49 protein-coding genes and 2 pseudogenes (1 of these 51 only partly in view) are annotated in these 56217 nt (G+C 74.3%); 36 read left to right on the top strand and 15 right to left on the bottom strand.

Annotated features, from left to right (window positions below):
- A protein-coding gene (locus ACFY15_RS28430; RefSeq protein WP_390689696.1) for a MurT ligase domain-containing protein crosses the window boundary here: on the bottom strand, positions 1-1099 show its 5' portion. It extends 140 nt beyond the left edge of the window; only the first 1099 of its 1239 coding nucleotides appear in the window; it begins with the start codon at positions 1097-1099; its stop codon lies off the left edge, out of view.
- 122 nt (positions 1100-1221) lie between these two features.
- On the opposite strand from ACFY15_RS28430, the gene def reads away from it, so the two are divergent.
- Complete coding sequence (gene def / locus ACFY15_RS28425; protein ID WP_390689697.1) at positions 1222-1776, top strand: peptide deformylase; 555 nt, start codon at positions 1222-1224, stop codon at positions 1774-1776.
- 35 nt (positions 1777-1811) lie between these two features.
- Here the strand turns inward: def and ACFY15_RS28420 are convergent, their stop codons facing one another.
- The gene (locus tag ACFY15_RS28420; protein WP_366454253.1) at positions 1812-2462 is read right to left on the bottom strand and encodes a TetR family transcriptional regulator; all 651 of its coding nucleotides are present in this window, start codon (positions 2460-2462) and stop codon (positions 1812-1814) included.
- A gap of 205 nt (positions 2463-2667) precedes the next feature.
- On the opposite strand from ACFY15_RS28420, the gene ACFY15_RS28415 reads away from it, so the two are divergent.
- Positions 2668-3894 (top strand): acyl-CoA dehydrogenase family protein, encoded by a 1227-nt coding sequence (locus tag ACFY15_RS28415; RefSeq protein ID WP_390826311.1) that lies wholly within the window; start codon positions 2668-2670, stop codon positions 3892-3894.
- Between the two features lie 369 nt (positions 3895-4263).
- Positions 4264-4449, top strand: coding sequence for a DUF5999 family protein (locus ACFY15_RS28410; RefSeq protein ID WP_042809879.1), 186 nt, complete (start codon positions 4264-4266; stop codon positions 4447-4449).
- A 143-nt stretch (positions 4450-4592) separates the two neighbouring features.
- On the opposite strand, the gene ACFY15_RS28405 is transcribed toward ACFY15_RS28410, so the two are convergent.
- The 3 genes from ACFY15_RS28405 to ACFY15_RS28395 all read right to left on the bottom strand — a co-directional run bounded on the left by ACFY15_RS28405 (position 4593) and on the right by ACFY15_RS28395 (position 8072).
- On the bottom strand, positions 4593-6629 hold the full coding sequence (locus ACFY15_RS28405; RefSeq protein ID WP_390689699.1) for an ATP-binding protein: 2037 nt from the start codon (positions 6627-6629) through the stop codon (positions 4593-4595).
- Positions 6630-6781: 152 nt separating this feature from the next.
- The gene (locus ACFY15_RS28400; RefSeq protein ID WP_390826310.1) at positions 6782-7756 is read right to left on the bottom strand and encodes a fibronectin type III domain-containing protein; all 975 of its coding nucleotides are present in this window, start codon (positions 7754-7756) and stop codon (positions 6782-6784) included.
- A 112-nt stretch (positions 7757-7868) separates the two neighbouring features.
- Entirely contained in the window at positions 7869-8072 is a 204-nt protein-coding gene (locus tag ACFY15_RS28395; protein WP_390826339.1) for a hypothetical protein, read from the bottom strand.
- Between ACFY15_RS28395 and ACFY15_RS28390 the strand changes: the two are divergent.
- The 5 genes and pseudogenes from ACFY15_RS28390 to ACFY15_RS28370 all read left to right on the top strand — a co-directional run bounded on the left by ACFY15_RS28390 (position 8008) and on the right by ACFY15_RS28370 (position 13033).
- Positions 8008-9532: pseudogene (locus ACFY15_RS28390) on the top strand (ABC transporter substrate-binding protein). The gene ACFY15_RS28395 and the pseudogene ACFY15_RS28390 sit on opposite strands and share 65 nt — an antisense overlap.
- Before the next feature lie 32 nt (positions 9533-9564).
- Positions 9565-10530, top strand: a complete 966-nt coding sequence (locus ACFY15_RS28385) for an ABC transporter permease (protein ID WP_390826336.1) — start codon at positions 9565-9567, stop codon at positions 10528-10530.
- Entirely contained in the window at positions 10523-11401 is an 879-nt protein-coding gene (locus ACFY15_RS28380) for an ABC transporter permease (protein ID WP_390689702.1), read from the top strand. Before ACFY15_RS28385 ends, ACFY15_RS28380 begins: the two co-directional genes overlap by 8 nt.
- Positions 11398-12381, top strand: a complete 984-nt coding sequence (locus tag ACFY15_RS28375) for an ABC transporter ATP-binding protein (RefSeq protein WP_390826309.1) — start codon at positions 11398-11400, stop codon at positions 12379-12381. The genes ACFY15_RS28380 and ACFY15_RS28375 overlap by 4 nt, the downstream gene beginning before the upstream one ends.
- Complete coding sequence (locus ACFY15_RS28370) at positions 12374-13033, top strand: ABC transporter ATP-binding protein (RefSeq protein WP_390826308.1); 660 nt, start codon at positions 12374-12376, stop codon at positions 13031-13033. The genes ACFY15_RS28375 and ACFY15_RS28370 overlap by 8 nt, the downstream gene beginning before the upstream one ends.
- 169 nt (positions 13034-13202) lie before the next feature.
- On the opposite strand, the gene ACFY15_RS28365 is transcribed toward ACFY15_RS28370, so the two are convergent.
- On the bottom strand, positions 13203-14138 hold the full coding sequence (locus ACFY15_RS28365; protein ID WP_390689704.1) for an ion transporter: 936 nt from the start codon (positions 14136-14138) through the stop codon (positions 13203-13205).
- Between the two features lie 204 nt (positions 14139-14342).
- Between ACFY15_RS28365 and ACFY15_RS28360 the strand changes: the two genes are divergently transcribed.
- Positions 14343-15539: a sensor histidine kinase gene (locus ACFY15_RS28360; protein ID WP_390689705.1), complete on the top strand. Its 1197-nt coding sequence runs from the start codon at positions 14343-14345 to the stop codon at positions 15537-15539.
- Positions 15536-16219: a response regulator gene (locus ACFY15_RS28355; protein WP_390689706.1), complete on the top strand. Its 684-nt coding sequence runs from the start codon at positions 15536-15538 to the stop codon at positions 16217-16219. The genes ACFY15_RS28360 and ACFY15_RS28355 overlap by 4 nt, the downstream gene beginning before the upstream one ends.
- Positions 16220-16264: 45 nt before the next feature.
- Here the strand turns inward: ACFY15_RS28355 and ACFY15_RS28350 are convergent.
- Both ACFY15_RS28350 and ACFY15_RS28345 read right to left on the bottom strand, forming a co-directional pair.
- A pseudogene (locus ACFY15_RS28350) lies at positions 16265-16865 on the bottom strand (DinB family protein).
- Between the two features lie 153 nt (positions 16866-17018).
- Positions 17019-17423, bottom strand: coding sequence for a DUF5997 family protein (locus ACFY15_RS28345; RefSeq protein ID WP_390689707.1), 405 nt, complete (start codon positions 17421-17423; stop codon positions 17019-17021).
- 57 nt (positions 17424-17480) lie between these two features.
- Between ACFY15_RS28345 and ACFY15_RS28340 the strand changes: the two genes are divergently transcribed.
- Complete coding sequence (locus tag ACFY15_RS28340) at positions 17481-18254, top strand: LysR substrate-binding domain-containing protein (protein ID WP_390689708.1); 774 nt, start codon at positions 17481-17483, stop codon at positions 18252-18254.
- Between the two features lies 1 nt (position 18255).
- Here the strand turns inward: ACFY15_RS28340 and ACFY15_RS28335 are convergent, their stop codons facing one another.
- Positions 18256-18879 carry a hypothetical protein gene (locus ACFY15_RS28335; RefSeq protein ID WP_390689709.1) on the bottom strand — a complete coding sequence of 208 codons (624 nt, stop codon included), beginning with the start codon at positions 18877-18879 and terminating at the stop codon, positions 18256-18258.
- A gap of 165 nt (positions 18880-19044) precedes the next feature.
- Between ACFY15_RS28335 and ACFY15_RS28330 the strand changes: the two genes are divergently transcribed.
- Positions 19045-20445: an NADP-dependent succinic semialdehyde dehydrogenase gene (locus ACFY15_RS28330; protein ID WP_390689710.1), complete on the top strand. Its 1401-nt coding sequence runs from the start codon at positions 19045-19047 to the stop codon at positions 20443-20445.
- A 3-nt stretch (positions 20446-20448) separates the two neighbouring features.
- Here the strand turns inward: ACFY15_RS28330 and ACFY15_RS28325 are convergent, their stop codons facing one another.
- Together ACFY15_RS28325 and ACFY15_RS28320 are read right to left on the bottom strand one after the other, a co-directional pair.
- Complete coding sequence (locus ACFY15_RS28325) at positions 20449-21042, bottom strand: TetR/AcrR family transcriptional regulator (RefSeq protein ID WP_390689711.1); 594 nt, start codon at positions 21040-21042, stop codon at positions 20449-20451.
- A gap of 68 nt (positions 21043-21110) precedes the next feature.
- Complete coding sequence (locus ACFY15_RS28320) at positions 21111-23114, bottom strand: discoidin domain-containing protein (protein ID WP_390689742.1); 2004 nt, start codon at positions 23112-23114, stop codon at positions 21111-21113.
- Between the two features lie 398 nt (positions 23115-23512).
- Here ACFY15_RS28320 and ACFY15_RS28315 point away from each other — a divergent pair, with 398 nt between their 5' ends.
- Positions 23513-24499 carry an alpha/beta fold hydrolase gene (locus ACFY15_RS28315; protein WP_390689712.1) on the top strand — a complete coding sequence of 329 codons (987 nt, stop codon included), beginning with the start codon at positions 23513-23515 and terminating at the stop codon, positions 24497-24499.
- Positions 24500-24552: 53 nt separating this feature from the next.
- Positions 24553-24798, top strand: a complete 246-nt coding sequence (locus ACFY15_RS28310; RefSeq protein WP_390689713.1) for a hypothetical protein — start codon at positions 24553-24555, stop codon at positions 24796-24798.
- A gap of 16 nt (positions 24799-24814) precedes the next feature.
- Here ACFY15_RS28310 and ACFY15_RS28305 read toward each other — a convergent pair whose 3' ends face one another.
- Together ACFY15_RS28305 and ACFY15_RS28300 are read right to left on the bottom strand one after the other, a co-directional pair.
- The gene (locus ACFY15_RS28305) at positions 24815-25270 is read right to left on the bottom strand and encodes a GNAT family N-acetyltransferase (protein WP_390689714.1); all 456 of its coding nucleotides are present in this window, start codon (positions 25268-25270) and stop codon (positions 24815-24817) included.
- Positions 25271-25450: 180 nt separating this feature from the next.
- Complete coding sequence (locus tag ACFY15_RS28300) at positions 25451-28933, bottom strand: M28 family peptidase (RefSeq protein WP_390826335.1); 3483 nt, start codon at positions 28931-28933, stop codon at positions 25451-25453.
- Positions 28934-29102: 169 nt separating this feature from the next.
- On the opposite strand from ACFY15_RS28300, the gene ACFY15_RS28295 reads away from it, so the two are divergent.
- The 11 genes from ACFY15_RS28295 to ACFY15_RS28245 all read left to right on the top strand — a co-directional run bounded on the left by ACFY15_RS28295 (position 29103) and on the right by ACFY15_RS28245 (position 44725).
- Positions 29103-30062, top strand: a complete 960-nt coding sequence (locus ACFY15_RS28295) for a LysR family transcriptional regulator (protein WP_390689715.1) — start codon at positions 29103-29105, stop codon at positions 30060-30062.
- Between the two features lie 155 nt (positions 30063-30217).
- On the top strand, positions 30218-31663 hold the full coding sequence (locus ACFY15_RS28290) for a glyceraldehyde-3-phosphate dehydrogenase (RefSeq protein WP_042817582.1): 1446 nt from the start codon (positions 30218-30220) through the stop codon (positions 31661-31663).
- 100 nt (positions 31664-31763) lie between these two features.
- The gene (locus ACFY15_RS28285) at positions 31764-32117 is read left to right on the top strand and encodes a zinc ribbon domain-containing protein YjdM (RefSeq protein WP_390689716.1); all 354 of its coding nucleotides are present in this window, start codon (positions 31764-31766) and stop codon (positions 32115-32117) included.
- A gap of 395 nt (positions 32118-32512) precedes the next feature.
- Positions 32513-32704, top strand: coding sequence for a thiazolylpeptide-type bacteriocin (locus tag ACFY15_RS28280; protein WP_390689717.1), 192 nt, complete (start codon positions 32513-32515; stop codon positions 32702-32704).
- Positions 32705-32757: 53 nt separating this feature from the next.
- A complete protein-coding gene (locus tag ACFY15_RS28275) occupies positions 32758-32940 on the top strand; it encodes a thiazolylpeptide-type bacteriocin (RefSeq protein WP_390689718.1) in 183 nt (60 codons plus the stop codon).
- Positions 32941-33032: 92 nt separating this feature from the next.
- Positions 33033-35714 (top strand): lantibiotic dehydratase, encoded by a 2682-nt coding sequence (locus ACFY15_RS28270; RefSeq protein WP_390826307.1) that lies wholly within the window; start codon positions 33033-33035, stop codon positions 35712-35714.
- A gap of 46 nt (positions 35715-35760) precedes the next feature.
- Positions 35761-36897, top strand: a complete 1137-nt coding sequence (locus ACFY15_RS28265; protein ID WP_390689720.1) for a lantibiotic dehydratase C-terminal domain-containing protein — start codon at positions 35761-35763, stop codon at positions 36895-36897.
- Positions 36894-38615 (top strand): hypothetical protein, encoded by a 1722-nt coding sequence (locus ACFY15_RS28260; protein ID WP_390689721.1) that lies wholly within the window; start codon positions 36894-36896, stop codon positions 38613-38615. Before ACFY15_RS28265 ends, ACFY15_RS28260 begins: the two co-directional genes overlap by 4 nt.
- Positions 38612-40522: a TOMM precursor leader peptide-binding protein gene (locus ACFY15_RS28255; RefSeq protein WP_390826306.1), complete on the top strand. Its 1911-nt coding sequence runs from the start codon at positions 38612-38614 to the stop codon at positions 40520-40522. Before ACFY15_RS28260 ends, ACFY15_RS28255 begins: the two co-directional genes overlap by 4 nt.
- Before the next feature lie 33 nt (positions 40523-40555).
- Positions 40556-42247: a thiopeptide-type bacteriocin biosynthesis protein gene (locus ACFY15_RS28250; RefSeq protein ID WP_390826305.1), complete on the top strand. Its 1692-nt coding sequence runs from the start codon at positions 40556-40558 to the stop codon at positions 42245-42247.
- Between the two features lie 171 nt (positions 42248-42418).
- Complete coding sequence (locus tag ACFY15_RS28245; protein ID WP_390826304.1) at positions 42419-44725, top strand: FUSC family protein; 2307 nt, start codon at positions 42419-42421, stop codon at positions 44723-44725.
- Here ACFY15_RS28245 and ACFY15_RS28240 read toward each other — a convergent pair.
- Entirely contained in the window at positions 44697-45005 is a 309-nt protein-coding gene (locus tag ACFY15_RS28240) for a 2Fe-2S iron-sulfur cluster-binding protein (RefSeq protein ID WP_390826303.1), read from the bottom strand. The two genes, ACFY15_RS28245 and ACFY15_RS28240, sit on opposite strands and share 29 nt — an antisense overlap.
- 29 nt (positions 45006-45034) lie before the next feature.
- Positions 45035-45208: a hypothetical protein gene (locus ACFY15_RS28235; protein ID WP_390826302.1), complete on the bottom strand. Its 174-nt coding sequence runs from the start codon at positions 45206-45208 to the stop codon at positions 45035-45037.
- A gap of 253 nt (positions 45209-45461) precedes the next feature.
- Here ACFY15_RS28235 and ACFY15_RS28230 point away from each other — a divergent pair, with 253 nt between their 5' ends.
- From ACFY15_RS28230 to ACFY15_RS28180, 11 genes are all read left to right on the top strand, one after another.
- Positions 45462-46901 (top strand): MFS transporter, encoded by a 1440-nt coding sequence (locus tag ACFY15_RS28230; protein WP_390826301.1) that lies wholly within the window; start codon positions 45462-45464, stop codon positions 46899-46901.
- 99 nt (positions 46902-47000) lie between these two features.
- Complete coding sequence (locus ACFY15_RS28225) at positions 47001-48191, top strand: trans-sulfuration enzyme family protein (protein WP_390689727.1); 1191 nt, start codon at positions 47001-47003, stop codon at positions 48189-48191.
- Positions 48192-48256: 65 nt separating this feature from the next.
- Positions 48257-48763, top strand: a complete 507-nt coding sequence (locus ACFY15_RS28220; RefSeq protein ID WP_390689744.1) for a MaoC family dehydratase — start codon at positions 48257-48259, stop codon at positions 48761-48763.
- Between the two features lie 71 nt (positions 48764-48834).
- A complete protein-coding gene (locus tag ACFY15_RS28215; protein WP_390689728.1) occupies positions 48835-49674 on the top strand; it encodes a class I SAM-dependent methyltransferase in 840 nt (279 codons plus the stop codon).
- The gene (locus ACFY15_RS28210; protein WP_390689729.1) at positions 49671-50717 is read left to right on the top strand and encodes a class I SAM-dependent methyltransferase; all 1047 of its coding nucleotides are present in this window, start codon (positions 49671-49673) and stop codon (positions 50715-50717) included. Before ACFY15_RS28215 ends, ACFY15_RS28210 begins: the two co-directional genes overlap by 4 nt.
- Before the next feature lie 65 nt (positions 50718-50782).
- Positions 50783-51676 carry a diiron oxygenase gene (locus ACFY15_RS28205; RefSeq protein ID WP_042816542.1) on the top strand — a complete coding sequence of 298 codons (894 nt, stop codon included), beginning with the start codon at positions 50783-50785 and terminating at the stop codon, positions 51674-51676.
- A gap of 34 nt (positions 51677-51710) precedes the next feature.
- On the top strand, positions 51711-52577 hold the full coding sequence (locus tag ACFY15_RS28200) for a hypothetical protein (RefSeq protein WP_390689730.1): 867 nt from the start codon (positions 51711-51713) through the stop codon (positions 52575-52577).
- Position 52578: 1 nt separating this feature from the next.
- Positions 52579-53343 (top strand): holo-ACP synthase, encoded by a 765-nt coding sequence (gene acpS / locus ACFY15_RS28195; RefSeq protein ID WP_390689731.1) that lies wholly within the window; start codon positions 52579-52581, stop codon positions 53341-53343.
- The gene (metK, locus tag ACFY15_RS28190) at positions 53340-54548 is read left to right on the top strand and encodes a methionine adenosyltransferase (protein ID WP_390826300.1); all 1209 of its coding nucleotides are present in this window, start codon (positions 53340-53342) and stop codon (positions 54546-54548) included. The genes acpS and metK overlap by 4 nt, the downstream gene beginning before the upstream one ends.
- A 1-nt stretch (position 54549) precedes the next feature.
- Positions 54550-55533 carry a carbohydrate kinase family protein gene (locus tag ACFY15_RS28185; protein WP_390826299.1) on the top strand — a complete coding sequence of 328 codons (984 nt, stop codon included), beginning with the start codon at positions 54550-54552 and terminating at the stop codon, positions 55531-55533.
- A gap of 1 nt (position 55534) precedes the next feature.
- Positions 55535-56217 (top strand): homocysteine S-methyltransferase family protein (locus ACFY15_RS28180; RefSeq protein ID WP_390826298.1); only part of this gene is annotated, 683 nt, incomplete at its 3' end.

The raw sequence follows: 56217 nt of genomic DNA, 5'->3' as shown, positions 1-56217 counted from the left end.
CGGCCAGGTCCAGCTTGCGGTCGCCGATCACGAAGATCGGGTGGCCGGCGAGCCGCGGGTAGTCCACGTCCCACAGCCACGAGGTGTCGGTGCCGTCCGCGCCGCGGGCGTTCACGGACAGGATCACCGGCGCCGGCGGGCCGTCGATCAGCGAAAACGTTTCGAGCCAGCCGGCCGGGTTCTTCGCGAGCAGCAGACGCAGCTCGCGGCCCTGGAAGCCGACCACGTCGTAGCGGCCGGCGACGGCCTGGACCTGGTACATGCGCTCCAGCGCGACCTGCGGCGGCACACCGAACACGGCGGCCACGGCGGCCGAGGTGGCGGCGTTCGCCTTGTTCGCGCGGCCCGGCAGCTGGAGGTGGATCGGCCAGGCGCTGCCGTGCGGGTCCAGCACGTGGTCGCCGGAGAGCACCCAGGTCGGGGTCGGGCGGCGGAAGCCGCACTCGCCGCAGAACCAGTCGTCGCCCGGGCGCTGCATGACGCCGCCGCAGGAGGGGCACGACCAGGCGTCGTCCTTCCACTCCTGGCCGGCCGCGACCCACACGACGGTCTGCGACGAGGACGCCGACCAGACGATCAGGGGGTCGTCGCAGTTCGCGACGATGACCGCCTTGGAGCCCTGGAGCCCCTCGCGCCACTTCTCGGCGAGCATGCGGGTCTCCGCCGCGCGGTCCAGCTGGTCGCGGGAGAGGTTCAGCAGGGCGATCACCTTCGGGGTGACGTCCCGGGCCACCCCGGCCAGGTACTTCTCGTCCACCTCGATGACGCCGTACTTGGCGTCCGAACCGCCGGCCAGGGCGGAGGTGATGCCCGCAGGCATGTTCGCGCCCAGCGCGTTCGAGACGACCGGACCGCTGGCCCGCAGGGCCTCCGCGATCAGACGGGTCGTCGTGGTCTTGCCGTTCGTCGCGGAGACGAGGACGACATCGAGATGCTGCGCCAGCGCGCCGAGGAGATCGGGGTCCAGCCTGAGCGCGACCTTGCCACCGATCACCGATCCGCTTCCGCGTCCCGCGGCCCGCGACACCGCCGCCGCGGCCTTGCCCGCCGTCACGGCCAGCTTGGCCCGCGGCGAAAGCGGCTCCGTGTTGCCTGCCATCGTCCTTTGTCCTCCTAGCGTCGGTCGCCCCAGCCTATCCAGTACAGGCCGGAGCCTTGACCGCGGCGCCCCCGGTCAGCCGCGGATCTCCTCATATATTCGTCCGTCGTACCCTTACGGCCATGCGACAGCGCCCCATCCCCGGTACCACCGGACTCGTCCGCACCATGAGCCTGCTGGGTGATCCGGTGCTCCACTCCGCCTGCGCCGAGGTCACCGACTTCGGCCCCGAACTCGACCGCCTCATCGAGGACATGTTCGCCACGATGTACGCCGCCCAGGGCGTCGGACTCGCCGCGAACCAGATCGGCACCGGGCAGCGCGTCTTCGTCTACGACTGCCCCGACGACGACGACGTCCGCCATGTGGGACACGTCGTCAACCCCCGCCTGGTCGAGGCGGACGGGGACGAGTTCGTCGGCCCCGAGGGCTGCCTGTCGCTGCCCGGCCTGGAGGCGGGCACCGCCCGCTTCGACCGCGCGGTCGTCGAGGGGGTGGCCTCCGACGGGACGCCGGTGCGGATCGAGGGCACCGGGTTCTTCGCCCGCTGCCTCCAGCACGAGTGCGACCACCTCGACGGCACCGTCTACGCGGACCGGGTGACCGGTCTGCGCGCCCGCCTGCTGCGCCGGGCCATCCGCAAGACGGCCTGGGGCCGGGCGGCCGGACAGAAGTAGCCCGGCCGGGCCGGCCGCCGGCGGGGCCGGCCCGGTCAGAAGCCCGGGCCGTCCTCGCGGTTGCCGGCGGTGGCCAGGCGGCCCCAGAGCAGGTCGGTGAGCCCCGCCACCAGATCGGCCCGGGTGCACGGGCGTTCGCCGAGCCACCAGTCGCCGGCGGCGTGCATCATGCCGACGATGCCGTGCCCCCAGATCCGCGCGAGCTGTTCGCCGCCCGGGCCGAGGTCGACGCGCTCGCCCACCACCTTCGCCAGCTCCTCGCCGAGCCGGCGCAGCAGCGGGGCGGAGTGCAGGCCGACGTCGAAGCCGCGCTCGGAGCTCTGCGAGTCCTCGGCGGGATGCATCAGGAACCGGTACACCTGGGGGCGGGCCTCGATGGCGGCGAGGTAGGTGTCGAGGGTGGCCTCCACCCGGCTGCGCCGCTCGGCCGGGGCGTCGAGCGCGGCCCGCAGCGAGTCGAGCAGCGCGTCGGTGTGCCGGACGGCCAGGGCCTGGTAGAGCCCCGCCTTGTCGCCGAAGTGACGGTAGAGGATGGGCTTGGTGATGCCCGCCTCCGCCGCGATGGCGTTCATGGAGGCCTTGGGGCCGTCCCTGAGGACGACGCGGTCCGCCGCCTCGAGCAGTTCGCGCCGGCGGCGCTCGCCGGCTCCCGGCTCCCCGGCTCCGGCCTCCTGGGTGGTCTGCATGACGTGTTTCTCTCCCCGCCCTTGCGATGTGCGTGACGCCCACGCAACGTAACACCCCGCACACCCTGGCGATCGAACCGGCGGCGCTTGACAGTGCTTACCGGCCGGTAACAGACTGTGGCCATCGTTCAGGTTACCGGCAGTAACTCGCGGGGCGGGGCTACCGGGCGGGGCCGTGAGGCCGTGTGCATCAGCTGGAGGGGACATGGCGGAGTTCACCATGGAGCTCAGCGACGACCAGAAGCAGGTCCGCGACTGGATCCACGGCTTCGCCGCCGACGTGATCCGCCCCGCGGCGGCGGAGTGGGACGAGCGCGAGGAGACCCCCTGGCCCGTCATCCAGGAGGCCGCCAAGGTCGGCATCTACTCGCTGGACTTCTACGCCCAGCAGTTCTTCGACCCGACCGGCCTGGGCGTCCCGATGGCCATGGAGGAGCTCTTCTGGGGCGACGCCGGCATCGCCCTGTCGATCGTGGGCACCGGACTCGCGGCCATCGGCGTCCTCGCGAACGGCACCGAGGAGCAGATCGGCACCTGGATCCCGCAGATGTACGGAACTCCCGACGACGTGAAGGTTGCCGCTTTCTGCTCCTCGGAGCCGGACGCCGGCTCCGACGTCGGCGCGATGCGCACCCGGGCCGTCTACGACCAGGCCAAGGACGAGTGGGTGCTCAACGGCACCAAGACCTGGGCCACCAACGGCGGCATCGCCAACGTCCACATCGTCGTCGCCGTGGTCGACCCCGGGCTCGGCACCAAGGGCCACGCCTCCTTCATCGTCCCGCCGGGCACCCCGGGCCTCTCGCAGGGCCAGAAGTTCAAGAAGCACGGCATCCGCGCCTCCCACACGGCCGAGGTGGTGCTGGAGGACGTGCGCGTCCCCGGCTCCTGCCTGCTCGGCGGCAAGGAGAAGCTCGACGAGCGGCTCGCGCGGGCCCGCGAGAAGGCGAAGGCGGGCGGCGAGCGGGTGAAGAACGCCGCCATGGCCACCTTCGAGGCCTCCCGGCCCGCGGTCGGCGCGATGGCGGTCGGCACGGCCCGCGCCGCGTACGAGGTCGCCCTCGACTACGCGAAGACCCGCACCCAGTTCGGGCGGCCGATCATCGACAACCAGGGCGTGGCCTTCCAGCTCGCGGACATGCGCACGCAGATCGACGCGGCCCGGCTGCTGGTGTGGCGGGCCTCGTGGATGGCGGTCGCGGGGAAGCCCTTCACCGCGGCGGAGGGCTCCATGTCGAAGCTCTACGCGAGCGAGGTGGCCAAGAAGGTCACCGCCCAGGCGGTGCAGATACTCGGCGGCAACGGCTTCACCCGGGAGTACCCGGTGGAGCGGATGCACCGCGACGCGGCCATCTACACGATCTTCGAAGGGACGAGCGAGATCCAGCGCCTGGTGATCGCCCGCACCCTCTCGGGGATGCCGATCCGCTAGCCGCAGGACGTGAGGGGCCCGCTCGCGGGAATCCTCGCCCTGCCCCTCCGGAAGGGCCGGGCGAGGCGGCCGCGGCCCGTGTGATCCTGGCCACTCCCGGGGCTCGGGGGGTGGATGGGTTGCGTTGATCGTCCTGGTTTGCCGGGGGCATGGGCCGCGGGATTGCGGGGCGGTGGGCTCCGCGTGCGCACGAGAAGATCCCGACGGCCGGCATGAGCGCATGGTGAGCGGGCATACACACCTTGAACTCGACCTCGAAAACGGGTTCCGTCCGGCGGTGGCGATCGGTAATACTCGCCGCCACCGTGGATCGCGGAATCGACCGGGTGACCACCGGCCCTCCCGCCCCACACTGCGAGGAGGTGCGCCATGTGCTCCCACCAGCCCCCCTGCCCGCCCGCCGACAGCGCCGACCGTGACGCTGCCCGCACCGTGGCCTTCCATCCCGAACAGGGCTGGAGCCTGCTCTGCAACGGCGTGGTGGTCTTCGACGACACCGGGGAACTGCTCCCCGAAGGCCGGACGGTGGAACCCCGTCGCCCGGCCCTGGTCTGAGCGAGGAGGCAGCATGCGCCAGCAGCTGATCCGCAAGCCCGTCCCCAAGCCCGCCCCCCGAGACCTGGACCTGCGCACACCGTCGGGCAGACCCCTCCCGTACTGACGGGAGCCCTCGCCTTACGGCGTCCACCGGCCGCCTCTCAGCCGGTGGGCGCCCCCGCGCCGCCCCGGAACGCGGTCTCGTACGCCGCGTCGCCGATCGCCGCCCTGGCCTGCCGTTCCCCCTGGTCCCTCAGGGCCGTCAGGGAGGGCGAGCCCATCTGCGGCCGCCCCACCGTCCGCCACCAGGCGTGCCCCGTGCCCAGCAGCCGCGCGGCCAGTTCCCCGTCGCCCAGGGCCGCCACCGCCGCCGCCAGCATGTCCAGCCCGATCGCGATGCCGAAGCGGTCGTTCAGCAGCCGCTTTCCCGAGAGCATCGCCCGTACGTGCCGGGCGGCCTCCCCGTGCTGGCCGAGCCCGAGCGCCGCGAAGGCCAGCACGTAGTCCGCGTACGCCCGCAGCCAGCGCTCGCCCAGCTCCACGCAGGCCTCGCGCAGCCCACGGGCCTCCTCGGCGGCCTCCTCGAAGCGCCCCAGGTCGCACAGGGCGTACGAGCTCACCAGCTGGCACAGCAGCCGCCCCGCGCCGCCTCCGGTCCCGCCGCGGCCCGCCCGCGCCCGGGGTCCCGCCAGCGCGAGCGCCCGCGCCGGGTCGCCCGGCATCAGGAGGGACACCGACCGCAGGTAGGCGGCGCGCTGGCGCCCCTCCGGATCGCCGAGCCCGTCCGCGGCCCGCACGCAGGCGAGGCCCGTCAGCCGGGCCGCCCCCAGGTCGCCCTGGAGCAGCATCGTCAGCCCGAGCGCCCACAGCGCCTGGGCGTGCGCGGCCCCCGTCGGCGGGACCTGGGCCAGGGCCCGCTCCAGGAAGCCCCGGCCCTCCTGGAGGTGGCCGCAGGAGAACCAGAAGAACCACAGGGCCCCGGCCATCTCCAGGGCCGCGTCGGGGTCGGTCCCCAGGAGGTGTTCCAGCGCGGTGCGCAGTTGTGCGTGCTCGGAGCTCATCCTGCGGTACCAGTCCACCTGCCCCGGCCCCATCCACCCCTGTTCGGCGGCCCGGGCGAGGGCGGCGTACCAGTGGGCGTGACGGTCGGCGACGGCCCCCACCTCGTCCAGCTCCTCCAGCCAGTCGTGGCCGAACTCGCGGATGGTGTCCAGCATCCGGTAGCGGGCCCCCGCCCCCCGCTCCCGGGACCGGCGCACGACGGACTTCGCGACCAGCCCCTCCAGCAGCCGTTCCACCCGCGCCGCGGGCAGCGGTCCGCCGGCGCACACCGTCCGGGCGGCGGCCGCGTCGAAGTCCCCGGCGAACACCGACAGCCGGGCCCACAGCAGCCGTTCCAGCGGCTCGCACAGCTCGTGGCTCCAGCCGATCGCGGTCCGCAGGGTCCGGTGCCGGGCCGGCAGGGCGGCGCCGGTGGTGTCCGAGAGCACCTCGAAGCGTGCGCCCAGCAGCTGGGCCATCCGCTCCAGCGTCCACAGCCGCAGCCGGGCCCCGGCCAGCTCCAGCGCGAGCGGGATGCCGTCGAGGCGGCGGCAGACCTCGGCCGCGAGGGCCGCACGGACGGGGTCGGCGAGGGCGGCGGCGGCCTGCGGGGCGGCGGCCAGGGCGCGGGCCCGGAAGAGGGCGAGGGCGTCGCTGTCGGGGCCCTCGCAGGGCAGCGGGCGGACCTCCAGGACGGTCTCGCCGGGGGAGCCCAGCCGCTCGCGGGAGGTGACCAGCACCGTCAGTCCGGGTGCGGACTGCAGGAGTTCACCCACCAGGTGCCGGACGGGGGTGACCAGGTGCTCGCAGGTGTCGAGGACGATGAGCAGCGTCTTGTCGGCCATCCACGCGCACAGCTCCTCGTCGAGGGACTGCGCGGCGTGGGGAGCGGCGCCGATGGCCAGGCCGAGGGCGTGGGCGAGGGTGGTGGTCAGGAGTCCGGGGTCGCGCAGCGGGGAGAGCTCCACCCACCAGACCCCGTCGGGCCGGAACCGGCCGGGGCGGGCGGCGGCCCGCAGGGCGAGCCGGGACTTGCCGACTCCGCCGACCCCGGTCAGGGTGACCAGTCTTCGCTGGTCCAGCAGGCCGTCGAGGCGGTCGAGTTCGGCCTCGCGGCCGAAGAAGCTCGCCGTTTCCGGCGGTAGGTTTCCCGGCACGGCGCCAGATTCTGACGTATCGCCGCCGTCGGCGGCACCTGCCTGACCGTGGTTGACCGAGTACTCACCGAACACGGATGTATTGTGCGCGATCTTCTTTGCGGGGCGTGCCGTTCGGCCCGGATCGGTGCCGGCGGGCCGGCCGGCGGCCGTCAGCCGGGGAGGGTGATCCGGCGTTCCTCGGAGAAGGCCCCCCAGGTGCCGTCGGGCAGGCGGGCGCGGAGTTTCAGGGTCCAGGCGGTCCCGGCCGGCTCGGTGGTGGTGAGCCGGTAGGAGGCCCGTCCCCGCGGTACGGCTCCGGCGCCGAACTGGATGACCGTGACGGGCCGGTCGTTGACGTAGAGCTGGTACTCGGCCGTCTCACGGCCCGTGTCCGGGGCGCTCCAGCCCAGGTCGACGGTGCCGGGGGAGGCGGTGGCCGTGAAGCCGCCGGGCGCGGTTCCGGGGCCCCGGGCGGGATCACCGGGGGTGGTCACGGCCACCGCCGGCCCGTCGGGGGAGCTGTTGTCGGAGCCGTCGCGGGCCCGGACGGTGAAGGAGTAGGCGGTGCCCGGCTGGAGCCCGGTGAGGGTGGTGGAGCCCTCGGAGCCGCCGGTCGTGTGGATCCGGACCCCGCCCTGGTAGACGTCGTACGCCGTCACGCCCGTGTCGTCCGTCGCGGGGGTCCACTCCAGGCGGACCGCCCGGGGGCCCTCGGGGCGGGCGGCGGTGGTGGGCGGCGCGGTGGGCGGCAGGTGGTCCTCGGCCCGGGCGGCGGGGGTGGTGACCCGCGCGGCGGCGCTCGGGGCGGAGCGGTTCCCGGCGGCGTCCCTGGCCCGGACCGTGAACGCGTAGGCGGTCTGCGGGGCGAGGCCGGTGACGTCCACCATGGTCTTCTCGGCGGGGAGTTCCCGGACGAGCCGGCCGCTCTGGAAGACCTGGTAGCCGGTGACCCCGTCGGCGGGCGGGGCCGTCCCCCACATCACGTGGACCGAAGTGGCGCTGCCCGCCTGGGCGGTGAGCCCGCCGGGGGCGTGCGGAGGACGGGTGTCCCCGTCGGCGCCGCACGCCGTCAGCGCGGCGGCCAGGCAGAGGGCGAGGCCGGCGCGGGCCGTCCCGGCGCGGCGCGGGGCCGTGATGGGTCGCACGGGGTGCCTTCCTCGTACGTGCTCTCGTAAAGGTCCAGACATGTATGGCACGGGTGGGGCGGCCGGACAAGCCCCCGGTGGCCGGGAATCGGCGTCCGTATGGCCGGGTTCGTCACTTTCTGATCTCGTCTGGCATTATTGCGATCAGTTTGCAATAACGGATGATCTTGAACAGGGATGTGCACAGCGTGACGGCCCGGACCGTACGGGGAGCCGCGGGCGCGGCGTTCACCGCCGCACTCATCGCGGGCGTGACGGCCTGCTCGAACCCCTCGGCCCCCGCCCCGGCCGACACCGCCGTCGTCGCCATCGCCACCGAACCGGAGACCCTCAGCCCGCTGCTCGGCTACGGCAAGGACGGCAACTCCAAGGTCTTCGACGGACTCCTCGCCCACGACGCGGACATGAAGCTCAGGCCCGCGCTCGCCGAGGCACTGCCGCAGGTCTCCGCCGACGGCCGCACCTACACCTACAGCCTGCGCCGGGGCGTGAAGTTCAGCGACGGAGAGCCCTTCTCCGCCGAGGACGTCGAGTTCACCTACCGCACCATCCTCGACCCGAAGACCAACAACCCCTCCAGGACCGAGCTGGACGCGATCGAGAGCGTCGCGGCCCAGGGGGCGGACCGGGTGGTCTTCACCCTCAAGTACCCCTACGCCCCCTTCGCCGAGCGGACCGTCCTGCCCATCGCCCCCGAGCACGTCGCGGGCCCGCAGGACGTCAACAGCGGCGAGTTCACCACCAGGCCGGTGGGCACCGGCCCCTACGTCCTCACCGGCTGGTCCCGGGGCGAGAAGCTCAGCTTCAAGGCCAACCCCGGCTACTGGGGCGGCGAGCCCGCCGTGAAGAAGCTCACCATGGCCGTCGTCAAGGACGACGACGTCCGCGCCACCCGGCTGCGCTCCGGCGAGCTCGACGGGGCCGTCCTGCCCCCCCAACCTCGCCCGCGGCTTCGAGAAGGACCGCACCAGGAGGATCCACACGGCCAGGAGCTTCGACTACCGCAACGTCACCCTCCCGACCCACCACCCGGTCACCGGAGACGTGGCGGTCCGCCGGGCGCTCGACCTCGCCGTCGACCGCAGGGCCATGGTCGACACCCTGCTGGACGGCGCCGGCAAGGCCGCCTACGGCCCGGTCCCCACCGACAGCCCCTGGTTCGCCCCCGGCACCGAGCGCCCGTACGACCCCGGCCGCGCCGGGCGGATCCTCGACGAGGCCGGCTGGAAGACCGGCGAGGACGGCATCCGCGCCAAGGACGGGGTCCGCGCCTCCTTCCCGCTCTGGTACACCTCCGGCGACAAGATCCGCCAGCACCACGCGCTCGCCTTCGCCTCCGACGCGAAGAAGGCGGGCATCGAGGTCAGGACCGAGGCCGGGACCTGGGAGGTCATCGAGCCCCGGATGAAGACCGCCGCCGTCCTCGCGGGCGGCGGCTCCCCGGCCGACCCCGACTTCGACCAGTACCAGCTGCTGACCTCCTCCCTCGCCGGCGACGGCTTCAACAACATGGCCCGGTACGACAACCCGGCCGTCGACCGCGCCGTCGCCGACGGCCGCACCGGCGGCGACCCGGCCGCCCGCAAGGCCGCCTACGACACCGTGCAGCGCGAGCTCGCCCGGGACCCCGGCTACGTCTTCCTCACCCACATCGACCACCTCTACGTCCTGGGCGACCGGTGGGAGGGCCCGTCCACCCAGGTCGAGCCGCACGACCACGGCCTCGGCTCCGGCCCGTGGTGGAACGTGGAGACCTGGAAGCCGAAGCAGAAGTGACCCCCCGCCTCCCGAACCTGCCGTGGGGGCCCATGGGGCGCATGGCCGGGCGGCGGCTGCTGGCCGCCGTCCCGGTCCTGCTCGCCGTCACCCTCGGCGTCTTCACCGTCGCCGGACTCTCCCCCTTCGACCCCGTCAAGGCCTACGCCGGCACCGCCGGACTCACCGCCTCCGGGGCCGAACTCGACCGGCTGCGCGCCAACCTGGGCGTCGACCGCCCGCTCCTCGCCCGCTGGTGGGAGTGGCTCACCTCCGCGCTCACCGGCGATCTCGGCGACTCCGCCGCCTTGCGCCGGCCCGTCGCCGACGCCATCGCCGAGCGCCTCGGCTGGTCCGCGCTGCTCGCCGGCTGCGCCTTCGCCGTGGCCGTCCTCGTCGGCACGGGCCTCGGTGTACTCGCCGCCCGCCGCCGGGGCGGACCGCTGGACCGGACCGTGAGCGGCCTCGCGTACACCCTGGAGGCGGCCCCGGCCTACTGGCTCGGGCTCCTGGCCGTCTGGCTGTTCTCCGTACGGCTGGGCGTGCTGCCCTCCGGCGGACTCACCGACGCGGCCGCCGACACGGTCACCCCCGGCCAGGTCGCCTCCCACCTGGTGCTGCCCGCGCTGGTGCTCGGGACCTCCCAGCTGCCCTGGTTCTTCCTCTACGTGCGCCAGGGGGTCGCCGACGCCCTGGACGAGGACCCCGTACGCGGGGCCCGCGCGCGGGGACTGTCACAGCGCCGGGTCCTGCTCGGGCACGCCCTGCGCTCCGGGATGCTCCCGATGCTGACCCTCATCGGCTCCCGGGTGCCCGAGCTGATCACCGGCGCCCTCCTCGTGGAGACCGTCTTCAGCTGGCCCGGCATCGCCGCCGCCACCGTGCAGGCCGCCACCTCGGTGGACTTCCCGCTGCTGGCCGCGCTGACCGTCCTGGCCACGGCCGCGGTCCTGGCCGGCAACCTGCTGTCCGACCTGCTGTACGGGCTCGCGGACCCGAGGGTGGGATTCGATGGCTGACCCCGGAACCCCGGTGGTCTGGCGGACGCACGGTCCCGGCCGCCGCTCCACCCGCGCCCTGCGGGTACGCGCCTCGGCCGCCGTGGCGCTGCCGACGGCCCTGGCCGTGCTGGTGGTGCCCCCGCTGGTCCTGCTCGACCAGCAGGCCGTCGACTTCTCCGCGAAACTGCTGCCGCCCTCCTGGGCACACCCCTTCGGGACCGACGACGTGGGCCGGGACCTGCTGCTGCGCTGCGTCTACGGGCTGCGCGTCTCGCTGCTGGTCGGCCTGGTCGCCGCGCTCACCGCCACCGTGATCGGCACGGCCGTCGGCGCGGCCGCCGGGGCCCTGGGCGGCTGGACCGACCGGCTCCTGATGCGGGCCGTCGACACCCTCTCGTCCGTCCCGCACCTGCTGCTCGGCGTGTTCGTCGTCGCCCTCTTCCGGCCCGGCGTCTGGCCGGTGGTGGCCTCGGTGGCGGTCACCCACTGGCTGTCCACCGCCCGGATCGTGCGCGCCGAGATCCTCTCCCTGCGCGGCCGGCCGTACGTGGACGCGGCCGTCTCCGGCGGGGCCTCGCGGTGGCGGGTCGCCGTCCGGCACCTGCTGCCCGGAGTGCTGCCGCAGGCCGGGCTGGCGGCGGTGCTGATGGTCCCGCACGCCATGTGGCACGAGTCCGCCCTGTCCTTCCTCGGCCTCGGCCTGCCCGCCCACCAGGCCAGCCTCGGCACCCTCGTGCAGGGCGGCCGCGGCTCGCTCCTGGCCGGCGACTGGTGGCCCACGCTCTTCCCGGGCCTGCTGCTGATCCTCCCCACCCTCGCCGTCGCCGGTCTCGCGGGCGCCTGGCGCGACCGCCTCAACCCCCGCCGAAGCACGGAGGCGACCCTGTGACCCGCCGCGACCCCGCACCGCCCCGCGCGCCCGAGGCCGACGAGGCGTGCGTGCTGCGCGTCGACGGGCTCTCCGTGCGGTTCCGCACGGCCGGGGGCCGGTACGTGGAAGCCGTCACCGACGCCGGCTTCCGGCTGGGGGCGGGGGAGTGCCTCGTGCTCGTCGGCGAGAGCGGCTGCGGGAAGTCCGTGCTGGCCTCCGCCCTGCTCGGGCTGCTGCCCGGCAACGCCGAGACCACCGGCTCCGCCTTCCTCGCCGACGGACTCGACCTGCTCGCCGCCGACGAGGACACCCTGGCCCGCACGGTACGGGGCCGGCGCGTGGGCCTGGTCCCGCAGAGCCCCGCCGCGCACCTCACCCCCGTCCGCACCGTCCGCTCCCAGCTGGAGGAGACCGTCCGGGAACTCACCGGCATCCGCTCCCGGCGCGGAGTCGCGGAGGCGGCCGAAGCCGCCGCAGCCCGGACCGCCTTCCCCGCCGACCACCTCGACCGCCACCCCCACCAGCTCTCCGGCGGCCTCGCCCAGCGCGCCGCCACCGCCCTCGCCCTCGTCGGGGACGCCCCCCTGCTGCTCGCCGACGAGCCGACCACCGGCCTCGACCGGGACCTCGTCGAGCGCACCGCCGACCAGCTGCGCGCCCACACCCGGGACGCCGGCCGCGCCCTGCTGATGATCACCCACGACCTGGCCGCCGCCCGGCGCGTCGCGGACACGGTCGCCGTCATGTACGCCGGCCGGATCGTCGAACTCGCCCCCGCCGCAGCCTTCTTCGACGGACCCGGCCCCCGCCACCCCTACTCCCGCGGGCTGCTCGACGCCTTGCCCGAACGCTCCTTCACCCCGATCCCGGGTGCCCCGCCCGAGCTCGGCGACCTGCCGCCCGGCTGCGCCTTCGCCGCCCGCTGCGCCCTCGCCGACGCCACCTGCCGGACCGTCCGGCCGACGCTCACCGAAGGGGCGGCCTGCCACCGTGCTTGAGCTGAGGGGCATCACCACCGGCTACGACCGCCGCGGCCCCGTCGTCCGCGACGCCCACCTCGTCCTGCGCCCCGGCGAGGCCCTCGGCCTGCTCGGGCCCAGCGGCTGCGGCAAGTCCACCCTGGCCCGCGTCGCCGCCCTGCTGCACCGGCCCGACCGCGGGACGGTGGTCCTCGACGGCCGCGCGGTGCCCGGCTTCCGGCACCGGGCCCCGCGCTCGCTGCGCACCGCCGTCGGCGTCGTCTTCCGGCAGCCCCGGCTCTCGGCGGACCCCCGCCTCAGGCTGCGCGACCTCGTCGCGGAACCGCTCCGCGCCACGGGCCGGCGCGCGGAGGCGGCCGCGGCGGTGGACGCCCTGGCCGAACGGGTCGGCCTCGGGGCGGACCTCCTCGGCCGTCACCCCCACGAGGTCAGCGACGGCCAGCTCCAGCGCGCCTGTCTGGCGCGGGCGCTGGTGCTGCGGCCGCGCTGGCTGGTCTGCGACGAGATGACGGCGATGCTCGACGCCTCCACCACGGCCGCGCTGGTCGGCGTGGTCGAGGAGTACCGGAGGGAGAGCGGAGCTGGCCTGCTGGCCGTCGGGCACGATCCGGTGCTGCTCGGCCGCTGGTGCGACCGCACGGTGCACTGGAGCGACATCGCCCGCGGTTGACCGACTGTTGCGCCTTCATGAATCCGACTGGGCGCCGATCACCCTCGGACCCGACGGAACGGCGTACGTCGGCGTGTCCAACGGCATCGTCGCGGTCCGCGGCGGCGGCTGACGCGGACGCCGGCCGGGCCCCCGCCCGAGGAGGGGCGGGGACCCGGGGCGCCGCGCGCTATACGGCGGACTCCAGCCGGCGCCCGGGCTCGCGCTCCTGCGGGTCCCGCGGCCCGGGTGCGGCCGGGGGAGCGGACCGCACGAGGTCGAGGCTGGCCTCCAGGTCGTCCAGGGCCAGGCGGGCCGCGGCGATCCGGTCCCGGACCTCGTCGGCGGCGTCCGTGTCCCGCTGCGCCCGCTCGCGCGCCCTGGCGTCGGCCTCCTCCATCTCCCGGGCCTCGTCGAGGGAGTTGAGGACCACCCCGATCAGTACGTTGACCAGCACGAACGAGGCGAGCAGCGCGTACGAGGCGTAGTAGAGGATGCTGAACCGGGAGATCTCCAGCCCGGCCCGGACGGCGTCCGTCAGCCCGTCCAGGGTGGTCAGCAGGAACAGGGTGAGCGCGGCCCGGCCGATCGAGCCGTAGTGCTGCGGGTCGGAGTGGGCGAAGCAGACCCAGCCGACCATCGCGTACACGTACACCACCAGTGCGCCGACGAACAGGAAGCTCGCCGTGCCCGGCAGGCTGCGCCCCACCGCGAGCAGCAGGATGCGCAGGTGCGGGAGGAAGCGGGCGGTGCGCAGCACGCGGGCCAGGCGCAGCAGCCGCAGCACGGTGGTGTTCGAGCGCAGGAACGGCAGGAAGGCCGAGGCCACGATCAGCAGGTCGAAGATGTTCCAGGGGTCCCGGAAGAATGCTTTCGGCCGGTCGGCGTAGGAGCCCAGGCGCAGCACCATCTCCAGGGTGAACAGGACGAGGCAGCCGTCCTCCGCCAGTTGCAGCAGCCGGCCCTGCGAAGCGGCCAGGCCGCTGTACGTCTCCGCCCCCATCAGTCCCGCGTTGACCAGGATCACGATGAACACGCCCATGCCGAACGAGGGGGCCTCGGTGATCCCCCGGCAGCGGGCTGCAAGTCTCCTGCGGCCGGACCCGGCCTGTGTGGTGTCCGTCATCTCGCTCCTCGTACTCGTGCTCGCGCGTACCGCCCGGACCGGCGTCCGGCGGACCGGCGCGCGGCGCGGGCGCACGAGCCGGTCCGCCCTTCTAACGCCCCGCGGCCGAACGGGTTTCAGCTGCTGCGGCCCGCTGCGGACCCGCCCGGGGGCGTAAGCCCGCGGGCCGATGTCCGTACGGAGCGCGGTCGTTACGGTCAAGGCATGAACACGACAGCGCTGCGAGCGCCACATGGAACGGACACGGGAGGGCGGGCGCGGACCGCCCTCATCGACGGGGGCGGAGCCGTCCTCCACCTCCTCACCGCCGGACTGCTCCTCGGCTCCGGCCCCCAGAACACCGGGCCGGTGGCGGCGGCCGTGCTCCTGCTCGCGCTGAGCCTGCTGGCCGGGCTGCTCCGGCGCCGGACCCTGGCGGCGCTGGCCCTGACCGTCCTCGCCGGCACGCTCGTCGCCTTCGGGTCCGTGGGGCCCCACGGACCGGACCGGCTGCTCGTCTACCTCCCCGTGGACCTCGTCCTCGGCCTCGTCGTGGCCGCGCGCCCCCGACGGCAGGCGATCGCCGCCGGCACCGCCGTCGCGGTGGTGCAGGTCCTGGCCGTCGGACTGCTCGCGCCCGGTTCCACCCTCGTCGGCGCGCTGCTGATCTCGGTCCTGGCCCTCTGCACCTGCTGCATGGCCGGCCTGCTGGTGCGCCAGCGGCGCGTCCACGCCGGGGAACTGCGGGCCAGGGCGGTGACCGAGGCGGTGACCGCCGAACGCCTGCGCATCGCCCGCGAGCTGCACGACATGGTCGCCCACAGCATCGGGGTCATCGCCATCCAGGCGGGGGTGGGCAGCCGGGTCATCGGGACCCGGCCCGAGGAGGCGCGCAGCGCGCTCGGCGCCATCGAGAGCACCAGCCGGGAGACCCTCGCGGGCCTGCGCCGGACCCTGGTCGCCCTGCGCCGGGCCGAGCCCGAGCAGGACGCGGGCCCCGCCCCGACGGGGCCCGCGCCCGGAGTCGCCGACCTCGACGCCCTCGCGGCCTCCCTCACCGGCTCGGGCGTCACCGTGGACGTGTGCCGGACCGGCGAGCCGCGCCGGCTGCCCCCGGACATCGACCTGGCCGTCCACCGCATCGTGCAGGAGGCCCTCACCAACGTCGTCCGGCACGCGGGCGGCCGCGCCCGGGCCCGGGTGACCGTGGACTTCGGGGAGGAGGAGCTGCGTGTGGAGGTCGTCGACGACGGCGGGGGAGCGGCCGTGCGCCCCGGCCGGCCCGGCTTCGGGATCACCGGCATGTACGAGAGGGTCGGCCTGCTCCACGGCCGCTTCAGCGCCGGCCCCCGCCCCGAGGGCGGATTCCGGGTCGCGGCGGAACTCCCGCTGCCCGCCGCCGACCCGCTGGAGGGGCCGTGACGCCGGCGCCGGTCCGCGTCCTGCTCGTCGACGACCAGCCGCTGGTCCGCTCCGGGCTGCGGGTGCTCATCGGCGAGACCGCCGACCTGGAGGTGGTGGCCGAGGCCGGCACGGGCGAGGAGGCCGTCGAACGGGCCGCCGCGCACGGACCCGACGTGGTGGTGATGGACATCCGGATGCCCGGCATGGACGGCATCGAGGCCACCCGCCGGATCACCGGCGGACCGGCCGCGCCCCGGGTGCTGGTGCTGACCACCTTCGACGAGGACGAACACGTCTACGGGGCGCTGCGCGCGGGCGCGAGCGGCTTCGCGGTCAAGGACATGGCTTTGGAGGACATCCTCGCGGCGATCCGCGTGGTCGCCGCCGGGGACGCACTGATCGCCCCGGGCGTCACCCGCCGCCTGATCGCGGACTTCGTCCGCGGCCCCGGCCCCGGTGCGGAGCGCACGCCGGGACGGGCCCCTTGGGCGGGGGCGGGCATCACCGACCGGGAACGCGAGGTCCTCACGCTGGTCGGCAGGGGCCGGTCGAACCAGGAGATCGCCGAGGAGCTGTTCATCTCCGTCGCCACCGCCAAGGCCCATGTGGCACGGCTGTTCGCCAAGCTGGGCGCCCGCGACCGGGTCCAGCTGGTGATCACGGCGTACGAGATGGGGCTGGTCTCCCCGGCAGGCTGAGCGGGCCGAGCGGGCCGAGCGGGCCTGGGCCGGAGGGGCCCGGGCTCAGGGCGCGGAGCCGTCGGCGCGGCCGGCCTCCCGGGCCGCCCACTCCACCCGGTCGCGGTGCTCCCGCCACCAGGCCGTGTCGCCGGGGGGTGTGCACGCGCCGTCGACGCGCAGCCCCGTGGCGGCGTCCACGAGTTCGCGGACGATGTCGGCGTGCCCGGCGTGCCGCCCGGTCTCGGCGATCATGTGCACCAGGCTCCGGTGCAGGGTGGTCTCGTTCCGGGTCCCCCACGCCACCCGGCCGACGGAGCCGAGGTCCAGCGACTCGATCGTCCGGTCGGAGTGGGCCCACACGGTGCGGTAGAGCCCCGTGATCTGCTCGCGTGACTCCTCCGGGGTTGGCCCACAGGTCCGCGTTGGGATCGGCGGCTCCCGTGATCCACAGCCCCGGCGCCTCGAACGGCCTGCCGAAGGTCGCGCCGAAGTAGAGGACCTCGGCACTCGGCAGGTGCTTGACCAGGCCCAGCAGGTTGGTGCCGGTGGGGGTCAGGGGGCGGCGCACGTCGTACTCGCCGAGCCCTTCGAGCTTCCACAGGAGGGCCTCGCGGGCGTCCTGGAGGTACACCCGCAGGTCTTCTTTGGGATCAGGTCCGGTCATGGGGCGAGTCTGCCGGGCGGAGGACCGTCGGCCATCCGGTCTTCGGGCCGCCGCCCCCACGCCCACGCCGGCTGACGGTCCCCGCGGACGCGAAGACGGCCGGGCCGGGTCCCTCGGGGACCCGGCCCGGCCGTCGTACGCGCGGGGAGGAAATCAGGAACGCTTCTGCGCGTCCTTCTCCGCCTTCTCCGCCCGCTTCTCCTTGATGCGCACGGCCTCCTTGCGGACCTCTGCCTGGGTGGCGCGCTCCTTCTGCAGCCACTCCGGGTTGTCCTGCTTCAGGGCCTCGATCTGCTCGGTGGTGAGCGCCTCCGTGATCCCGCCGCGCGCGAGGCCGGCGATGGAGACGCCCAGCTTCGAGGCGACCACCGGGCGCGGGTGCGGTCCGTTGCGCCGCAGCTCCACCAGCCAGGCGGGCGGCTCGGCCTGGAGTGCGTTCAGCTCGGCGCGCGAGACCACGCCCTCCTGGAACTCTGCGGGGGTGGCCTCGAGGTACACACCCAGCTTCTTCGCCGCGGTCGCGGGCTTCATCGTCTGGGTGCTCTGGTGCGACGTCATGCTCCAAGGGTATCGAGCATGTGCGCGGTCTCCGACCACGCCCGGTAACCTTGCGGGGTGACAGGCTCGGATGCATCCCCTTCCTTCCGGCTCGCCTACGTCCCGGGAGTCACACCCACCAAGTGGGTGCGGATCTGGAACGAGCGGCTGCCCGACATCCCGCTGACCCTGGTCGGCGTGACCGCCGGCGAGGCGTTCGCCGCGCTGCGCGGCGGTGACGCCGACGCCGGGTTCGTCCGGCTGCCCGTGGACGGTCCGGACCTCAGCGCGATCCCGCTCTACACCGAGACCACCGTCGTCGTGGTCCCCAAGGACCACGTGGTGGCCGCCGTGGACGAGGTGTCCACCGAGGACCTGGCCGACGAGATCGTGCTGCACCCCCTGGACGACGTCCTGGGCTGGGAGACCCCGCCCGGCAAGCCGGCGTTCGAACGGCCCGCCACCACGGGGGACGCGATCGAACTGGTGGCCGCCGGCATCGGCGTCCTCGTCGTCCCGCAGTCCCTCGCCCGCCTGCACCACCGCAAGGACCTCACCTACCGGACGGTGACGGACGCGCCCGCCTCCCGGGTGGCGCTGTCCTGGCCGGAGGAGAAGACCACCGACATGGTCGAGGACTTCATCGGGATCGTCCGGGGCCGGACGGTGAACAGTTCGCGCGGCCGCCAGGCCACGCCCCCGCAGCCCAGGCAGGAGCGCAAGGCCGCCCCGGCGAAGAAGACGGGCGGCAAGCCCCGGACAGCCGGGAAGCCGGCGGCGAAGTCCGGCGGCAAGCCGACCCGCGGCGGCGCGGCCGCCCCCAAACGCGGCAAACCCCGCCGCCGCCCGTAGCCTACGGCGCCGGCGGCCGGGCCGGGCCTTCCGGCGCCGGACCGCCCGGCTCCCCGAGGGACGCCGGTTCGCGGAGGGTGACCAGCCGGTAGGCGGGAGCGCGCTTCGGCCGGCGCTCGCCGCCGCGCAGCCCCCGCGCCTGCCGGACGGCCGCGTCCACGAGCGCGGCCACCAGCGGGTTCGCCCGGCGCAGCCGCAGCAGCTGGTCGGAGCGCAGGCCGACGATCGCGGCGGCCGCGCCGACGTGCCCGCCCCGGGCCACGGACTGCAGGAACAGCCGCAGGCCCAGCGCGCCGATCCGCCCCCGCGCCGGCCCCCGGTGCGCCGCGGCCAGGGCCGTCGCCGCCGCGAGTGCGGCCTCGAAGGCGGGGTCCTGGCCCCGCCACCCGGCGAGCAGCGCCTCCGGGATCCCGGCTGCCGCGGCGCAGCCCGCCGGGCCCAGCCCCATCGCGGCCGCGTGCACGGCGCGGGCGCGGCGGTCGTCGTTCTCCGCCTGCAGATCGGGGTGCGGGTCGAGCGCGGCGGCCAGGGCCCGGTCGACCTCCTCGGCGGCGGTGAGACCCGCCACCAGGTCCCGGGCCCACTCCCGGCGGCGCTCCGGCTCGTCCTGTGCCCGCTCGTCCACTGTCCGTGCGCCTCCCGCCCGGCTCCTCCGGGTCTCCTGGTCCCATTGTGCGGCCGCGGCGGACCCGCGCGGAAACGTCCCGGCAGGCGGCCGGTCCTCGCGTTGCGCGGCCGGGAGCGGGCGGGCAGGGTCGGTGGGGCGACTCCCCCGCAGGAAGGTCGGACCATGCCCATCGCCACCGTCAACCCCACGACAGGCCAGACCCTGCGCACCTTCGACGCGCTCGACGCCGACGGCATCGAGCGCTGCCTGGACGAGGCCGCGCGCACGGCCGCCTCCTACCGGCGGACCACCTTCGCCGAACGCTCCGCGCTGCTGAACCGCGCGGCCGGCCTCCTGGAGGCCGAGGCCGAGGACGTCGCCCGCACCATGACCATCGAGATGGGCAAGCCGCTGGCCGCCGCCCGCGCCGAGGCGGCCAAGTGCGTCAAGGCGATGCGCTGGTACGCCGCCCACGCCGAAGGCCTCCTCGCCGACGAGCACCCCGCCGACTCCGACGTCCGCGACGCGGGGGCCTCGTCCGTCCGGGTGCGCTACCGGCCCCTCGGGGTGGTGCTCGCCGTCATGCCGTGGAACTTCCCGCTCTGGCAGGTCGTGCGGTTCGCGGCGCCCGCCCTCATGGCCGGGAACGTGGGCCTGCTGAAGCACTCCTCCAACGTCCCCCAGACGGCGCTCTACCTGGGCGGCCTCTTCGAGCGGGCCGGCTTCCCGCGGGGCTGCTTCCAGACCCTGCTGATCGGGTCGGGCCCCGTCGAGGGCATCCTGCGCGACCCCAGGGTGGCCGCGGCCACCCTGACCGGCAGTGAACCGGCCGGGCGGGCGGTGGCCTCGGTCGCCGGGGACGAGGTCAAGAAGACCGTCCTGGAACTCGGCGGCAGCGACCCGTACATCGTGATGCCCTCCGCCGACATCGCCCGCGCCGCGAAGACGGCCGTGACGGCGCGGGTGCAGAACAACGGCCAGTCCTGCATCGCCGCCAAGCGGTTCATCGTGCACACCGACGTCTACGAGGAGTTCGCCCGGCTCTTCACCGAGGGCATGGCGGGACTGACCGTCGGCGACCCGATGCAGGAGTCCACGGACGTGGGCCCGCTGGCCACCGAGGGCGGCCGCGCGGACGTGGAGGAGCTGGTCGACGACGCCGTCCGGCACGGGGCCACGGTCCTGTGCGGGGGCCGGCGCCCGCCCGGGCACCCGGACGGCTGGTTCTACGAGCCCACCGTGCTGGCCGACGTCACCCCGGCGATGCGGATCGACCTGGAGGAGACCTTCGGGCCCGTCGCCACCCTCTACCGGGTGGGCAGCCTCGACGAGGCCGTGGAGCGGGCCAACCACACGCCGTTCGGCCTGAGTTCGAACGTCTGGACCCGGGACGGCGACGACCTGGAGCGGTTCGTCCACGAGCTGGAGGCCGGCGGTATCTTCGTCAACGGCATGACGGCCTCCCACCCCGCCCTGCCCTTCGGCGGCGTCAAGCGGTCCGGTTACGGGCGGGAGCTGTCCGGGCACGGCATCCGGGAGTTCTGCAACATCACCACCGTGTGGCAGGCGGCGGATCCGGCCTGAGCGTCACGCCTCCATGAGGCCCTGGACATGGTCGGTGATCATGTCCAGGAGCCCCGCAGCCGCCTTCTCGTCGCCGAGGACCAGCAGGGCGAGGGTCAGCCCGTCCGTCATCGCGGCCAGGTAGCCGGCCAGCACGCCGACCGGGACCCGGGGCCGCAGGCCGGTGTCGCGGCCCAGCTGCCGGATCAGCTCCTCGTACGTGTCGCGGTACAGGGTGTACTGGCGGCGCGCCAGGTGCTCGAACCCCGGCTGGCGCAGGGCGTACTGGGTGAGCTCGTACGTCAGCATGTGCTCGCCGGGCTGGGCGCACACGTGGTCCCAGTACGCCTGGAAGCCCGCCCGGATCGTCTCGCGCAGGGTGGGCTTCGGGCGGATCGCCTCCCTGACCACCGTGATGTAGTGGGCGGTGATCGTCTCGATGACGGCTTCGAGGAGGGCCTGCTTGGAGTCGAAGCAGTAGTGGAAGACGCTGAGCGACACCCCGGCCTCGGCGGCGATCGACCGGGTCGTGGTGCGGGCGACGCCGTCACGGGTCATGGCGCGGATCGCGGCCTCGGTCAGCTGTGTGCGCCGCTCCGCGGACGGCATCCGGGCCATGGGACCGGGAACCCCTCTCGTTCACGAGGCCGGAGCGGGGGCCGGCCGGTCCGGCCGGCCCCCGCGCCTCAGCTGCTGAAGACGCCGACCTCGTGCAGGGAGTAGCCCCACTGGGTGGCGCGCTGGACCCCCTGGACGCGGAGGTAGCGTGCCGTCACGCCGTCGAACCGGGCCGTGTCCAGGCCACCGTCGCTGTCGGTCGTGGACCAGACGGTCTGCCAGTCCGAGCCGTCGGTGGACGCCTCGATCCGGTACGCCTTCCCGTACGCGCGCTCCCAGTCCAGGGTGACGCGTCCGATGCGGTGCGCGGAGCCGAGGTCGATGCGCAGCCACTGGTTGTCGTTCCACTCGCTGGCCCAGCGGGTGCCGGAGTCGCCGTCCACGGCCCGGGCGGGGGAGTAGTCCACGAAGGGGTTCCACCACTCCGAGGTGGACGCCGAGGCGGACGCGCCGGTGGCGAGGTTGACGCTGCCCTGGTGCTTCTCGGACGCGCCCCAGGTGGTGAGGTAGGACTCGGCGCCCTTGAACAGGTCGTCGACCACGTCCTGGCCGCCGACCAGCCGGATGTCCTCGATCCAGTCGGGGACCAGCCCGTAGTGGGCGGCGCCGTCGGTGTTGAGGTCCCAGGTGCGTTGCCCGGCGGTCTGCCGGTCGATGACCGAGCCGCCGTCGGTGCTGCGGAAGGGGTACTTCACCGGGTTCGGGGTGTTCGCGCCCCGGGGGCCGGGCCAGCCGCCGACGCCGTTCATGTCGGTGCCGTAGCCGTAGCCGACGTGGTACTTCTCGCGGAGCGCGTCCGTGCGCTTGGCCTCCGCGCTGAACGCCTCGGAGCCGCTCATGTACTGGGCGGCGAAACCGCCGAGCTTGTAGAGGCGCTCGGTCCAGCCGAGGTCCATCCAGCTGTGCGAGGAGATCACGCCCGGGTACGACTCCGACTCCAGGATGTCGAAGGCCCGGCCCGCGGCCTTGACGCTCATGTGGTCGACCTCGAGCATCATCTTGCGCTTCATCATGCCGCGCACGGCGTACTCGCCGAGTTCGGTGAGCCCACGGGTGTTGCACCGGGCGCCGGCGGCGTACGTGGGCACCGCCACGCCCGCCGGGAGCTCCTTCTGCGCCGCGGGAGCGGGGGCCAGGCCGATCGGGTTGTCCTTCTGCGGGCCGGTGCACTCCTCGGTCTTCCAGAAGGTCCCGGTCGACAGGAACTGGCCGACGTTGATCGCGGTGCCCAGGGCGCCCTCGTCGAACCGCACGCCGCACAGGGCGTTGTCGAACTTGTGGCACAGGAACATGCTGCGCACGCCCAGCTTGTACAGCTCGTCCAGGCCCCGGTCGATGTCCTCCTTGGAGCACTGCGCGACGTCGAGGATCTGCTTGCAGCCAAAGGGCTCGGAGGTCTCCACGCCCATGACGACGGCCAGCTTGCCCTGCTTGATCACCTCGCGGGCCTGGTCGGAGCCGGTGACGATCCGGAACCAGCCCTTTCCGGGGCCGCCGTACATCTTGTCGATGAACGCCTGCATGTCGTACGTCTTCTGCGCCTCCAGGCGGATGGCGGTCATCTCGTCGCAGCCGCGGTCCTTGAAGAAGTAGACCGAGCAGATCACCCCGTTGGTGACGAGGTCGTTGACGAGGACCCGCTGGCCGCCGCGCCAGGCCCGTTCGACCCAGGCGTAGTAGTTCTGCTGGTGCGTCAGCGAGTCGTGGGCGGGCCAGTCCTTGAAGGTGGGCCAGCCGTTGGGGTCGTGCTTGCCGTCCCCGCCCTTGGTGATGAAGTCGAAGACGGCGAGGGTGCCGTCGGGGTAGTGCTCGGGGCAGTCCTTGAGGGCGTCGGCGACGCCCATCTCGGAGAAGGGCTTGCCGCAGATCAGCCGGCCGCCGAAGCCCTCGTTGGACATCAGGTGGTCGTGGGCGTCGACGAAGCCGCGGACCTTGCCCTGGGCGTCGGTGCCCTTGAAGGGTTCCCCGGACACGTTGATGTCGGAGTCCGGCTGCGGCCGGGCGGTGGGGTTCCACCAGCCGGGATCGGCCGCGGAGTCGGCGAGGGAGGCGGGCGCGGGCCCGAGCACCATCGCGAACGCGGCGATCAGGAGCGAGAGGAGCGCGAAGGGACGCCGGCGCCGGTGGCGCGGGCGTGGGGGAGGGTGAGGGGTCAAGGTGATCACTCATGCCTTCGGTCGGCGGAGAGCGCGGTCGAATCAAGGCATGATTTGTCATGCCCCGCACAACAGAGGGCATGAGAATCGCTACTGGCGCGTAAGGAGTCAAGAGTCCGGGACGCTTGACCTGATGGGCCGTCGGATCCCGGCGGACGCTCAGGGGTGGAACTCCTGGAGGAGGCCAAGGGGAACCGGCCCGTCGGCGAGAGCCCCCGCACCGACGGTTTCGAGCCAGCCCGATTGACGCGGCGCGGCCGTGGCGTGGCCGGTATACGGCGAGACGGCACGGCCCGGCTCCTAGAGTCGGCCGCATGAGCGAATCGAACGACAGCAGGGGTTTCGGAGCGCACTCCCGGCGCGGGGTGCTGAAGGCGGCCGTCGTGGGGGCGGGGGCGGTGGCCGGTGTCGGGGGCGGCGGGGGCGTCGGGCACGCCGATGAGCGGCGCTGCACGGCGCCCGTGTTCGTCCTCGTGCACGGGGCCGGCAGCAATTCCTACGGCTGGGCCCCCGTCCTCGCCGAGCTGGGGCTGCGGGGGCACAAGGCGGTCGCCGTCGACCTGCCCGGGCACGGGCGCGGGGCGTACTACCCCGCCTCCTACCAGACCCCGCAGAACCTGGAGGCGCTGCGCACCGAGCCCTCGCCCCTCGGGAAGGTGACCCTGGACGACTTCGCCGAGCACGTCGTGGGCGTCGTACGGCGTGCCTCCCGCCTCGGTTCCGTGGTCCTGGTCGGCCAGAGCATGGGCGGGGCGACCCTCAACGCGGTCGCCAACCGGATCCCCGAGCTGATCTCCCACCTGGTGTACGCCTCCGCGTTCTGCGCGACGCGGCACACCTCCGCCACGCACCTGATGTCCACCCCTGAGGCCTCCACCAGCGCCCTGTTCCGGCTGGAGCCCGTCAGGACCCCGCCTGAGCTGGGCGTCAACCGGGTCAACTGGCGTTCCGGCGACCCCGCCTTCTTCGCGGCGGCCAAGGACGCGCTCGCCGCCGACTGGCCCGACGACGCCGTGCGGGCGCTGATCGCCACCCTGGAGCCGGACGAGTCGACGGCGATCGGGAACGCCGACTCCCGGGGGCTCCCGGAGACGTGGGGGCGGGTGAAGCGCACGTTCCTGCGCTTCACCCGGGACCACTCGATCCCGCTCGCGCTCCAGGACCTGATGATCCGTGAGGCGGACGAGACCACCCCGCGCAACCCCTTCCGCGTCCGCTCCCTGGCCGCGCCGCACGCCGGACCGCGGGACGCGGCGGTGTGGGCGGACGAGCTGGAGCTGGCGGCCGGCGCCTGCCGCTGACCCGGCCCCGGCGCGGGCGCGCGGGGGCCGGCCGGTCCGCCTATCGTCGAGGTATGAGCGAGACCGTGGTCGTGTACGAGTACGACCGGCCGGGCGGCGAGGGGTCCGTCCTGCGCGTGCACGCGGCGCCCGCCGCCCCGGGCCGCAGCTCCGTACGCGGCCCCCGGACGCTCTGCGGCAGGGACACCTTCGCCATGGAGACGGCCCCCCGGCAGCCCTCCGGGGAGCCCGGTGCGCCCTGGTACCCGCAGGAGTACGCGGACCGGGTCTGTCCCGCCTGCGCGGACGCCGCAGGGTAGGGCGGGCGCAGGGGGGTCAGCGGCCCGGGGCCATGTCGTACGTGACCCACATGGTGCGGGTGGCCACCTGGTCGTACTTGGACCGGGCCCGGTGGTTGTCGTCGGCGGTGATCCACCGGACGACGCTCCAGCCGCGCTCCGCCGCGCGCTCGCGCAGGGCGCCGAGCAGCAGGTCGGCCGCGCCGCAGCCGCGGTGTCCGGGGGCGACGAACAGGTCGTCCAGGAAGCAGCCGGTCGTCGCGGACAGCGGGCGGGCGAAGGGGCGGTAGTGGGCGAGGCCGACGAGCCGGCCCTCGGCGTCCTCGGCCACCAGGGCGCCGACCTCGTGCGCGGGGTCGTTGATCCAGGCCCAGACGGTCCCCGCGGCCTCCTCGGTCTGCTCCACCCCGTAGAAGTCGGCGTAGCCCCGGTACAGGGCGCGCCACTGGGCGAAGTCCCCGGGCTGGGCGGCACGGACCAAGATGTCGGACATGTCTGGGATCTCCTGGGATCGGGGCTCGGGAACCGATCATGCCGGAGCGCCCGGCGGCCCGTGATGCGCCGCCGTGTCCAAAGCCGGGCCGCCGTCCTGACGCCGTGGACAGGGGCGGACGCGGTGGAGCCCGGTCCGGCGGGTCGCCGGGCCGGGCTCCTGGACGGTGCCGCGGGTCGGTCAGCTCACCCGGAGGGTGACGTCGTCGACCACGAAGGAGGTCTGGAGGGACTGGTCCTCCACCCCCTGGAACCGCAGGGTGACGGTCTGCCCGGCGAACTGGGAGACGTCGTAGCTCCTGAGCACGTAGCCGGGTCCCGCGTCCACGTTGGACAGGGTCTCCAGGGTCTGGCCGCCCACCGATACGGTGAACGTGTCGTAGACGGTGTTCTCGGTCTCGTCGGTGTCGATGTGGAGGGAGAAGGCGAGGCGGGCCGAGGAGCAGCCGGCCGGGAGGGTCAGCGACTGCGAGGCGCTGTCGGTGCGCGGGGAGCCCCAGCCGTTGAGCCACGCCATGAAGGCGCCGCCGTGCGGGGTCTCGCCGGCCTGGTTGGTGATGACGCCGGAGGTGGCGCTCCAGGGGGCGGCGCCGTTCTCGAAGCCGCCGTTGGCCACGACCTGGGCCGGGGTGCAGCTGCCGCCGCCCCCGCCGATGGCCAGCGTGTACGTGGTGCTGTGGGTGGTGGAGCCGGTGCCGGTCACGGTCAGGGTCGCCGTCCCGGGGGCGGTGCCGGCGGCCACCTGGACGGTGAGGGTGGAGGACTGGCCGGACTGCACGGAGGACGGGCTGAGGGTGGCGGTGACGCCGGCCGGGGCGCCCGAGACCGTCAGTGCGACGTTCTGCGGGCTGCCGCTGACGGTGGCGGTGTTCACCGTCGAGGTGACGCTGCCGCCCGGCGAGGCGGTACCCGCGGCGGGGGAGGTGGAGAGGGAGAAGTCGGAGGCCGGGGCGGTGCCGCCGACGGCCTGCTTCCAGATGGCGTAGGCGACCCCGTCGGCGCTGCGGTCCAGGACCGTGGCGTTGATGTTGCCGGGGGTGTCGCAGGAGCTGTGGTAGCAGGAGTCGTACGCGGCGTTCGCGGTGCCGCCCCACTTCGCGGCCTGCGCGGAGGTCTTGCGGGCGCTGGCGCCGGCCGCGTAGCCGGAGGTGGGGATGCCGGCCTGCTGGAAGGAGTAGTCGTCACTGCGGCCCTGGCCCTCGGTGTTCTCCTCGGGGGCGAGGTTCAGCGAGGTCCAGTACGCCTTGAGGGGGGCGGCCGTGGTGGAGTTGACGTTGTTGATGAAGTAGCCGCCGTTGGGCGAGCCGACCATGTCGAAGTTGTAGTAGCCCTTGATGGCGGCGCGCTGGGCGCTGCTCAGCCCGCCCACGTAGAACTCGGAGCCGTTGAGGCCCTGCTCCTCGTCGGTCCACCAGGCGAAGCGCACGTGCTTGGTCATGGTGGGGTTCTTCTGGGCCAGCACCAGGGCGTTCTCCAGCAGGGTGGCCGAGCCGGAGCCGTTGTCGTTGATGCCCGGGCCGGCGGAGACGCTGTCGAGGTGGGCGCCGAACATCACGGTCTGGTCGTCGGGGCCGCCGGGCCAGTCGGCGATCAGGTTGTTCGACGGGTAGGTGCAGGAGGTGCAGGTCTGCTCGGCGACGGTGTAGCCGACGGCCTGGAGCCTGCCCTTGATGTAGGCGAGGGACTGGGTGTGGCCGCCGCTGCCGGCGCGGCGGTTGCCGCCGTTCTGCGTGGCGATGGTGCCCAGCTGGTTCAGGTGCGCCTGGATGTTGGCCGCGCTGATGTCCGGCGGGGTGGCGGGGTCGGGCTGGCCGCCGCCGACGGTCAGGGCGTAGTCGGCGGTGTGCGCGAGGGAGGCGCCCTGGCCCTTGACGGTGACCGTGGCCGGCCCGGCGGCCGTGGCGGAGCTCGCGGACAGGGTCAGGGTGGAGGACTGGCCGGACTGCACGGTGGCCGGGTTGAAGGAGGCGGTGACCCCGGCGGGCAGGCCGCTCGCGGTGAGGGTGACCTGCTGGGCCTGGCCGGTGGTGGTGCTGGTGGCCACGGTGGTGGTCACCGAGGCGCCCTGCTGCACGCTGCCCGACGCGGGGGCGAGGGTGAGCGAGAAGTCGCCCTGGCCGCTGGGGGTGCAGGTGGGGTCGCCGGACTGGGCCGGCACGCTGATGGCGTCCCAGGCCGCCTTCGTCCTGGTGAACAGGTCGCAGGAGGCGTCGAGGGTCTTCGCGGAACTCAGCGTCGCCGTCCGGTACTTCTTGTAGGACATGCTGCTGGTCTTGAGCAGCATGCCGCCGTAGAAGATCTTGCCGGCGTTCTGCACGCCCACGCCGGTGACCGTGGACTGGTTGCAGGTGCTGCTGCCCGGCTTGCCGCCGCCGGGGTTGCTGCCCTCGGCCAGCAGGTAGAACCAGTGGTTGAGGGGGCCCGCGGCCGCGTGGACCTCGGTGCCCGGTATCGCGGAGCTGTAGCAGGACGGGTCGTTGTTGACCGCGGAGGGGTTGTACATGTTCCGGATCGGGCCCCGGCCCTGGAGGTTGATCATCTCGCCGACGGTGTAGTCGGGGGTGTCGTACGGGGCGGGCTCGTTGGCGTACGCCTCGGTCAGCGCGCCGAAGATGTCGCCGGTGCCCTCGCCCAGCCCGGCCTCCTGGCCGCTGGCGCCGCCGGGGGTGTTGGTGTCGATGGCGTGCCCGTACTCGTGGCCCACCACGTCGATGCCGGCGATCCACTCGTTGGCGCTGTTGTGGCCGATGGTGACCGAGCTGCCGTCCCAGTACGCGTTGAGGTCGCTCAGGCCGACCTTGCCCGGGAAGCTGCGGCCGTTGCCGTCGACGCCGTTGCGGCCGAGCCACTGGCGCAGCATGTCCCACTGCTTCTGCGCGGCGAACATGAGGTCCGTGCACCCGGTCTCCTTGGAGGTCGGGTTGCCGGTGCCCCAGGAGTCCGAGGACTTCGAGAAGACGGTGCCGCTGCTGTAGTCCGCGCAGCTCAGACCCGGGCGGTTCGGGTCGCGCAGGGAGTAGGTGCCGCCGGAGGCGGTGGTGTCGATCGTCAGCGGGCCGGGACCGTTCCACTCGCTGCTGCCGCTGCCCGCGACGACCTCGTCCCAGCGGTCGACGACCTTGCCGGTACGGGCGTCCACGAAAACGTGCAGCCGGCTGGGCGCCGACTTCGTCGACCCGGTCAGGACGGTCTCCCAGGCCAGCACCGGCCTGTCGTCCTTGAGCCGGACGACCAGCCGGCTGCTCTCCACCCGGTCCACCCGGGCCAGTTCGGCCCGGGACGAGGACTCGGCCGCCTTGGCGGTGACGGTCGGGGTGGTCGCGACGTCGATCACGGTCGAGGAGGCCGACTGGAGGGCGCGGACCCTGCCCTCCCCGTCCGCGAGGACGACCGCGTCGCCGCCGACGACCGGCAGGCCGCGGTAGCTGCGCTCGTACGCGACGGAGAACAGGTCCTGCACCCAGGGGGTGACCAGGCGGCGGTCGTACTGCTGCTGCGGCTGGTTGACCAGGCTGTCGAGGCCGCTGCGGACGGCCGCGTCCGCGGCGGCCACGGCCCGGTCGGCCCGCGAGGGCCGGGGCGGTACGGGATCCGGCTGCTGCGCGGCCGACGCGGTGCCGGCCAGCGCTCCGGCGAGGCTCGCGGTCAGCGCGAAGGCCGCCACGGACGCCGTCCATCTGGTGGGCTGCACGAGTCCACTCCGATCGTGTGTGGGGGGTGTCTGGCTTGCGCCGTCGCCGAGTATGAGCGTGGACATGGCGAGATTGGGACATCCCTGCGGGCATAGGGCCCGGGTTATGGTGCCGCGCGGTGACGCTTCGTAAGCTGCCTGGATGCAGCTGGAGTTGAGGCACCTGCAAGCCGTCTGCCGGATAGCGGAAGCAGGCAGTCTGGGCGCGGCCGCGCGCCGGCTCGGGGTCTCCCAGCCTGCGCTCTCCGCCCAGTTGCGCAGGATCGAGCGGGTCACGGGCGGCGAGCTCTTCGTCCGCGGCCGCAGCGGGGTGGAGCCCACCCCGCTGGGCCACTTCGTCCTCGCCAAGGCCCGCCGCGTGCTGGGGGAGATGGACGCCCTGGGGGCCGAGGCCCGCGCCCTGTCGGCGGACGCGCCCCTGCGGCTCGGCTGCATCCTGCTCGTCCTCCTGGACGGCCTGCTCGCCCGCACCGACCTGGCCCTGTCCGGGCGGGAGGTGGCGGTGGACCTGGAGACCTCGGTGACGGCCCTCGTGCGGATGCTCGGCGCCGGCCGGTACGACGCCGTCGTCTACGGGGAGGTCAACGACTACGAGGTCCCCCTGCCCGGCGGAGTCCAGGCCCGCACCGTCGTGCCCCGGGAGCCGTTCTGCATCCGGATGTCCGCGCGCCACCCCCTGGCCGGCCGCACCCGGCTCGACCTGGCCGACCTGGCCGGCGAGCAGTGGATGACCCTCGTCCAGGACGACGACGGCGGCCCCGAGGCCCTGATCGAGGCCTGCGCCAGGGCGGGCTTCACCCCCTCGCTGCGCTACCGGATCACCGACCGCAAGATGCAGCACGACCTGATCGCGGCGGGCCGGGCGATCTCGCTGAGCCAGCCCACCGCCCCCGCCGTACCGGGCACGGTCATGCGGCCCCTGGCCGGCACCCCGGTCACCGGCCGGATCCGGCTGGCCTGGAACCGGTCGTCGGTCTCCGCGCACCAGGCGGAGCTGCTCCACCGGGCGGCCGTGGAGGCGTACCTGGCGAACGTGGACAACAACGCCTTCCACCGGACATGGTGGGACGCCCACCCGGAAGCCCACCCGACCCTCGGCTGACCTCCGCCGCCGCCTCGCCTCCGCCCCCGCACCCCCGCCGCGCGCTCACGCGCTGTGCGCCCCTGATCGCGGGCGGTTGCCCCGCCACCCCCGCAGAGGACGCCGGGCCCGGTCGGGTTAGCATATGAGCGCCGCCTAGCTCGAAAGATAACTCTGTGACTGTCAACGAGGACTCGTTCAGCAACTGGAAGACCCGCGAGGAGATCGCGGAGTCGATGATCCCGATCATCGGGAAGCTGCACCGCGAGCGGGATGTAACGATCCTGCTGCACAGCCGCTCCCTGGTGAACAAGTCGGTGGTCAGCATCCTCAAGACCCACCGGTTCGCCCGGCAGATCGACGGCGAGGAGCTCTCGGTCACCGAGACCATGCCGTTCCTGCAGGCTCTCGCCGCGCTCGATCTCGGTCCGTCGCAGATCGACATCGGCATGCTCGCCGCGAACTACAACAGCGACGACCGCGGCCTGTCCGTGGCCGACTTCACCGCCGAGGCCGTCGCCGGCGCCACCGGCGAGAACAAGCTGGAGGGCTCCTCCGGCCGCGACGTCGTCCTCTACGGCTTCGGCCGCATCGGCCGCCTCGTCGCCCGTCTGCTCATCGAGAAGGCCGGCTCCGGCAACGGCCTGCGCCTGCGCGCCATCGTCGTCCGCGGTGGCGGCGAGGCGGACCTGGTCAAGCGCGCCTCGCTGCTGCGCCGCGACTCGATCCACGGCCAGTTCCAGGGCACGATCACGGTCGACGAGGCGAACAGCACGATCATCGCCAACGGCAACGCGATCCGCGTGATCTACGCGAACGACCCCTCCGAGGTCGACTACACGGCGTACGGCATCAAGGACGCCATCCTCATCGACAACACCGGCAAGTGGCGCGACCGCGAGGGCCTCTCCAAGCACCTGCGCCCCGGTATCGACAAGGTCGTCCTGACCGCCCCGGGCAAGGGCGACGTCCCGAACATCGTGCACGGCGTCAACCACGACACGATCAAGCCGGACGAGCAGATCCTCTCCTGCGCCTCCTGCACCACCAACGCGATCGTCCCGCCGCTCAAGGCCATGGACGACGAGTACGGCGTGCTGCGCGGCCACGTGGAGACCGTCCACTCGTTCACCAACGACCAGAACCTCCTGGACAACTACCACAAGGCCGACCGCCGCGGCCGCTCCGCGCCGCTGAACATGGTCATCACCGAGACCGGCGCCGCCTCCGCCGTCGCGAAGGCGCTGCCCGACCTCAAGGCGCCGATCACCGGCAGCTCGATCCGCGTCCCCGTCCCGGACGTCTCGATCGCCATCCTCAGCCTGCGGCTGGGCCGCGAGACCACCCGTGACGAGGTCCTCGAGTACCTCCGCGGCGTCTCGCTGCACTCGCCGCTGAAGCGTCAGATCGACTTCACCACCGCCCCCGACGCCGTCTCCATGGACTTCGTCGGCTCGCGCCACGCCTCGATCGTGGACGCCGGCGCCACCAAGGTCGACGGCGACAACGCGATCCTGTACCTCTGGTACGACAACGAGTTCGGCTACTCCTGCCAGGTCATCCGTGTGGTCCAGCACGTGTCCGGCGTCGAGTACCCGACCTACCCGGTCCCGGTCGCCTGACCGTCCCCCGGGAGAGCGTGCGCTCCGGTGCCCCGTCGACTTCGGCCGACGGGGCACCGCTCCGTTTCATCCGTTTTCATCCGTTCCCTAGGATGGTCAAGTGACCGACACCGCACTTCCCCCCTGCCCCGAATGCTCCAGCGCGTACGCCTACGAGATGGGCGCCCTCCTCGTCTGTCCCGAATGCGGGCACGAGTGGCCGCTCGCCGCGGCCGAGGCCGACGCCCCGCAGGAGCGGGTGATCAAGGACGCGGTCGGCAACGTGCTCGCCGACGGCGACACCGTGACCGTCGTCAAGGGGCTGAAGGTCAAGGGCCACCCGACCGGCATCAAGGCCGGCACCAAGGTGCGCAACATCCGCCTCGTCGACGGCGTCGACGGCCACGACATCGATTGCAGGATCGAAGGGTTCGGCTCCATGCAGCTGAAGTCCGGCGTGGTGAGGAAAGGCTGATTTCTGACTGACATCCCGCTCGTTTCCGCCCCCGTCCACCCCTGGTGGCCGGGGGCTTTTCCCTGCCCGGACCGGCCATGGGCGGAAGGAATCAGGCCGCCGTGGCCGGATGACGTGGAATCGCGTCCAGGAGCGGCGGGATTTCCCTTGTGTTCGAGCCAAACCCCGCACGGCTTCGGAAGCGCGGCCGGATCCCGGCTCTAGCGGCCCTTCGCGCCCTGGGTGATCCTGAGAACCGGGTCGGCCGCACCAGTGGCCGGATGTGAGCGATATCCGGCCGGACCGCAACCCGACGAAATCCGGCATTCCCTTCCGCCGCCCGCGCCGTTGCGCAGGCCTGCGGAATTCCGCCCCGTGCACCTTTCGGCTTTCGCTTCCAACTGAGGGAGACACACATGTCCGACACCGCGCGCACCCCCGAATTCGGCTTCGAGGACCTCGACCTGGACCTCGGCGACCTGACCGTCACCGCCATGCGGGACACGGTCGCGCTGCCCGAGGGCGGCGCCTCGTCGGGTTCCTGCTCCTGCCAGGCCTCCTCCTCCTGCAACAAGCCGCCGGTCATGGACTCGCCGTTCATCGGCTGACGACCCGCACCGCCGGCACCCGGACCATCGGCCTTCCACCAGAGGAGACATCCATGACACCCGGAAACCACACGCCCGGATTCGGCTTCGAGGACCTCGACCTGGACCTCGGCGACCTGACCGTCACCGCCATGCGGGACACGGTCGCGCTGCCCGAGGGCGGCGCGTCCTGGGGCTCGTGCTCGTGCCAGGGCTCGTCGTCCTGCGCGCAGCCGACCAGCCCGACCCCCGTGTAACCACGGACCGCCCACGACGCAGACCCGCTTCCCGCCGCGCCCCGAGCGCGGCGGGAAGCCCGCGCCACCACCCACAGGACGGGGACACCAGCATGCAGCAGCCACACGGCACGCCCGCCGGGGCCGGAGCCGACGCCCACCGGGTGTGGTCCGCGCCGTACGCGCTGGTCCGCGCCACCGTGCTGACCCACCCCGCCCAGACGGCCGACGCCGCCGGCTTCCGTGCCCTGCTCGCCCGGCTCCACCGGATCGACCGGCAGCTGATGCGGACCGCCGCACTCCTCTGCGACGACCTGTACGCCAGCCGTGGCGGCCACCCCGACACGCTCCACCGCGACGTGGTCCTCCCGCTGCGCCGCGCCCTGCACAACGGGCGCGAACCACGCCCCGCCCTGCTGGAACGCCTCGGCGACCTCCCGCAGCGCCTTCCCCGGCTCGCCTCCTGGCTCGACCTGCGTACCCGCCGCGCCGCCCTCCTCGCCGAACTCGCCCCCGCCGCCGGACGGGCCCTGGCCGCCGAACGCGGTGCCCTGGCCGCCCTGTGCCGCGAGCCGGCCCTCGCCAAGGCCGTCGCCCTCACGAGCGCAGACCTGCTGCGGGCCGTGCAGCGGGCGGGCACCGGCGCCCAGGACCGCAGGGCCCGCAAGGAGGAGCCCGCCGTCCTGCGCTACGCCCTGAGGGCCAGCACCAAGACCAGCCCGCTCTCCTGGTTCACCGCGGTCGGCTGGGGCCCCCTGTCGGCGGCCCCCGGCCGCACCGTCACCGCCTGGGGCCGGGAGGCCCTGTTCGAGGGCCCCCTGCACGCGGTCGTACAGCCCAGCCGCACCCTGGCCACCGCCCTCACCCTCGCCCTCCTCGACGCCCCGCACCGCAGGGCCGCCCTGCCCCACCGCATCACCAGCACCGCCCGGAGCGCCGGCGGGCGGGTGGCCTACTCCCGCGACCGGACCTCCTTCGCCGGAGGCCGCTACCTCGTGGCCGGCGAGGACGAGGCCGAGCTGCCCGCCACCGGTCCGCTGGGCCTGGTCACCGACCGGGCCGGGCTCCCCGTACCGCTGGAGGAGCTGACCGGGCTGCTGGCCGCCGCCCTGACGGGCGGGGGCGGCGACGGCCGGGCCGCCGCCGCCCGTTTCCTCGGCCGGCTCACGGAGGCCGGCCTGCTGGTGCCCGTTGACCCGGTCCCGCCACAGGACCCCGACCCGCTGGGCCGCCTCGCCCGGTGGCTGCGCTCCCTCGACGGCGCCACCCCCGAGGACCGGGCCGAGGACGCCGCCCAGGCCGACCGGCTCGCCGAGCTCGCCCGGACGACCGCCTCCTTCGCCGACACTCCCGCAGCGGACCGGCCGGCCCTGCTGGCCGGCCTGTCCCACCGCTGGAGCGAGGCGCTGGCCGTCGCCGGACGCCCCGTCCCGGGCGTGTCCGCACCCCTCAGCACCCTCTCCGAGGACGTCGTCGCCCCACGGCCCCTCGACCTCGACGGCTTCCTCGACGCCGGCGACCACGAGACGCTCGGCGAGGTCACGGCGCTGGCGGAGCTCTTCGACCTCGGCCACCTCGTGCGCCGGGTCGTCCGCGACCGCTTCGTCGCCCGTTACGGTGCCGGAGGCCGCTGCCCGGCCCCGTGGGAGTTCGGCGCCGAGATCGCCGACGCCTGGGAGACCGCCGGACGGCTCGCCGCCCTCGACCCCGCCGAGCCACTCCCCGCAGGGACGGACGCGCTGGCGCGCCTGCGCTCCGAGGCGGTGGCCGCCGTCCGGAACTCCCTGGACGCGGACCCCGCGGGAGCCGAGGAGGTCGTCCTGCCCCCGGACCTCCTCAAGGGCCTCGGCGAGCGGCTGCCCGACTGGGCCCTCGCCCGCCCGCTCAGCTACGCCTACTTCCTCCAGCGCGACCCCCGCACCGGGCGGCTGTGCGTCAACCACGTCTACGGCGGCTGGGGCCGCTTCACCAGCCGGTTCCTGGACAGCCTGGATCCGGACGCCACCGCCGAGGTGTCCCGGCAGATCCGGCGCGCCCTGGGCCCCGGCGCCCGCGCCGCCCAGATCCGCCCCGTCGGCGGGTTCAACGCCAACCTCCACCCCCTCCTCGTCCCGGACGAGATCGGCCCCGACCGCCGCTGGGCCTCCCTCGGCGAGGCCGACCTGGAACTCGTCCACGACGAGGCCGACGACCAGGTGCGCATCCGGCTGCGGAGCACCGGCGAACTCCTCGACGTGCTCTACCCCGGCTTCCTCTCGCCCGTCCTGCTGCCGCGCCGCCTCGGCGCCCACCTCGCCGACCAGCCCCACGGCGTGGTCGACCTCCGCCCGCTCGTCCCACGCGGCGCCCTCCCCGCGCCGGGCGGCGGCCAGGTCGTGCACACGCCCAGGCTGCGCCACCGCGACGTGGTGCTCCGCCGCCGGCGCTGGCTGCTGCCGCCCGACGCGCTGGAGCGGCTGCGCGCCGACCTCGCCGCCGGCGGCGAGGTCCCGGCGGAGGCCGCCACCCGCTGGCGCGCCGCCCTGGACCTCCCCGAGCAGGTCTTCCTGCACCCGGCCGACACCGCCCCCACCGGGCGCGCCGCCGCGGACTTCCTGACCCGCCTCGGCCGCCCCAAGCCGCACCTGCTGGACCTGGGCAACGCCCTGCACCTGCGCTGCCTGCACAGATGGCTCTCCCGCCACGGCGGTGGCGCCGTCCTGGAGGAGGCCCTGCCCGCCCCCGGCGGCCAGGACGCCCCGGCCCGCGCGGTCGAACTCGTTCTGGAGGTCTACCGGAGCGGACGGCGGCGATGAGGCGATGAAACGACCCCGGACGACGAAGGAAGGGAGTACGGAGCGGATGCGTCCCGACGACCACGCCCTCGACGTGGTGGCCTATCACCACCACCCCGACAAGGCCCCCCTGCTGCGCGGGGCGCTGCTGCCCCTGGCCGAGGAGGCCGCCGCCGGCGGACTGGCCGCCCACGTGGAACGGCACTGGCTGCACGGCCCCCACCTGCGGCTGCGGCTCCAGGGTTCGGCCCGGCAGGTGGAGGAGGCGGCGGGAGCCGCCACAGCCGTGCTCCGCGACTGGCTCCGCGAGCACCCCTCGCACGCGGACCTCACCGCGGCACAGCTGCTGGAGCGGGCCGCCGAAGCCGGGCGCGCCGAACTCGTGCCCCCGCCCTACGGGCCGATCGAGCCCGACAACACGGTCCGCACCGAGGCCGTCGACCGCTCCTCCGTACGCGCCCTGCTCGGCGCCGACGGCACCGAGCTGCGCGAGGACCTGCTGCGGGCCGGACTCGGCGCACTGCGGGCCGGCGCGGGCTTCCTCGGCGAACACGGCGACGGCGCTCAGGCCCGGATCCGGCTCGCGGTGACCGCCCTCGCCGCGCACGCGGCCGCCCATCCCGGCGGCCTCGCCGGAGGCCACTGGTCGTACGTCTCCCATTTGGAGGACTTCCTCGTCCACGAGGACCCGGACGGCCGGCTGCGGGAGCGCTTCGACCGCCACGGCGAGGCCGCTGACGGGGCGGTGACCGCCCTCGTCGGGCGGATCGCCGACGGCGGCGCGCTCGGCTGGGAGCGGACCTGGGCGGAGTTCTCCGCGGGAGCCCGGCGGCTGGCGCGCGCCCGCCTGGACGCGGGCGCCGACCTGCACGGCTCCGCCCCCGCGTACGCGGCGCGGGCCCTGGCCACCGGAGACCCCGGCACGGCGGAGCGCTACGACCACGACCTCCGCACCCGGTACAGCGAGTTCCACCGGCTGCTGAGCCGCTCCGACCCGCACGGGGCGATGTTCCACGACCCCGAGTACCTGGTGTACCGAGCCTGCACCAACGCCCTGTACCGGCTCCTCGCCATCTGCGACGTCCGCCCGCTGGAGCGCTACCTGGCGGCGCACCTGGTCGTCCGCACCGTGCCGGGCCTGACCGGCAGCGACTGGCGCACGGAGATCGGCGCGGCCGTCGACGCGGTGGAGGGACGGGTATGACCACCCTCGCGCGCCCGGCGACCGTACGCAGGCTCCGTCCCGGGGTGGCCGTGACCCCGCTGCGCGCCGGCCTGCACCTGCGGGGCCGCGGCGGGAACGTCACCCTGGAGGGCAGCGCGGCGCTCCCCGCCCTCTGGAAGCTGCTGGAGGAGCCGCTGCGCAGCGGCCGGCTGGAAGACCTGCTCGACGGCATCGAGCCCGGGTCGGCGCTGCGCGGGGCGGTGGACGTCCTCCTCGGACAACTGGAGGCCCACGGCCTGCTCGTGACGGAGGAGCGGCCCCCGGACCCGGAGCCCCCGGACCCGGACCGGGAACCCGTGGCCCGGTGGCTCGGAGAGAGCGCCGCACGTCCCGGCGCGGCGGCCGCCGCGCTCGTCACCGCCCGGGCCGAGGTGCTGGCCTGCGACCCCGGCGCGCCCCTGGCCCGCGCCGCCGGACGGGCCCTGGCGCGGGGCGGACTGCCCGTCGCCCACACCGCCGACCCGGACCTTCCCCCGGGCCGGGTCCTGCTGCGCGTCCACGGCGCCGGACCGGACCGGGCGGTCGCGGCGGGACGTTCCGGCGGGGGCGGCTACGCCACCGCACCCGGCAGCCCGGCCCAGGCCCGCTCCGACGCGCGGGCCCTGGAGGACCGGCTCGGCCCGGCCGGGGACGGCGCTCCCGCCGCGCTCCTCCCGCTGCTGGCCGGCACGGCGGCGCACCGGCTGCTGTGCGCCGCCGCCGGGCTGCCGGACCCGGCGGCCGAGGGCGGGGACGAGCGGCTGCTGACCGGTCTGCCCGCCGTGCTCCTCGCCGACGCCCGCCCGCTGCGCGCCGACTACCGCACCTGGCTCGGCCCCGAGCGGCTCGACGCGGACCGGTACACCGGCCTCGCCCCCGCGCGGACCCTCGACGAGGCGCTGCGCCGGCTGGACGCCCTCGGCGACGGGCGCTGCGGAGTCCTGCCCGGGCCGGAGCCGGCCGGCCTGAGCCAGCTGCCCGTGCCCCTCGCCTCCTGCGACATCCCGGGCAGGCGGCTCACCGGGGGCGCGCCCCGGCTGGACCTGGCCCGCCTGGAGCTGTTCTGCCGGGCCGCCGAACTGCTGCTGGGCGCAGGGGGGTCCACCGTCGGGGCGAACCCCGGGCACGCCCGGGGGAGGGCCCTGCGCGCGGCGGCCGCCCGCCTCGCCGCCGGGCCGGCCGTGCCGGAGGGGGAGTGGTCGGGGCATCCGCAGGCCCGCCACTGGTGGACGACGCTGGCCGGCCGCCTCGGAGTGGCGGCCCGCCCGGAGGTCCGGCGCGCGGCCCCGGGCGGGGAGGCGTACCACGCGGTCGTCCGCCGGGCCGGAACTCCCGGATCCGCGCCGCTCGGCGAGGCCGTGGAGGCGACCCCGGGCGACGCGGCGGCCTTCGCCGCGCTGGCCGCCGTCTCCGCCGTATCCGCCCGCCCGGCCGGGGCGGACGTCCTGCCCGTCCCGCCCTCGGGCGGGGCCGTCGCCCCCCTGGCCACCGCCGGAGCGCGGATCGCCGCCTGGGAGGACCCCGGCTGGACCAACGGCTGGATGGCGGACGTGGCCCGGCGCGAGGAGCGGCTCCAGAGCGCGCTGCACCGGCTGACCGGCGCCGCCCTCACGGCCGGCGCCCCCGCCTGCGCCTCCGCTCCCGCCCACGCGCTCGCCGTCCGTCTGCGGGCCTTCGGCTTCACCGTCCTGCACGCCGCCCCCGAGGAGGCCCGATGAACGCCCCCGGCCCCCTGGGCTCCCTGCCCGTACCGGTGCTCGGCCCCGAGGCCGCACTGGCCACCACGGCCGGCGGGGCGGTGGTCCTGCTGACCCGGTGGACCCTGGGGCTCGCCGAGGAACTGAGCCGCCACGCCCTCTCCCACCCCGTCGCCCTGGTCCCCGTACGGTTCGACGGCCCGCTGGCCGTGGTCGGGCCGCTGCTGGCGCCGGGCGCGGCGGCCTGCCTGTGCTGCACCGAACGGCAGCGGCTGGCCACGGCGGGCGGCCGGGTGCCCTGGCAGAGTCCGGGGCTCGAACTGGCCGGTGTCCCCTCCCCGGCCCTCACCGCCTCGCTCGGCGCCCTGGTGCGGGACCTGCTGGACGGGGAGGCCGAGGACGGGACCGAGGACGCCGGGGCGGCCGTCGTCCACCTCGTCCACCAGGGCCGCGGCACCTGGTCCACCCACCGCCCGCGCCCCCTCGGAGGCTGCGCCGTCTGCCGCCCCCTGCCCGCCGACTCCGCCACCGCCCCGGCCCCGCTGCCCTCCGCCCCCCGCCCGCTGCCCGACCCGTACGTCCTGCGCCTGCCCAACCCCCGCACCGCCGGCCCCGAGCGCCTGCGGCAGGCGCTGTACGACGAGCGGTTCGGGCCGGTGCGCAGCCTCTACCGCTCCGAGGACTCCGCCTTCTCCCTGACCAGCGCACTCGTCGCCGACGGCCGGCCCGTCGACGACGGCGGGTACGGACGCGCCCGCGACTTCGCCGACAGCGAGCGCATCGCCCTCTTCGAGGCCGTCGAGCGGTACGCGGGCATGCGGCCCACCGGCCGGCGCACCGACCTGCGCGCCCCCTTCGCCGCCCTCGGCCCCGACCACGCCCTGGACCCCGAGCGGCTCGGTCTGCCCGACCCCGCCCACCACGGGCACCCGGCCTCGCCGACCGTCCCCTATACACCGGACCTGGAACTGGACTGGGTGCGCGGCTGGTCGCTGACCCGGCGGCGCCCGGTCCTCGTCCCCGAACACGCCGCCTACTGGGACGTGCCCGGCGCCGGGCGGCCGCGCGTGGTCTACGAGTCCTCCAACGGCTGCGGACTGGGCAACAGCCCCGAAGAGGCCGCGCTCTACGGCCTGTTCGAGATCGCGGAACGCGACGCCTTCCTGATGGCCTGGTACGCCGCGACCCCGCTGCGCCGCGTCGAACCGCCCCCGGAGGACCCGGACACCGCCCTGCTCGCGGACCGCGCCGCCGTGGCCGGCTACCGGCTCCGGCTGCTCGACGCGACCAACGACTTCGGCATCCCGGCGGTCGTGGCGGTCTGCCGCTACGAGGGGTCCCACCCCGACGCGCCCCGGATGTTCCTCGCGGCGGGCGCCCACCACGATCCGCGCGCCGCGATCCGCTCCGCCGTGGCGGAGGTGGTCACCAACGTGCTGGAGTCGCCCGGGCGTTCGCATGCCGAGGACGGCCCGCGCGACCCGGAGCGGCTGCGGCCGATGCTGGACCGGCCCGAGCTGGTGGTGGGCCTGGACGACCACGTGGGGCTCAACTCCCTTCCCGAGGCGGCCCCGCGCCTGGAGTTCCTCTTCGCCGACACCCCGTGCCTCCCGGCCGCGCGGGCCTGGCCGGGGGCGCCGGAACCCGTCGCGGACCTCGGCGACCTGCTCGCCGCCACCGTCGGCCGGCTGGAGCGCGCCGGCCTGGAGGTCGTCACCGTCGACCAGAGCGAACCGGGACTGCGCGACCGGCTCGGCCTGCACTGCGTGAAGGTGATCGTCCCCGGCTCGCTGCCCATGACGTTCGGGCACGTCAACCGCCGCACCCGCGGCCTGCCCCGGCTGCTGGAGGTGCCCCACCTGCTGGGCCGCGCCCCCCGGCCGCTGCGTCACGAGGACCTCGCGCTCCACCCGCACCCCTTCCCCTGACCCGCCGCCCCTCCCTCCCCTCTAGGACCGCAGATGACCACGACCGACCTCTGGCACAGCCACCACGTCTTCCTGCACTCCGGAACCGAGGACACCGACGCCTTCCTGCTCCACGGAGCGGCCCCCCTCCTCGACGGCCTGGTGGCGGCCGGAGAGGCCGACCGCTGGTTCTTCATCCGGTACGCGGAGGACGGCCCCCAGGTACGCGTCCGGGTGCGCGGACTGAGCGCGCCCGCCGCCGAGCGGCTCCCGGGCGAACTGGCCCGTGCCGCACGGCAGGTGCCCTCCGTGCCGGGCCCCTGGCCCTCCTGCCACGGCGAGGTCCGCGCCGTCCCGTACGTGCCCGAGACCGGCCGGTACGGCGGCCCGCGGGCGCTGCCCGTCGCCGAGGAGGTCTTCGCAGACTCCTCCCGGGTGGTGCTCGGGGCCCTGCGGGAGCTCGCCTCCGGGGGCGGGGCGCCGGCCCGCCTGGCGCTCGCGGCGGACCTGGTCCACACGACGGTCCAGGCGCTCGGCATGGACCGGCTCACCGCGGCCCGCTGGCTGCGCGGGCACGCGGCGGGCTGGCGCTGGGTCACCGAGGTGCCGCTGCTGCCCGGCGCCTCCGTGCACAGCCGCGTCAACTCCGTCTACGCCGCCCAGCGTTCCGGGCTGGAGAGGCGGGCGCACGCCCTGTGGGACCGGCTCGCGCAGGGAACCGCGGCGCCCTGGCTCGGAGCGTGGGAGCAGCGGGTCCGCGAGGCCGACGGCCTGCTCCGGGCCGGGCTGGGACGGGAGGCGGCGCCGGACGCGACGGCGTGGATCTGGGGCTCGCAGCTCCACATGCTGCTCAACCGGCTCGGTGTGACCCCCGACGAGGAGCGGGCGGTGTGCCGGCTGGCCGCCCGCACCCTGCTGGAGACCGGAGCGCCGGCGGACTACTTCCCGCCCGGCCACACCGCCCCCGACCGCCAGTACCTGGAGCGCAGCAAGTTCCAGATCGGCCGCAACCAGGACACGGCCCTGCGCACCCTGCCGCCCGAGCCGCCCCGGTACGCCCCGGCCGCGCCCGAGGTCCCGCTGCCCGCCGGCCCGCTGCCCGAGCTGCCGCTGGGCGCCGTCCTCGCCGCCAGGGCCTCGGTGCGCGGGGCACTCGGCGGGCCGCTGGACGCCGCCGGCCTGGGCGCGCTGCTGTGGCACGCCATGACCGACCGGGACGGTCACGAGCGGCCGCTGCCCGAGGGCCCGGCCGAGACCCCGGCCGAGACCCCGGCCCACCGCCCCTACCCCAGTGCGGGCGCCCTGTACACGGCCCGGGTGCGGCTGCTGGTGCTCGACGTCGAGGGCGTCCCGCCGGGCACCTACGACTGCGTGCCCGAGCGCCGGACGCTGCGGCCCGTCGGCCCGGCCCCGGCCGCGGAGGAGATCGCCGCGCTGTCGACCTACCTGTCGCGGCCCCCGACCGACCCGCACTGGATCGGCATCGACGGCGCGCCGGTGGTCCTCGCCCTGTACGCGGACCTGGGCCTGCTGCGGCGCCGCTACGGTCTGCGCGCCCTGCGGCTGGCCCTGCTGGAGACCGGCCACCTCGCGCAGACCCTGCTGCTCACCGGCACGGCCCTGGGCCTGGCGGGGACTGCGCTGGGCGGCTTCCACGACGACCTGGCCCACGAACTGCTCGGCCTGGACGACCTGGAGCAGCCCCTGCAGTACCTCCTGCCGCTGGGACGCCGCCCCACGGGGTGACGCGCTGATGTGAAGGCAGGGACCGGCCGGTGGGCGCCGCCCGCTGGTGCCGGCCGGCCTGCGCGCGGCCGGTCCGGCGCGCCACGTCCTCCACTGTGGGGGCCGGCCGCGCGCCGACCGGTCCGTGGTGCCGAGGGGCGGGAGGAGGGTGATGCTGGGGGGATGGGTGGTGTGCCCAGACGGTGGGTACCGGCGGCCTACGCGGCCTCGGGGGTCCGGGCGGTGCGGGTGGCGCTGGTCGGCGCCTCCGGGTTCTACCTGTTCCTCTACGGCTTCGGCTCGTCCGTGGCCGCCACGTACGCGCTGTTCTCCGCGGTTGCCCTCGCCGGACTCTCGCGGATCCCCGGCACGGGGCCGCAGCGGGCCGCCACGGTGCTGCGGCTGGTCCCGGTGTGCTGGCTGCTGGTCGTGGTGGGCACCTTCCTGTCGGTGCGCACCTGGAGCGCGGTCGCCGGGATGCTCGTCATCGGCTTCGCGCTGACCTTCGCCGCCGTGGGCGGGCCGCGGCCGGCCGGCGCCGGGCCCGGGCTGCAACTGCTGTACATCCTCCCGTCCTTCCCGCCCTACGATCCGGACTCGCTCGGGCTGCGGCTGGTCGGCACCACGGTCGGGCTCGCGCTGCTCGTCCTGGCCGAGCGGTACCTCTTCCCCGAGCCCGCGACCCCGTCCTACCGGGAGCTGGCGGCCCGTGCCGCCGACACCGCCGCGCGGTGCGCGCGGGAGCTGGCCGGCCCGCCGCACGCGCTCTCCTCCTCCGCCGCCCGGCGGGCACGCGAGGACAGTGCCGCGCTCCGGCCGCTGAACGTGCCCGAGGCCGACCGGCCGGCGGGCCCGGGGGTGCGCGACCGGGCCCTGACGCACACGGGCCTGGCCGCACGGGCCCTGCTGGGCCGGCTGGCGGTGCTCGCCGGCCCCCCGGGCGGCGCCGGGGAGGTCCTGCGCGGGGTGGGCAGGCTCGCCGAACGCACCGCCGGCGACCTGCGGCCGCGCACGGCCACCGGCTCCGCTCCCGAGCCCGGCTCCGCTCCCGGGTCCGCCCCCGTGCCCGGCTCCGCTCCCGGGTCCGCCCCCGTGCCCGGCTCCGCTCCCGGGTCCGCCCCCGTGCCCGGCTCCGCTCCCGGGTCCGCCCCCGGGCCCGCTCCCGTGCCCGGTTCCGGGTCCGGTTCCGAGCTCGGTTCCGGGTCCGGGGGCGCGTACGAGGACCTCGCCGCGGCCCGTGCCCGCCTGGCGGCCGCCCCCGCCCGGCCTGCCGTCCCCACCGTGCTGCGGCGGGACGCGGCCGTGCTGGAGGTGGCGGACGTCGCGCTGACCCTGGCCACGGCCGCCGGGCTCGCCGTACGGGGCCGCGCAGCGGCGGACCGGGTGCAGCCGGGGCGGTTCTGGTACGCGCGGACGCCCGCGCCCCTGCTGTGGTGGCACCGGATCCAGGGGCACGCCGGGCGCCGGTCGGTGTTCTTCCAGAACGCGGTGCGGATCGGACTCGCGCTGGCGGCCGCCCGGCTGGTCGCCGGGCTGGACACCCTGCCGCACGGGTTCTGGGCGATGCTGGCGACGCTCTCCCTGACCCGGACCACCGTCGGCGACACCTGGAGCACCATCCGGGTGGCCCTGGCCGGCACCTTCGCCGGCGCCCTGTTCACCGCGGTCGTGCTCACGCTGGTCGGCCCGCACACGGCCGTGTACGCCGTCCTGCTGCCGGTGTGGATGCTCTTCGCGTTCACGGTGGGGCCGGTGAAGGGGGTGGGGTGGGCGCAGGGGCTGTTCACCGTCCTCGTGGCGATGGTGTTCGCCCAGCTGGCGTCGGCGACCTGGAAGCTGGCCGGGGTGCGGATGCTGGACGTGCTGATCGGGAGCCTGATCGGCGGCGTGTTCGGACTGCTGGCCTGGCCGCGGGGCGCGCACAACGAGCTGGGACGGGCGGCGGCGGGCCTGCTGCGCCGGGCCGCCGAGATCGTGGTCGCGACCAGCGCCGCGGTCGCCGCGGGCGGCGCCGGTGCGGCCGCGGCGTCCGGGCGGGGCTACCGGTCGCTGCGGCACGCGCTGATCATGGCGGAGTCCGCGTTCGCGCAGTACCAGAGCGAGCCGGCCCGCTTCGGCGCCGCCGCCCCGCGCCCTCCCGGGCCCGACTGGCAGGCGGCCCTGATGGCCGGGCACCACACCCTGTGGGGCTCGGACCGGCTGACGAACCCGCCCGAGGGGGCCCCGCCGCCGGCCGCCCCCGCGCTGGGCCCGGAGCCGGCCGAGGGGCTGAGCGGGCTCGGGGACCGGGTGGCCGGGCGGATGCTGCTGGTGTCGGCGCACCTCGACCCGGGCGGGGACACCCCGCCCGTGCCGGCACCGCTGCGGGACCCGGCGTACCGGGGGTTCGCGGCGGAGCCGCCCGGTGCCCCCCGCCGTTACTACGCGGCGGTCTCCTGGCTGGACTCCCTGATGACCGACCTGGAACGGGTCACGGCCCCGGAGGGGGAGGCGCGGTGACGGGTCGGCCGGGGCGCGGCCTCCGGCCCGCGGCGCGTTCCAGGGCCTCCAGGACGGTGTCGCGGAACAGGGAGGCGCCGCAGCGGCAGAGCTGGCCCGCCAGGGCTTCGGCGATCCGCTCCCGCCCGGGCGGGGTGCGCCCGTGCCCGGCCCGCCACCGGTCGTGGAACGCCGCCGCCTCGACGACGAACCCCGGGGTGCAGTAGCCGCACTGGAGGGCGTCGCGGCCGGTGAAGGCGCGGGCCACCGGGTGGCCGGCCAGGCCCTCCGCCGTGGTCACCCGCCGTCCCGCCGGCAGGGCGGCGGGGGTCAGGCAGGAGACCCGGGGCTCGCCGTCGACCTGGACGGTGCAGGCCCCGCGACCCCGCCGGCGCAGACCAGCTTGGTGCCGGTGAGGCCGAGCCGGTCCCGCAGCACTTCCACGGCCGCCGGGTCGTCGTCCACGTCCGCCGTGCGCGGGACACCGTTGACCTCGAACTCCATGGGGTGCGCTCCCCAGGTCCGGGAGGCGACCGGCGGGTGCGCGCGCTCACCTTCACCGTCCCTGATATCCCGGCTCCGGGGCCGGCGCCGGGAGCCCGCGCCCGGGGTGCGGCCGGGCGGGTGACGGGGCGCCGGCCCCGGTTTCGAGTCCCGCTCGAGCGTCCAGCCGCAGGCTTACATACCCCCCATGGGTATGCTAACTTGCATCGCGAAGGTACCCCCTGGGGGTATACGACAGAGAAGGGCCAGGGCAATGTCAACCGTCAATCCCCGGCGCTGGTGGGCACTTGGCGTGCTTGCCGCCGCTCAGTTCATGGTCATCATGGACACCTCGATCATCGGGGTGGCGCTCCCCGAGATGCAGAAGGACCTGGGCTTCTCCCAGGGCGAGCTCCAGTGGGTCTTCAACGCCTACGTCATCGTCTTCGGCGGATTACTGCTGCTCGGCGGGCGGCTCTCCGACCTGTTCGGGGCGCGCAAGATCTTCGCCACCGGCTGGGTCGTCATGATCGTGGGCTCGGTGCTCGCCGCGGCGGCGCAGAGCGCCTCGGTGGAGATCGTCGGCCGGGCCGTCCAGGGAGTCGGCGGCGCGCTGATCGCGCCCTCGGCCATGACCCTCCTGATGATGCTCTTCGGGCACAACCCGAAGGAGCTCGGCAAGGCGATGGCCCTCTACGGCGCCGCCGCGCCCGCCGGCGGCACCGCCGGCGTCTTCCTCGGCGGTGTGTTCACCGAGTGGGTGAGCTGGCCGTGGTGCTTCGTCATCTACGTCCCCATCGGCGTGGCCACCCTCGCCATGACCAGGCTCCTGCCCGCCGTGCAGCCCCGCCGCGGCTCCGTGGACGTCCTCGGCGCCATCGCCGTCACCGCCGGGCTCGCGCTCGCCGTCTTCGCCGTCGTCCGCGCCCCCGAGGTCGGCTGGGGCTCCACCGCCACCGTGCTGGAACTGATCGGCGCCGTCGTCCTCCTCGTCCTCTTCTTCGTGATCCAGAAGGCCGTCCGCGAGCCGCTCATGCCGCTCAGCGTGTGGCGGATCCCGCGCCTGGGCTCCGGCAACCTCGCCATGACCCTGCTGGGCGCCGCCTGGATCCCGATGTGGTACTTCCTCAACCTGTACCTCCAGCAGGTGCTCGGCTACGGCGCCTTCGCCTCCGGCGCGGCCCTGCTCCCGATGACCATCCTGCTGATGATCTTCATGACGGCCATCACCGCCCGCCTCATGGGCCGCTTCGGGGCGAAGCCGCTGATCGTCGGCGGCCTCTTCGCCCTCGCCCTCGGCCTGGTCTGGCTCTCCGCGGTCGAGCCGACCGGCACCTTCCTGGTCGACGTCCTGCCCGCCTCGCTCGTCGCCGCGCTCGGCATGGCGCTCGCCTACATCCCGGCGATGATCGCCTCGATGTCCGGCGCCCCGCAGGAGCAGGCCGGCCTGGCCTCAGGCATCGTCAACACCACCTACAACGTGGGCTCCGCCCTCGGCCTGGCCGCCCTCACCGCGCTCGCCACCACCCAGGGCGCCGGCGAGCTGGACAACCTGCCCGCCCTCACCGACGGGTTCGGCTCCGCCTTCATCGCCGCCGCCGCCATCGCGGCTGCCGGCGCGCTGATCACGCTCGTCGCCATGAAGGGCGACAAGGCCGCCGCGGCCCCGGCCGCGGACGCCCCGGCGTCGCGCAACCAGACGGCGGGGGTCTGACGTACGGGGACGCCCCGCGCTCGCCCCAGGGGTCGCCCGACGTCCTCCCCGGACGTCGGGCGGCCCCTTTTCCGTACCCGCACGAGAAAGCAGACCCCGATGAAGGACATCCGCACCCGGGCCGTGCACGTGGCCCACGAGCTTGAAGTCCCCGCGAGCCGGCCGCTGTCCGTGCCGCTCGTCCAGTCCTCCGCCTTCGCCTTCGAATCGGCCGACGCACTGGCGCAGGCCATGGCGGGACCCGACGGGGACTACGTCTACAGCCGCCGCGGCAACCCCACCGTGCGCGCCCTGGAACGCACCCTCGCCGGCCTGGAGGGCGGGGCCTCGGCCATCGCCTTCGCCTCCGGGATGGGCGCCATCAGCGGGGTGCTGCTCGCCCTGCTGCGCCCCGGCGACCGGGTCGTGGCCCAGCGCTGCCTCTACGGGGGCACCTACGCGGCGCTGAGCGACCTGGCGGAGCGCTACGGCATCACGGTCGACTACATCAGCGGTGACGACGTGCCGGAGTTCGAGGCGCTCGTGGGCCCGCGCACCCGGCTGCTCGTCCTGGAGACCATCGCCAACCCCACCGGCCGTGTTCCCGACCTGCCCGGCCTGCTGGCGGCGGCCCGGCGCCTGGGGGTGCTCAGCGCCGTCGACAACTCCCTGGCCTCGCCCGTCCTGTGCCGGCCCGTCGAGCACGGCGCGGACATCGTGCTCCACTCCACCACCAAGTACCTCGCCGGGCACTCCGACGTCCTGGGTGGCGCGGCCGTTTTCGCGGACGACGCCCTGCGCCGGGAGATCTGGCCGCGCACGGTCGAACTCGGCGCCAGCGCCGACCCCTTCGCGGTCTGGCTGACCCTGCGCGGGATCGCCACGCTGCCGCTGCGGATGCGCGAGCACTGCGCCAACGCGGGCCTGCTCGCGGAGCGGCTGGCGGCCCATCCCGCGGTGGCGGCCGTCCACTGGCCGTGGCTGGGAACGCACCCCTCGTACGCCATGGCCCGCAAGGTGCTCTCCGGTGGAGGCGGGCTGCTCTCCTTCGAGCTGCACGGCGGCCGGGAGGCGGGCCGCGCCTTCGTCGAGGGTGTCCGCCTGGCACGGCTCGCGCTGTCCCTGGGCGGGGTGGAGACGCTGGTCACCCACCCTGCCAGTACCTCCCACCGGGAGCTCGACGGGGCCGCGCTGGCGCGCGCCGGGATCGGTCCGGGCCTGGTGCGGATGTCGGTCGGGATCGAGGACCCGGAGGACCTCTGGCAGGACGCTGAACAGGCACTGCGGTCTTCTTTTGGGTTGACAAAATAAGCGCCCGATTCGTAGATTGGTTCACGCCAGAGAAAACCACTCCTCTACGTCAAGGGGGGCGCGTGATGCGCTATTTCGAGGACTTCAGGCCCGGCGACGTCCACGAGCTGGGGACCATCACCGTCACGACGGAGGAGGTGCTGGAGTTCGGCAGGCGCTTCGACCCGCAGCCCTTCCACACCGACCCGGAGCTCGCGGGACAGGGCCCCTTCGGCGGCCTCATCGCCAGCGGCTGGCACAGCGCCTCGATGTTCATGCGCCGCTACGTCGACGGACTGCTCGCCTACAGCGCCTGTACCGGCTCGCCGGGCGTCGACGAGATCCGCTACCTGCGGCCCGTCCGTCCCGGCGACGTGCTCACGGCGCGTGTCGAGGTCCTCGGCTCGCGCCCCTCGCCGTTCAATCCGGCCACCGGCGTCGTCCAGCCCAAGTGCACGCTGTCCGACGCCGACGGGAACGTCGTCTTCAGCATGGTCCTGCACAGCATCTTCCAGCGCCGGCCCGCCGAATGCACCGCCGCGCACCCCTGCGCCGCGGAGGACCCGGTCGTCCGCGTCACCTCCCTGGCCTGACCCGGCCGGCGAGGGCCGCCCCGCCCCGCGCCCGCCCCACCCCCGTCCGCCGAAGTGAAGGGAGTCCTCCCGTGGAGGCCGTATCCCGCACCGCCCAGTGGACCGCCGCAGCGCGGGCCCTGGAAACCGACCGCGAGGACCGGCTGTTCGCCGATCCCTACGCGCGCACCGTCGCCGACACCGTCGGCTTCGAACTCCTGGAACGCTACGCCGGAGCCGGCACCGTGCCGTTCCTCGCGATCCGCACCACCTACCTGGACCGGCAGATCGTCCGGACCGTCCAGGAGCACGGCATCCGCCAGGTCGTGTTCCTCGCCGCCGGCATGGACACCCGCTTCTACCGGCTGCCCTGGCCCGACGGCGTGAGCGTCTACGAACTCGACCGCCCCGCCCTCCTGGAGGCCAAGGCCGAGATGCTGGCCGGCGAACCGCAGCCGGCCGGACGTACCCGCGTCGCCGTCCCCGTGGACCTCACCCAGGACTGGACGGGCCCCCTCGAGGAGGCCGGCTGGCGCTCCGACGAGCCCGTGCTGTGGGTCGTCGAGGGCCTCCTGTTCTTCCTCCCCGAGGCCGCCGTCCGCAACCTGATCTCCACCCTGGCCGGACACTCCGCGCCCGGCTCGGTCCTGCTGGGCGACGTCATCAGCAGGTCGGCACTGGAGAACCCGCTCTCCCGCCCCTTCCTGAAGTGCCTGGAAGAGGACGGCAACCCCTGGCTCTTCGGCACCGAGACCCCCGAGCAGCTCCTCGCCGAATGCGGCTGGGACGTCCGCGAGGTCCGCCAGCCCGGCGAGGACGGCGCCGACTTCGGCCGCTGGCCCTACCCCGTCCCCGCGCGCAGCGTCCCGCGTGTCCCGCGGTCCTTCCTGTTCACCTGCGACCTCCCGGCCACCGAGGTGAGAGCGGCATGAGCGCCACCCACGAGTTCCACCAGCGCGTCATCAGCGACGCCGGCGCGGCCGTACGCGGCCTCACCGTCGCCCTCGGCGAACGCCTCGGCCTCTACCGCGCCCTGGCCGAGGCGGGCCCGCTGACCCCGGCCGACCTCGCCGAGCGCACCGGGATCGACACCCGCTACGCCGAGGAGTGGCTGCACGCCCAGCTCAGCGCCGGCTACGTCGAGCGCCACCCCAGCGCCGGCACCTACACCCTGCCCGCCGACCACGTCCCGGTGCTGGCCGACCCGAACGCCATCACCTTCGCCGCCGGCTTCTTCACCGCCCTCAAGGCCCTCTACGGCACCGAGGACCTCCTCGTCGACGCCTACCGCAGCGGCGACGGAGTCGGCTGGGCCGAGCACGACGCGGCGCTCGACACCGGCATGGGCAGCTTCTTCCAGCCCACCTACGAGCACCGCCTCGTCCCCGACTGGCTGCCCTCCCTCACCGGCGTCACCGCGAAGCTGGCCGCCGGCGGCACCGTCGCGGACGTCGGCTGCGGCGTCGGCCACACCACCCTGCTCATCGCGAAGGCCTTCCCCCAGGCGACCGTCCACGGCTTCGACTACTCCGAGGAGGCCATCGCCATCGCTCGCCGGCTCGCCGACGAGGCCGGCCTCTCGGACCGCGTCGTCTTCGACGTCGCCTCCGCCGACGACTACCCCGGCAGCGGCTACGACCTGGTCACCTTCTTCAACGCCCTGCACGACATGGGCGACCCGGTCTCCGCCGCCCGGCACGTCCACAAGTCCCTCGACGCCGAGGGCACCTGGATGCTTGTCGAGTCCAACGTGTCGCCCGAGGACATCGACACCCAGACCCCGGCCGCCCGCATGTTCATGGCACTCTCCGCCGTGATGTGCCTGCCCGTCGCCGTCGCCCAGCACGGCCCGCACGCACTCGGCAACCACTCCGGCGAGAAGGCCTTCCGCGCCATCGCGGAGGAAGCCGGCTTCACCCGCTGGCGCCGCGCGACCGAGACGCCGGTCAACGCCGTCTACGAGGTCCGTCCGTAGCGCCTGGCACCGGCCGGCCCCGGGGCCCGCACGCCCCCGCCTTCACCACCACCCGAGGAGTCCCCATGGGCGTCAGCGCCCCCCTGCCGGTCAACGACCGGTTCCTGGAAGTCCTGGAGCGCCTGAGCTCCCGCTCCATCGAGGAGTACTACAACCCGTACCAGCAGTTCGACTGGCCCGAGAAGCTCGACGAGGGCCGCATGTGGATGACCCCCGAGCTGCTCACCGTCTACGGGACCCCCTTCTACGACGAGCTCGGCGAGGAGACCCTCCAGCGCCTCTCGAAGTGGGAGAGCATCAACTTCTACAGCCTCAACGTGCACGGCATCCGCGAGCTGCTCATCGAGGTCGTCGGCCGCATCCACATGCCCGGCTTCGAGGTGCCCTCGGACTTCTTCCACCACTTCATCGGTGAGGAGAACGAGCACATGTGGTTTTTCGCCGAGTTCTGCCGCCGCTACGGCGACAAGATCTACGGCTCCACGGCCCTGCGCGCCGACTCCGCCTGGGAGCCGGAGGTGGAGAACTTCCTCGTCTTCTCCCGGATCCTGTTCTTCGAGGAGCTGGTCGACCACTACAACACGCGGATGGCGCGCGACGAGTCGCTGTGCCACACCATCCGCGAGGTCAACCGCATCCACCACCAGGACGAGTCCCGCCACATCGCCTTCGGCCGCGAGCTGGTCTCCCTCCTCTTCACCCGCATGAAGGAGGCCGTCCCCGCCGCCCGCGTTGCCGAGGTCGAGGCCTACCTCAAGCGCTACGTGGTCTACAGCGTCAACTCCCTCTACAACCCCCACGTGTACCGCGACGCCGGCATCGCCGACCCGGTCGGCCTGCGCAACGCCCTCGTCGCCGACGAGCGGCGCCGCCCCCACGAGCGCAAGGCCATCCGCAAGCCGCTCGGCTTCTTCCTGAAGACCGGGATCTTCACGGACGACGTCCTGCCCGTCGTCTGAGAGGGCCCACCGCCGTCCGAGAGGTGACACCCCCATGAGCGTCACGACCGTCCAGACCACCACCACCCCAGACACCCGCGGCCTGCCGTCGCTGGGCCCCGAGGGCACCGCCCTGCTGCGGCTCCTCGACGACACCTTCGAGAGCTGGGGGGTGCACGCGGGAGCCCGGCCGATGACCATGCCCCCGCTGCTGCCGGCCGCCGACCTGGCCCGGCTCGACTACTACGACAACTTCCCCCACCAGGCCGTCGTCGCCGCCCCGCTGAACCTGGACGTCCGGGAGACCAGCGAGTTCTGTACCGACACCGGCTGCTTCCCCTGCGACGCGCTGGAGCCGGCCGCCCTCGGCCTGCCCTCGGCGTCCTGCTACGCGGTCTACATCGACCACCAGGGCCGCCCGGCCGCCGACGACGAACTCGTCACCGTGGTCGGCTGGTGCTTCCGCAAGGAACAGCACTACGAGGGCCTGCGCCGCCAGCTCGGCTTCCGCATGCGGGAGATCGTCGCCATCGGCACCCGGGAGCACGCCGAGGAGCACCTCGCCCGCTTCACCCGGCGCATCAACGCCTTCGCCGAGGCCCTGGACCTGCCACTGAGCAGGGAGGCCGCCTGCGACCCCTTCTTCGACAAGGGCAGTTCCAAGGCGGTCCTCCAGCGCCTGACCCCGGTCAAGCACGAGTTCCTCTTCGAGGACCTCGCGATCGCCTCGGTCAACACCCACCGCAACTTCTTCGGCGACCGCTGCGACATCCCCCTCGCCTCCGGCGCGGGACCGGCCTTCACCAGCTGCGTCGCCTTCGGCCTGGAGCGCTGGCTGTCCGCGCTCACCCGCCGCCACGGCAGCTGGGGCGCGGCGACCGCCGCCGTCCTGAGCGCGAACGCGGCGGGGCCGGCGATCTGACGTGCAGACCCGACCCGTCGCCCCGCCGGCGGGCGGCCTGGGCTGGGCGAACCTCGGCATGGACATCGTGTCCGTCAACCGTGTCCGCCGGCTGCTCACCGCATACGGCGAGGACTTCTTCCAGCGCATGCTCACCCCCGGCGAACTCGCCGACTGCCACACCTCCGCCCGGCTCGACGTCCTGAGCCTGTGCGGAAGGATCGCGGCCAAGGAGGCGGCCTTCAAGACCCTCCGCGTCGGGGCCGTGATCCTGCCCTGGCGGGACATCGTCGTACGGCGCTCCGACGGCGGCTGGCCCCTCGTGGAACTGCGCGGGGCCGCCGCCGGCATGGCCGCCGACTCCGGCATCGCCGGTATCACCGTGACCATCAGCCACGACGTGGACTACGCGGTGGCGGTCGCCGCCCCGCTCCTGGAGTCCGACCCTCCGGGACCGTCCGCACCACCCGGACCCCCGGACCCGGCCGCCGGGTCCGCCGGCACCCCCCTTCCCGTACACAGCACTCCAAGGAGAGACACCATGTCCGAAGGCCTGCAGCTCGTGAAGAACTGGCTCCTCGCCCGCCACGAGGAGCTGGACGACATCGCCGGCGACCTGGACCTCATCGAGAACCGGCTGATCGACTCCCTGTCCTTCGTCGAGTTCGTCTTCCTGCTCGAACAGCACAGCGGCCGCGCGATCCAGATGGAGACCCTCGAGGTCGACGAGATCCGCACCCTCGACGCCATCGCCACCCACTTCTTCGCCGCCGAGGTGAAGGCATGAGCAAGCGGCTCTTCACCTCCGAGTCGGTGACCGAGGGCCACCCCGACAAGATCGCCGACCGGATCAGCGACACCATCCTCGACGCCCTCCTGCGCGAGGACCCCGGCTCGCGCGTGGCCGTGGAGACCCTCATCACCACCGGCCAGGTCCACATCGCCGGCGAGGTCACCACCACGGCGTACGCGCCGATCGCCGAACTCGTCCGGGGAGCCATCCTCGACATCGGCTACGACTCCTCGAAGAAGGGCTTCGACGGCGCCTCCTGCGGTGTGTCGGTGTCCATCGGCGCCCAGTCCCCGGACATCGCCCAGGGCGTGGACACCGCCTACGAGTCCCGGGTCGAGGGGGAGGACGACGAGCTCGACAAGCAGGGCGCGGGTGACCAGGGGCTGATGTTCGGCTACGCCTGCGACGAGACGCCCGAGCTGATGCCGCTGCCGATCCACCTCGCGCACCGGCTCTCGCGCCGCCTCACCCAGGTCCGCAAGGAGGGCACGGTCCCGTACCTGCGCCCGGACGGCAAGACCCAGGTCACCATCGAGTACGACGGCGACAAGGCCGTGCGCCTGGACACGGTCGTGGTCTCCACGCAGCACGCGGCGGACATCGACCTGGAGTCGCTGCTCACCCCGGACGTGCGCGAGCACGTGGTGGAGCACGTCCTGAAGCAGCTGGCCGAGGACGGCATCAAGCTGGACACCGCCGGTTACCGGCTGCTGGTGAACCCGACGGGCCGTTTCGAGATCGGCGGTCCGATGGGTGACGCCGGGCTGACCGGCCGCAAGATCATCATCGACACGTACGGCGGCATGGCCCGCCACGGCGGCGGCGCCTTCTCCGGCAAGGACCCGTCGAAGGTGGACCGCTCGGCCGCGTACGCGATGCGCTGGGTCGCCAAGAACGTCGTCGCGGCCGGCCTCGCGGCCCGCTGCGAGGTCCAGGTCGCGTACGCGATCGGCAAGGCCGAGCCCGTCGGCCTCTTCGTCGAGACCTTCGGCACCGGCACCCTGTCCGACGAGCGGATCCAGGAGGCGGTCTCCGCCGTCTTCGACCTCCGCCCGGCCGCCATCGTCCGCGATCTCGACCTCCTGCGCCCCATCTACGCGCAGACCGCCGCGTACGGCCACTTCGGCCGCGAGCTCCCCGACTTCACCTGGGAGCGCACCGACCGCGTCGACGCCCTGCGCAAGGCAGCCGGAATCTGACATGCGGATCGCTGTCACGGGGTCCATCGCGACCGATCACCTGATGACCTTCTCCGGCCGGTTCGCCGAGCAACTGCTGGCGGACCGGCTGGACCGGGTCTCCCTGTCCTTCCTCGCCGACCACCTGGAGGTACGGCGGGGCGGAGTGGCGGCGAACATCGCCTTTGGCCTGGGCGTGCTGGGCCTGCGCCCCCTGCTGGTGGGTGCGGTGGGCGGGGACTTCGAGCCGTACCGGGTGTGGCTCAAGGACCACGGAGTGGACACCGACTCCGTACGCGTCAGCGACAGCCGCCACACGGCCCGCTTCGTCTGCACCACCGACGAGGAGCAGAACCAGATCGCGACCTTCTACGCGGGAGCGATGGCCGAGGCTCGCGAGATCGACCTCCACGAGGTCGTCGCCCGCGCCGGCCGCCCCGACCTGGTCCTCGTCTCCCCGGACGACCCCGGCGCCATGCTCCGCCACACCCGGGCCTGCCGCGAGCTCGGCGTCCCCTTCGCCTCCGACCCCTCCCAACAGCTCGCCCGGCTCACCCGGGACGAGGTGCTGGAACTGCTCGACGGCGCCACGCGGCTGTTCACCAACGAGTACGAGTCCGCCCTGCTCTGCGAACGCTCCGGGCTCACCGAGGAGGAGATCCTCGAACGGGTCGGCTCCTGGATCACCACCTGCGGCGAGGACGGCGTACGCATCCGCACCGCGGGAGGCGCACCGCTGGCCGTCGCCGCGGTGCCCGTCGAGCGGGTCGTCGACCCCACCGGAGTCGGCGACGCCTTCCGGGCCGGCTTCCTCGCCGGGACGGCCTGGGGCGTACCCGAGCAGTACGCGGCCCAGCTGGGCTGTGCGGTCGCGGCGACCGTACTGGACCACGCCGGAACCCAGGAGTACCGGCTGACCCGGGAGGCCCTGCTGGCCCGGCTGCGCTCCGCCTACGGGCCTCGGAGCGAGGCGGAACTGTCCGAGCACCTGAGGGGACTGGAATGAGATGAGACGGTCACTGAGGGAGGAGTTCGCGACCCGCGTGGTGGTCGCGGACGGAGCGATGGGCACGATGCTCCAGGCCGCCGACCCCACCATGGACGACTTCATGGGCCTGGAGGGTTGCAACGAGATCCTCAACGCCACCCGTCCCGACATCGTCCGCTCGGTGCACGACGCCTACTTCTCGGTGGGCGTGGACTGCGTCGAGACCAACACCTTCGGCACCAACCTGGCCGCCCTCGCCGAGTACGGGGTCGAGGACAGGATCTACGAGCTCTCCGAGGCCGGCGCCCGCATCGCCCGCGAGTCCGCGGACGCCTTCACGGCGGCCGACGGCCGGCCCCGCTGGGTCCTGGGCTCCATGGGACCGGGCACCAAGCTCCCCACCCTCGGGCACATCGCCTACGACCGCCTGCGCGCGGCCTACCAGGAGAACGCGGAGGGCCTGATCCGCGGCGGCGCGGACGCCCTTCTCGTCGAGACCACGCAGGACCTCCTCCAGACGAAGGCCGCCGTCATCGGCGCGCGGCGGGCGCTGGACTGGTGCGGGATGGGGGACCTCCCCCTGATCGTCCAGGTCACGGTGGAAGCGACCGGCACGATGCTGCTGGGTTCGGAGATCGGTGCGGCGCTGACGGCGTTGGAGCCGTTGGGGATCGACATGATCGGTCTGAACTGTGCGACGGG

It is taken from the genome of Streptomyces sp. NPDC001373, assembly GCF_042895815.1.
Lineage (GTDB): Bacteria > Actinomycetota > Actinomycetes > Streptomycetales > Streptomycetaceae > Streptomyces.
This window is presented reverse-complemented; position numbering and strand designations above follow the sequence as displayed.

What these genes read in the sequence shown, in the direction of transcription:
- def (WP_390689697.1), top strand. Translation starts at nt 1,222, where the DNA reads ATGCGACAGCGCCCCATCCCCGGTACCACCGGACTCGTCCGCACCATG.
- ACFY15_RS28420 (WP_366454253.1), bottom strand. Translation starts at nt 2,462, where the DNA reads ATGCAGACCACCCAGGAGGCCGGAGCCGGGGAGCCGGGAGCCGGCGAG.
- ACFY15_RS28415 (WP_390826311.1), top strand. Translation starts at nt 2,668, where the DNA reads ATGGCGGAGTTCACCATGGAGCTCAGCGACGACCAGAAGCAGGTCCGC.
- ACFY15_RS28410 (WP_042809879.1), top strand. Translation starts at nt 4,264, where the DNA reads ATGTGCTCCCACCAGCCCCCCTGCCCGCCCGCCGACAGCGCCGACCGT.
- ACFY15_RS28385 (WP_390826336.1), top strand. Translation starts at nt 9,565, where the DNA reads ATGGGGCGCATGGCCGGGCGGCGGCTGCTGGCCGCCGTCCCGGTCCTG.
- ACFY15_RS28380 (WP_390689702.1), top strand. Translation starts at nt 10,523, where the DNA reads ATGGCTGACCCCGGAACCCCGGTGGTCTGGCGGACGCACGGTCCCGGC.
- ACFY15_RS28365 (WP_390689704.1), bottom strand. Translation starts at nt 14,138, where the DNA reads ATGACGGACACCACACAGGCCGGGTCCGGCCGCAGGAGACTTGCAGCC.
- ACFY15_RS28360 (WP_390689705.1), top strand. Translation starts at nt 14,343, where the DNA reads ATGAACACGACAGCGCTGCGAGCGCCACATGGAACGGACACGGGAGGG.
- ACFY15_RS28345 (WP_390689707.1), bottom strand. Translation starts at nt 17,423, where the DNA reads ATGACGTCGCACCAGAGCACCCAGACGATGAAGCCCGCGACCGCGGCG.
- ACFY15_RS28330 (WP_390689710.1), top strand. Translation starts at nt 19,045, where the DNA reads ATGCCCATCGCCACCGTCAACCCCACGACAGGCCAGACCCTGCGCACC.
- ACFY15_RS28325 (WP_390689711.1), bottom strand. Translation starts at nt 21,042, where the DNA reads ATGGCCCGGATGCCGTCCGCGGAGCGGCGCACACAGCTGACCGAGGCC.
- ACFY15_RS28320 (WP_390689742.1), bottom strand. Translation starts at nt 23,114, where the DNA reads ATGGTGCTCGGGCCCGCGCCCGCCTCCCTCGCCGACTCCGCGGCCGAT.
- ACFY15_RS28315 (WP_390689712.1), top strand. Translation starts at nt 23,513, where the DNA reads ATGAGCGAATCGAACGACAGCAGGGGTTTCGGAGCGCACTCCCGGCGC.
- ACFY15_RS28310 (WP_390689713.1), top strand. Translation starts at nt 24,553, where the DNA reads ATGAGCGAGACCGTGGTCGTGTACGAGTACGACCGGCCGGGCGGCGAG.
- ACFY15_RS28305 (WP_390689714.1), bottom strand. Translation starts at nt 25,270, where the DNA reads ATGTCCGACATCTTGGTCCGTGCCGCCCAGCCCGGGGACTTCGCCCAG.
- ACFY15_RS28295 (WP_390689715.1), top strand. Translation starts at nt 29,103, where the DNA reads ATGCAGCTGGAGTTGAGGCACCTGCAAGCCGTCTGCCGGATAGCGGAA.
- ACFY15_RS28280 (WP_390689717.1), top strand. Translation starts at nt 32,513, where the DNA reads ATGTCCGACACCGCGCGCACCCCCGAATTCGGCTTCGAGGACCTCGAC.
- ACFY15_RS28275 (WP_390689718.1), top strand. Translation starts at nt 32,758, where the DNA reads ATGACACCCGGAAACCACACGCCCGGATTCGGCTTCGAGGACCTCGAC.
- ACFY15_RS28270 (WP_390826307.1), top strand. Translation starts at nt 33,033, where the DNA reads ATGCAGCAGCCACACGGCACGCCCGCCGGGGCCGGAGCCGACGCCCAC.
- ACFY15_RS28265 (WP_390689720.1), top strand. Translation starts at nt 35,761, where the DNA reads ATGCGTCCCGACGACCACGCCCTCGACGTGGTGGCCTATCACCACCAC.
- ACFY15_RS28260 (WP_390689721.1), top strand. Translation starts at nt 36,894, where the DNA reads ATGACCACCCTCGCGCGCCCGGCGACCGTACGCAGGCTCCGTCCCGGG.
- ACFY15_RS28255 (WP_390826306.1), top strand. Translation starts at nt 38,612, where the DNA reads ATGAACGCCCCCGGCCCCCTGGGCTCCCTGCCCGTACCGGTGCTCGGC.
- ACFY15_RS28250 (WP_390826305.1), top strand. Translation starts at nt 40,556, where the DNA reads ATGACCACGACCGACCTCTGGCACAGCCACCACGTCTTCCTGCACTCC.
- ACFY15_RS28235 (WP_390826302.1), bottom strand. Translation starts at nt 45,208, where the DNA reads ATGGAGTTCGAGGTCAACGGTGTCCCGCGCACGGCGGACGTGGACGAC.
- ACFY15_RS28230 (WP_390826301.1), top strand. Translation starts at nt 45,462, where the DNA reads ATGTCAACCGTCAATCCCCGGCGCTGGTGGGCACTTGGCGTGCTTGCC.
- ACFY15_RS28225 (WP_390689727.1), top strand. Translation starts at nt 47,001, where the DNA reads ATGAAGGACATCCGCACCCGGGCCGTGCACGTGGCCCACGAGCTTGAA.
- ACFY15_RS28220 (WP_390689744.1), top strand. Translation starts at nt 48,257, where the DNA reads ATGCGCTATTTCGAGGACTTCAGGCCCGGCGACGTCCACGAGCTGGGG.
- ACFY15_RS28210 (WP_390689729.1), top strand. Translation starts at nt 49,671, where the DNA reads ATGAGCGCCACCCACGAGTTCCACCAGCGCGTCATCAGCGACGCCGGC.
- ACFY15_RS28205 (WP_042816542.1), top strand. Translation starts at nt 50,783, where the DNA reads ATGGGCGTCAGCGCCCCCCTGCCGGTCAACGACCGGTTCCTGGAAGTC.
- ACFY15_RS28200 (WP_390689730.1), top strand. Translation starts at nt 51,711, where the DNA reads ATGAGCGTCACGACCGTCCAGACCACCACCACCCCAGACACCCGCGGC.
- metK (WP_390826300.1), top strand. Translation starts at nt 53,340, where the DNA reads ATGAGCAAGCGGCTCTTCACCTCCGAGTCGGTGACCGAGGGCCACCCC.
- ACFY15_RS28185 (WP_390826299.1), top strand. Translation starts at nt 54,550, where the DNA reads ATGCGGATCGCTGTCACGGGGTCCATCGCGACCGATCACCTGATGACC.